Here is a 57,671-nt window from a genome sequence, read left to right on the forward strand (position 1 = left end):
GGGAGTGTGGGGAGTGTGGGGAGTGTGGGGAGAATTATTTAACAAGTTTCTTACCCATGCCCGATCCCCTTTCCCCGTACTCTATGAGAAGCCGCTGACGCGTCTACGCGTAGCGTCTCCTCTGGAGAATCCCCTTTCCCCGATCCCCGTTACCCCTTATCCCCAGAGGGGGCCCCACCTTAAGCGATCCCCAATATGCCAGAGTTACCAAAAAGCGTGTAGCGAGGAGATAAAAAAATGCGAGCTTGGTTGTCTAAATTCATCCACCGCAAACGTCGTTGGTTTTGCGCGACTCTGGTGCGAACATATCGGGAGATCAGTTCTGCTTCTGTTGATGAACTGTGGCAAAAGCTAGTTAACTTAGCAGATGTCTCCTGGCATCCACTACTAAAGAGTACCAATGTTCCCTATGGACTAGTACCCAAACCTGGACTTATTTACCAAGCGGTAACACGCTTATCACCCATTCCCATACGTATTTTTGTTGAGCGTGTTAACCCCAGAGAATTATTGAGCATCAGAATCATGGCAATTCCTGGTGTTGAAGAACGGGTAAGTTACAAAATAGAGTCTACAGTTTGTGGTACTTATTTGTCGTATTCTGTAACATTACGTGGTTGGTTATCACCATTGATTTGGCTATTTTCTCGTCCTTACACTGATCGCGTTGCCAAAGCCTTAATTGAGGCAGTAGAAAAAGGCACACTACCAGCAGTTACAAGAAAGAGAAAATCTCTGAACGATAGTTGTTTTGATTTTTAGGAATGGGGAAAGGGGATTGGGGATTAGGGATCGGGGATCGGGGATCGGGGAATGGTTATTCTCCGTGTCCTCCGTGTCCCCTTTCCCTTGTCCCCTTTCCCCGATCCCCGATCGCTCTTGAAAGTTAAGATGCAAATAGATAATCATTGCTGTTTGTTAAAAATTATTGCGGCAGAAAGCACGAAATAGATTATGAACGATGTTCTCGATTCTCAGTCAGTTTTAGAAGTGTTGCGACCAGTTCAAGATCCAGAACTTCGGAAAAGTCTGGTGGAATTGAATATGATTCGCAATGTCAAAATAGACGCAGGCAAGGTAAGTTTTACACTAGTATTAACTACACCCGCCTGTCCTTTACGTGAATTCATTGTCGAAGATTGTCAAAAAGCGGTTAAAAAACTGCCAGGAGTTACGGATGTATTTGTAGAAGTCACAGCAGAAACTCCTCAGCAAAAAAGTTTACCCGATCGCACGGGTGTGATTGGAGTCAAGAATATTATCGCCATATCCAGTGGCAAAGGTGGCGTTGGTAAAAGTACGGTGGCCGTAAATATAGCCGTTGCTTTAGCACAAGCAGGAGCAAAGGTCGGTTTGCTGGATGCTGATATTTATGGTCCGAATGACCCAACTATGCTTGGTCTGGCTGATGCTCAGATTGTAGTACGTTCTTCTGAAAAAGGGGAAATACTGGAACCAGCTTTCAATCATGGCGTCAAACTAGTGTCAATGGGCTTTTTGATTGACCGCGACCAACCTGTGATTTGGCGTGGGCCGATGCTGAATGGTGTGATTCGTCAGTTTCTCTATCAAGTGCAATGGGGAGAACTAGACTATTTACTCGTGGATATGCCACCGGGGACAGGAGATGCCCAGTTAACATTGACACAAGCAGTACCCATGGCAGGTGCAGTAATTGTGACGACACCGCAAACTGTAGCTTTATTAGATTCCCGCAAGGGTTTGCGGATGTTCCAACAGATGAATGTTTCTGTGTTGGGTATTGTCGAAAACATGAGTTACTTCATTCCCCCAGATATGCCAGAGAAGCAGTATGACATATTTGGTTCTGGTGGTGGCTCTAAAACGGCGGCAGAATTGGAAGTACCCTTGTTGGGATGTATACCTCTAGAGATTTCTACTAGAATTGGTGGTGACAGTGGTGTACCCATAGTTATAGCCGACCCGGATTCAGCGAGTGCCAAAGCATTCAAAGCGATCGCCCAAGCCATTGCTGCTAAAGTATCAGTTGCTGCTCTGACATAAATAAAGTGTAATTTTTGTCTAGGTAGAAAACTACGGGTCGGAATACAGATTTTTAGTACTGAGTAATTTTAAAATCTAAAAACTAAAGTCTTATAGTCGCCCAATGTTGTTAAAAAGGTCACGTTCTTCATCTTTACAAATTCGCTGGAAATATTGGTTTAAGCCTTGGCAACAAATGGACTGGTTGTTGTTGTTTTTACCAGTCGGTTTGACAATATTCGGCGGCATTATGATCCGTAGTGCCGAATTGAATCAAGGACTCACTGATTGGTGGTGGCACTGGCTAATTGGTGGAATTGGTTGTGCAATCGCCCTGTTTCTGGCGCGTCTGCGTTATGAAAATCTGCTGCAATGGCACTGGATTACTTATACAATCACCAATATCAGCCTCAGTGCTGTGATGGTAATCGGTCACAGTGCCAAAGGCGCCCAGCGATGGATCAATATCTTTGGTTTCAATATCCAGCCGTCAGAATTTGCCAAAATCGGGGTTATTATCACCCTCGCGGCGTTATTACATAAACGCACTGCTTCCAGTTTGGATAATGTTTTCCGCGCTTTGGCAATTACTGCCATTCCTTGGGGATTGGTATTCATACAGCCAGATTTAGCAACATCACTTGTGTTTGGTGCGATTGTTTTGGGGATGTTGTACTGGGCAAACGCTAACCCAGGCTGGCTGATATTGATGATATCTCCGATTTTTGCCGCAATTTTGTTTAGCATACCTTGGCCCTTTGCGATCGCTTTGTCGCCAGATATCAAGTTAGGCCCATTGGGGCTAATTTGGTCTGTAGTCATGGGTATTGTCGGCTGGCGCACCCTTCCTTGGCGGCGATATTATCTGAGTGCGATCGGTGCATGGGGTTTGAATATGTTTGGTGGTGAATTAGGACTATTTGCCTGGAACCACCTGCTAAGGGAATATCAAAAAGACCGACTCACTTCATTTATCAATCCCAATGCTGACCCCCTTGGCGCCGCCTATCACCAAATCCAATCCCGCATTGCTATCGGTGCTGGAGAATGGTGGGGATGGGGTCTTTTTAAAGGGCCTATGACCCAACTCAATTTTGTCCCTGAACAGCATACAGACTTTATTTTCTCAGCCGTTGGTGAAGAATTTGGTTTTATTGGCTGTTTGATAGTGTTGGCCGTTTTTTGCTTAATTTGCCTGCGCTTGTTGCATGTTGCCCAAACCGCTAAAGACAACTTTGGCTCTTTATTGGCTATTGGCGTATTGTCTATGATCGTATTTCAGATGATAGTCAACGTTGGCATGAACGTTGGTCTAGCACCAGTGGCAGGAATACCCCTACCTTGGATGAGTTACGGGCGTTCGGCAATGTTGAAAAACTTCATCGCTTTGGGAATAGTTGAGTCAGTGGCTAATTTTCGTCAAAGACAAAGGTATTAATTATTTGTCAAGTGTCAAATGTCAAGTGTCATTTGCAATCAACCAATGCCCCATGCCCCATGCCCCATGCCCCATGCCCAATGCCCAATGCCCAATGCCCAATGCCCAATGCCCAATGACCAATCACAAGTATTAAGCTATTAACAGGAAACAAGCGAGGATAAAAACTATGATCCTGCCTGGAGCAACTGTTCGCGTCAAGAATCCAACAGATACCTATTATCGGTATGAAGGACTTGTGCAAAGAGTCAGTGATGGTAAGGTAGCCGTACTGTTTGAAGGTGGTAACTGGGATAAATTAGTTACCTTTCGTCTCTCTGAATTAGAGACTGTAGAAACAACCGCCGGACGTAAAAAAGCAAAATAATCAAAAGTCCATTGTCAATAGTCAATAGTCCACAGCTTTTCGACCATTGACAATGGACAATTGACAATTGACTATTGACCATTATGCGCCTTCCCCTGCCACAATTTAATCGAGGCGATCGCCATCCTAATCATTTTGCAGAGGTGATCGAAACCAGTACATGCGAGTTTTTAGCCCAGTGTTTAGAACCGGAAGACTTAAGTTTTCCACCTATGCCTCCTTTTGGCAGCTGGGTTTATTCTATTGATGAGGAATCAGGCAACCAGATTTATGCCGTGGTATATTCTGCCACAACTATGCCTATCGATTCTGTACACAGACCAGTGGCTCTAGGAATGTCGTTACAGGAGTTGCGAGAAGAACAACCACAGATATTTGCGATGCTAAAGACAGAATTCCGTGCTGCGATCGTAGGTTTTGCAGTGGCACCAGAGAGACGGAATTCTCTCAATGATTTGTATCAATACTTACCTCCGCGCCCACCACAAATTCATCAACCAGTTTATAGATGTGAACCGGAAGCAATCATTAAATTTACGGAACAACTGGATTTCTTGCGGACTCTGCTTTCTGTAAATGGAGCGCCAGTCGATTCTTTAACCGCAGCAGCTATTCGGGAAGTGTTTTGGTTACGCAAAGCTGACCGACAATGGTTAGTACAAGCGGGACGTACCCTGAGTGTACTGCTTAAAGACGACTACGATCGCCTACGGTTTATTTTGAGCCAAATCCACCCATAGAGTTATCAGTTAGAGACGCGAGGAACATCGCGTCTGTACAGTTATCAGTTATCAGTAAAGAACGTAAGGTAAGTCGCCAGAAATAAACAAATGACCAATGACACTTGACCAATGACACTTGACCAATGACAGAACTAATGTTACAAGTTCTTGCTGTTGAACCTACTGCTCAAGTTCTCGCCAAAGAACCCATTATTCCCTTTGCCATTTTGCTGGTAGTCATCTTAGTTGTACCAGTTATATTTGAGCGACTACGAATACCTGGTTTAGTAGGTTTGGTACTATCAGGGATAGTACTTGGTCATCATGGCTGGAATTTATTTCCCACAGAAACACCAACCATGAGTTTATGGACAGACATCGGGTTGATTTACTTGATGTTTGTTGCGGGTTTAGAATTCGATCTAGAAAAGTTTCGCCGTCAAAAAATTCAAGCTTTTAGCTTTGGCAGCTTGACCTTCAGTATACCTTTAGTGCTAGGAGTGTTTCTAGGTCGAAGTTTTGGCTATGGCTGGAATGTTTCTGTGTTAATTGGCTCGATTGTGTCATCTTACACCCTTTTAGCCTATCCTCTGATTAATGGCTTGGGAGTCACAAACAACACAGCAGTCAGGACAACTATTGGTGCTACAGTCATCACCAATTTGGGTGCATTACTGGTATTTTCTTTATCTTCAGCTGCAAACACTAATTATTTGAGCTTTTGGCAAGTTATTCCTTTTTTTAACTCACTCATTCTCTACAGTATCTTTGTTTTGATTAGCTGTAATTGGGTAGGTAAAGAATTCTTTCGTCGTTCAGGAGATGAGGAAGGAAATCAGTTTTTGTTTGTGTTGTTGTCTGTTTTTCTGATTTCTTTTGGCGGTCAATTGCTCGGAATAGAAAAAATTGTTGCGGCCTTTTTAGCTGGTTTGGTAGTAAATGAAGTTGTTGGTGAAGGTCCAGTCAAAGAAAGGGTTGTTTTTGTTGGTAGTATACTATTTATTCCTATTTTCTTTGTGCATCTGGGTTTTCTCATCGATATTCCGACTTTTATTGGTAGTGTGAACACACTTCAATTCACACTATTATTAATAGTTGGTTTATTTGCCAGCAAATTTTTGGCTGCTCTGGGAGCAAAACTACTTTATCATTACAATTGGCAAGAAACGTTAACTATGTGGTCACTGTCATTACCCCAAGTGGGTGTGGCATTAGCCATAGCTGTAGTAGGTTATGAAAATGGCTTACTCTCACCGACATTATTAAACAGCGCCATTGTCTTGATGCTGGTAACTTCAACTATAGGCTCATTAATGACTAGTCGGTTTGCTGTTGGTTTAACTGTTTCAGCCGTCAAAAAACAAGCATTTACTACTTCGCCTCAGACCGATTCTAGAAACAGAAACAGCAACCCTTTTACTATACTTGTGCCGGTTCACAATCCTCAAACACAGCAATATTTAATTGAAATGGCAACTTTATTGGCGCGTCAAGCTAATGGCAAAATCATACCATTAGCGATCGCAACAGCTACAGCTCATATGGATGCTCCTCAATTAGATACTTCTTTGGAACGCAGCGAACGGTTACTATTAAAAGCTACAAGTCTAAGTCGTGCTTTGGGTGTGGAAGCAGAACCACTACTACGAATTGATGATGCTTTTGCTCCAGGAATTAGCAGAGCAGCACGTGAACAAAAAGCTGATTTAATATTGATGGGTTGGGGTAAGCGCACTGGGTTGAGAGCGCGCTTGTTTGGGAATGTGATTGATAATGTTTTATGGGCATCCCATTGTCCAGTAGCTGTAACTCGTTTGGTAGAATCACCAAGAAATATTCAGAGAATTTTGGTACCTGTAGAAAATTTCCTGACACCAACGTTGCAATCTATACAATTTGCCCAAATGCTTGCAGAAGCAAATCAAACACAAGTAACTGTACTGAGTGTCTGTGAACGCCGTACGAGTTCTAGCAAAATTGCATCCAGGCGATCGCAACTTTCTCAGATCGTATCAAATATATCTTCAGCTAATCCCCCAGAAATTCAAATTATTGCCCACGAAAATGTTGCCCAAGCAATTTTACAGGCAGCACGATTATATGATTTGGTTGTCCTACCTTTTGTGCGTAATCGTACTAGTCCCGGCGGATTAACGATTAGCGATGTTACAACTCTTTTGGTGAGACAACTGACTTGTTCGATTGTCATGCTCGGAGAACCACCACAAAATACTCAATCGATAACTTTACCAGTAGGTGTTCCTAGTCCGATTCCTGTAAGTTAGTGGGCTGATCCTAGAGTATTAGAGACTCGGCGATTAGTGTTTGAGACTCGACGACGAGCCTTTGATATTATGTTCGCTTGAATACTTAATAATTCCCAAAAAACCCCACCCCGATTTTGTCTAATGCCAAAACCGCCCCTCCCCGCCTGCGGGGAGGGGATCAAGGGGTGGGGTGCAATGACTGTGGGAAGTATAAATAATTAGCTGAACTTGATATGAGACTCAACGACGAGTCTTTTATATTCGACGACGAGTCTTTTATATTCGACGACGAGTCTTTTATATTCGACGACGAGTCTTTTATACTCGACGACGAGTCTTTTATACTCGACGACGAGTCTTTTATACTCGACAACGAGTCTTTTATACTCGACGGCGAGTCTTTTTACCTCATGCGGGAACCTAATTCCATTTCACTTTTTTGATGATACGAATACATCGGTAGAGGCGTACGGTCGGATGCCCCTACAGCAAATCCAATATGTATTAGGATTTTTATAAAACGGTATAAATAAGTAAGTCGTTCAGAAGGCAGAAGGCAGAAGGCAACCCACCCTTAAAAGAGTGGGATTGAAACAAGGACGTTTTATACCTCACTGCAAGCAGTTTCGGTATAATTATCATTCTGAACTGGGCTTTAGACCCAGAACTAAAGTATCAATTAACACTCCCCAACATAAGTGCCTTCTGCCCACCTACGGAAGCCGCTTTGCGTCTACGACCCTCTGCCTTTCTTTGTAAGAATAAACATAACTGAATTAGGAAAAGTAAACATGCCTAAAAAGTACAGATGCGATGTTCCTCGCGTCTCTACCAATGACCAATGACCAATGACCAATGACATTCCCTGTTAAGAGTTCCCTTAACTACCAACTACTAACCAAAAAATGTCACAAGCTCTTGTGGTTCAAAACCTAGTTTATGCCTATTCCAATCGTGAGCCAGTTTTACGAGAAATATCTTTTAGTTTAAATGCAGGCGATCGCGTTGCACTCATGGGACCAACTGGTTCGGGTAAAAGTACTCTGCTTGAGAATTTAATCGGTTTAAAAGAACCCCAAGCTGGGAAGATTTGGATTAATAATATTCCCCTAGAACCCAAAACTTTACCCCAAGTACGGCGTCAAATAGGTTTTGGTTTTCAAGATGCTAACGACCAACTATTTATGCCTACCATACTTGAAGATATTACCTTTGGGCCGCGTAACTATGGTGTTTCACCTGCGATCGCTATTGATAAAGCGAGAAATTTATTAGCTGATTTTGGTTTAGAAGCTTATGCTAATCGTTCTGCTCACGAGCTGTCTGGAGGTCAAAGACGTCTTGCTGCTCTGGCTGCAATTCTAGCATTAGAACCAGATATATTAATTTTGGATGAACCAACCAATGGTCTTGATCCTGCATGGCGCCGTCACTTTGCTCAAATGTTATTAAAGTGGCAAGGTAAGGTGATGTTAATCGCGTCTCACGATTTGCATTGGTTAGGGAAAGTCACTCAACGTGCTTTGGTGCTTTCTGGAGGACGTATTCATATAGATAGTGATATTCACTCATTATTAAATGAAGCTGATACTTTAGAAAAATTAGGTTTACCCGTAGATTGGTGAAATTTGAATATAAAAATAATTGAATAGAGGCTAACATGTCAGAAAAAGTGCAGCTAAGTGTATTTGAAGACATCAAAGTAATTGGTGAGTACGAAGATCCGGAGCAAATAGCTGCAAAGCTGAAACAAATGCAAGACCCTGATTTTGCCTTTGGTGTTAGTGATGATACAACAGCCACAAGGGGAGCCAAAGGAATTTTAGAGGCTTTGAATATATTTCAAGATCAACCGTGGCTGTATGGAACTCATCAATTTGGCTACATCGGCTTACGGAAGTCAAGTTTTGATCAGCCGCAAATTATTCAACATGCAGGTGCAATTGAACCGGATCGGACTCTCAAAAAAAGCCGGATTAATATTCGGCTAGATCGCTTGCATATTGAAAAGTATCCTGGGGGTGGAACACACAATGTCTTGGTGACTTTTGCAGCACGGAACCAAGTAGCTGAAATCCAAGAATCAATTAGCTTCAGCCAAACCTACCGAGTCAGAGAAGGACACTCAGCCGGTATTGCTGGCTATCCTGTTTTTATCGGTTTGAATGTAAGTTCACAAGGAGTCGCTTTTGAATGTTCGACGGTGAATGTCAAAAATGAAGAAGATCAAGCACTGTTAGGTGCTTTAGAATCTTCACCATTTCAAAGTGGACTCAAACTTTTAACAACTGCACAACCTGCGATCGCACCGTTTACAGAAATTACTTTAGGTGTTGTCAAGTTACTGGCGCAACGTCACGAAAATGTCGCTGTACAAAAGTTTTACCTGGGTCTCGATTTTGACCAAGCGCCTATGGGAGTTTCCCTAGCAGAAGGTAATTATATCGCTGTCCAGGTTCCTGAGGAAACCGCGATTAACTGGAGTGAGTGGGTTTATAAACCAGATATGGGTGCGATCGTCACAAAGGAAGATTATTCTGCTACCCTGCCTTATAACTATGTGATTTTTCGTGTTAGTAGATATGAAGAGTAAGCAATTAGTTTAATAGTAACTAGTTGATAATATTGAGGTTAAATATCGCCTGCACTTTTTCATCAGGACTGAGGGTTTCAAAAATATGAAAGATGTTTTTCTTTCACATGCTAGTTTTGATAAGGAAGAATATGTACGTCCCCTGGCAAAAGAATTAGAGCGTAGGAAGATATCATACTGGTTAGATGAAGCAGAAATACAATGGGGAGATAAAATAGTTGAAAAAATTAATGAAGGACTAAATGAGGCAAAATTTGTAGTCATTTTTCTTAGTGAAAATTTCATTAATAGAAATTGGTCAGAAAGTGAGTTATACTCTGCATTGAATCGCGAGAACTCTGAAGGTAAAGTAATTGTGCTTCCTTTACTTATTGGGGAAGTGAGTGTAGTTCTAAAGAAGTATCCGCTACTCCGAGACAAGGCATATCTAAGCTGGGATGTGGGAGTTAGTAGGCTTGCTGAAGAGGTACAGAGGAGGCTGAACTTAGATGGAGTTGATCAAGTAACCTCATCCACTCATTCAACTCGTAGTAATTATAGAAAATCAGAAATAACCATTTATAGAAGTATATTGGGTGGAGGGGATGAGTTGTGGGATCTTGAGGGAGAGGGAATACCAAGAATATTCCTGAGTAAGGGGGAAGAAAAGCGATTTGAACTTCCACCAGGTAAATACTCTTTTAAGGTTCGTTTCACTAAAGAGAATCATGAAGTTATCTACACTGGCTATATGGCTAGTCCGGGTTCAGTGCGGTATGGAAGTTCAGATAAATGGGATGGATACTTAAAACCAGGCAAGTATCGATTTGAATGTGGAGTGATGCCAGTAGCTTCCTTAAGAGGAATAGCACGTGTAGCTATTGCTATCGCAGGTATGGGACGGTTTGGATATACGTTTCTCTACTTGACTCAGACTTCTTATGAGAAATAGCATCATGCCCAAGCGATAAAAACAAAACTCTGACCATGCACACAAACACAATACTCCTACTATAGATAATGAGGCGATTTTTGAGCAAAAAGACACGCATTATTAATTCCAGCTATTTTTGCTCAACAACAATATTACAAACAATTAGGATTAAGAGATAGAATTCTGAATTTATCGTTCATGGTGGCAGCAGTATTAACATTATTGTGGCGACTCCTGGTGTTCAAGAATTAATATGTCAATATTGGCGAAGCGAAAGAAATATAGGCGGCTCAAATAGATTTTTTATACCTCACAAATACTGAAACAATGCTGTCAAAGCAACAGCTAAAGCATCGGCAGCATCATCTGGATGGGGGATGTAATCTAGATCTAACTCTCGCGCTACAGCTTGTTGAACTTCATATTTTTCTGCATTGCCATATCCGGTTAATGCTTGTTTAATTTGAGCAGGAGTAAACTCTAAATACGGAAGATTGTGTTGCGCCAGAACTAACATGATGACACCCCGTGCTTGAGCAACTAGTATAGTATTGCCCATACGATAGAAAAATAATTTTTCAATTGCTACCAAATCAGGTTGTAATTCCTTTATCAAAGTGTGTAAATCTTCGTACAATGTGCGTAGCCTTTGTCCCATTTCTGCACCAGCCTCTGTACTAATAACACCGAAATCTACCATTTCTACTGAGATATCTTGCTGCTGAGGTTGGTTTGATTTGTGGATAATTGTTCCAAATCCCAACTTTGCTAATCCTGGATCTAATCCTAAAATTCGCTTTTCCATGAATTTTTAATTGACTCAACCAAAATTTTGTGTTTAGGCGCACATTGGAAACTTTGACAGGGTGCTTTCGATCTACTAAGAATCCCACATTTGGGATATAGACCAGGTAGTGTAAATTTTCTGTTAATTATTTAGTTTTTATCATCGCTCCTTTTTAGGTATGTCACTTGGTTTTTTCAGACAAGCCCTTAAAACTTTGCAAAAGCAGTCGCGCGATCGCACTCCTTACCGAGTTAATCAGTGGTTCAAATGGTTGTCACCAGGACTCTCGGTGAAACGTTGGTTTTTAATTAGCATCGGCGGTGTTTTACTCGCAGCTCTGGGTTTGGCAATTTGGATTAAATTAACGCCGATTTTCTGGGCGCTAGAGTTAGTCAGGAGTTTTTTGGGAACGCTCGCCGAAATCATACCCAACTATATTAGTGGGCCTTTAGTTCTACTGGGTGGTTTATTATTGCTGCTTTGGGGACAAACCCGCACAGTCGGTTCAATTACTGAAGCCCTACGATCTGATAATGAAGAAGAATTAGTAGATATGCTCCTGGCCCATCGCCGATTGTACCGAGGGCCGAAAATAGTTGTAATCGGTGGTGGAACGGGACTTTCCACATTACTCAGAGGACTTAAACGTTATAGTGCCAATATTACCGCTATTGTTACTGTTGCTGATGATGGCGGATCTTCCGGGCGCTTGCGTCGAGAATTTGGGGTTTTACCACCAGGGGATATTCGCAATTGTTTAGCAGCACTGGCGGATGAAGAAAAATTACTCACAGAATTATTTCAATATCGTTTTCAAGTCGGCGATGGCTTGACTGGTCACAGTTTTGGTAATTTATTCTTAACTGCGATGAGTGAAATTACTGGAGATTTGGAACGGGCTGTTGCTGCTAGTTCTAAGGTACTTGCGATCCGGGGACAAGTGTTACCAGCGACTCTGAGTGATGTGCGTCTGTGGGCTGAATTAGCTGATGGTCGGCGCATTGAGGGGGAGTCTAAAATTACCGAAGCTGGAGGTAATATTGTTAAGATTGGCTGTCTTCCTGCGAATCCTCCTGGTTTGCCCGCAGCAATTAAGGCTATTAAGGAAGCTAACTATATAATTATGGGGCCTGGTAGTCTGTATACTAGCGTCATTCCTAATTTGTTAGTACCAGAAATTGCTGATGCGATCGCAGCTTCTGAAGCACCCTGTATTTATGTCTGCAACATTATGACTCAACCAGGCGAAACCCAAGGATTCAGTGTTGCTGATCATATTCGTGCAATTGATGCTGCTTGCGATGGTCAACGTTTATTTAATGCTGTGCTGGTACACAAGAAATCTCCTTCAGAACGCGCCCTCATACGTTACGCACAACAACAATCTCATCCCGTCTTTTTAGATCGCGAAGATGTCACCAAATTAGGGCGAAGGATTGTTTTAGCTAATGTCATGCACGAAGATGAAACCGGTTGTGTGCGTCATGACCCCCAAAAATTAGCAAAGGTGTTATTACGGTGGTACAGTGGAGCGCAGCACAGCAAATGAAAATTTTTCTTACTGATGCAGAGGCGACGCGATCGCTTGGTGTTATTCTCGGTCAATACCTGAGTGCTAATAGTGTTATTCTGTTGGAAGGTGATTTGGGTGCTGGTAAAACGACTTTGGTACAAGGTATTGGTGAAGGTTTAGGTATCACCGAACCGATTGTCAGTCCTACTTTTACTCTAATTAATGAATATACAACAGGGCGGCTTCCTCTGTACCATCTGGATCTATATCGCCTAGAACCGCAAGAAGTCGCAGCTTTAAACTTAGAAACCTACTGGGAAGGTTTTGAGGTTGCGCCGGGAATAGTAGCGATCGAATGGGCGGACAGAATGTCCTATCAGCCACACAGTTGTCTCAGTCTGCATTTGAGTCATGAAGATCAAGGAAATCGCCAAGTTGAGATTACTTGTCATGATTTCATGATCAATGCCGAAATTTTAGCTGTTTTTAAGCATTATCTTGGTAGCTGAGGCTGTTTGTTTATCTACCACTACCACGTTCACTAGAAGGATCAAATACCATTGTTATTTATCTTACCTAAACTTAGTGATCATTGTTTCAAAAAATAGTTAATTCAACATTAACAACTGCTTTTTTTGATATTAATTTCAGGTTGATAATTCGTTACAGATGATAATGTAGTAAATAGATCACATTAACTGTTTTATCTATTGTGTTTTTTCAAACAGTAGTTTTGTATCATTTTTATTTTGTTCATATTTTTATTCTTTATACAAAGATAGCTGTTAATGCAATACGGTTCGGTTAAGAATTTTTCCTCATAATTTTGGGAATGTAGAGACGCGATAAATCGCGTCTGGTGGGTTTAGATGTCAATTTTAAGTCTTACCAAATCTATGTTATTTATACCAGTGTCTGATATTTTCTATGCAATCATATTAGTAATACCAGTTCCAAAAGTGAGAATTAAAACTATCTTTTTATGTCAAAAATACTGGGTTCAAAATTAACATAGTTCAAATCATGCTATTTCTTTTTCATAAACTGATCACCGATTTTTGATGATTTTTCGCATATGGATTGTTCCGTATTCATTCTCTACAAAATTTCTCAATGAAATCCGGATTTTGAAATACTTAAATTTAGTTGATATAAAGTTAAACCATTATGTTATTATGCATAAGCTAAATGGCTTATGCATAGGCTGATCATTACCAACTAAAATTCAAAATTTATACATCACAAAAATAAATTTTGATTTGATAAGTAAATCTCATCAAACTCGCTTAATTTTCGCCCGCAATTCTTCCTTAATTCGATTCAAAATCGAACCCTCATCCAAAGTTGCCAATATCTTATTAATCACCACCTTCGGCCCATCTGGTCCCCAGGTTGCACCATTTGCCAAATAAGCTTTGGTGACTTGTCCAATTCCATAGGAAGAAACACCAGCGACACCTGCTTGTGTTAGTGCTACGGATATATAAGGCGCAAGAGATGCGCCACCTGTGGCGGGTGCAGAGATACCTAGTAAAGTTTTGAGTGAACTTAAACCGAGATTTGCTAATAATTCACTTGCAGCAATTCCACCCATACTTAAGGCTATTGTTTTGAGTAACTTTACAGCGCCTGATTCGTTCATCGCAATACCGTAGAGTTTAGATAAACCCAAAATTAAAGCAACATCAATCGCCGCACCACTGAGAATATCAACTACTGTTAAAGGATTAAGGGCGATCGCAGCGGCTTTTGTCATCACTGCTTTCCAAATCAATTGATTCGCAGCATTTTCCCGAATCATCAGTTTACGCTGCACCAATTGTTCATTCACATTGTCAGCATACAGCATCGAATTGAGAGCAACTAAGGCTTTACCTTCGCGCTGCAAAATTTCCAAAATTTTCAACTTTAACTCTTCTACTTCAGCATTACCTTGACGCATCTGCACACCCCTGCTACCATCAGGGCGACGAACTACTGTCCGCACGAGTGGTGATGCTGCTGACATGACAATTTCATCTGGCGAGAGTAATTCTCGTACCCGTTCATCGCGAATTTTGTGATAAATTGCCATCCGGTCTGCTTCTGGATACTGATCGACTTTGTTAAACACCAGCAACATCGGTTTACCGGCTTCCCGCAATTGCGAAAGAGCTTCGTGTTCAATTTTGGTCATATCACCAGAAATCACAAACAGAATCAAATCTGCTTGTTTTGCAATTTGTTCCGCCAAAACAGCACGGGTATCACCATCAACTTCGTCTAATCCTGGTGTGTCAATCAATTCTACTCGTGATTGACCAGTCCCAGAAAGGGTTACTCGCAAAGCGTGTTCTGTCCCCCCAATTGCTTCTTCGGTGATAGTCCAATTTACTCTTTGGGCGTTACGAGTCACCCCGTGTAAAGGCCCGGTTTCAAATACAGTTTGACCAACCAAAGCATTCAGTAAAGAAGACTTACCCCGTCCAACCATTCCAAAAGCAGCGATATGTACTACCATGCTGTCTAATTTGCCTAGCATGGTTTCAAGATCATTAATTTCTGTTTCCAATCCTGCTTGTTCTTCTGGAGACAGGTCTAGATTGGCTACTAAATTCCGTAGCGCTGTTTGTGCTTGTTTGTAGTTCAGTTCTGCTTGAATATCTTCAAAGCTAAAAATAGCGTTATCTAATTCTTTTTCCCAATTAGACGCATTACTTTGATGAGGATCTGGTAAAGGCAATATTGAAGTCATGTTTGATTAATGAACCACATAGACGCGCCTGCGGGAAGCCGCAGGGTAGGACACGGAGAACACAAAAAACTGTATAAATAACTGTCTTTTTTTACTTTAGCTATTTCTCTTCAATAATGACTGCGTTCTGAGACGAGTATTGATGTTGCTAATGGTACTTATGAAGACAGTCCTGACTACGAACTTTCCTATTTCCTAATGGATAGGATTTGACGCGGGGACGAAGAGTGGGAAAGAAGCGGGGATCACCTCCCCTAAAAGGAGAATTTAAGTAAATACTGTTGATAATATCAAAATCTGTAGTCAATTATTGCGAAAAATTACTACGAGTCACATTTGGTAAAAAAAAGTCTTTGCTGAAAAAAGTGATGCTAACTTAGAAATTAGGCACAAGAGAAGTTAAAAACTTCAACCACAGCTTCTGAGATTAGGGTTTGTGCCTCCGGCTCTAGTCTAACCGCAACAAGTTATAAGTCATTGCATCCTTTGAATGTGTTTTCGCCTTGAGTTCATTTAGTTGTTTTGGAGGTTTTTGAACGCACAGCCAAGAATGCCTGCCTAGCTGGAATTGATTTAAGGATGCTTTAGACGGAAGGATCTGTAGTTGCGAGCTTTGTCCACTTTATCTGAGTTATTTTGATCTGAATCTCGACTCGTATAAATTTATTAAGGATATTTATAAACTACCGCTAGTTAATGACGTTGTTCGGTCATAACTGGCGGTAGTTTAGTTTTGGCTAATTTTGTAAAGTAATCACAGTCACTTCTGGTGGACAAAATAAACGTCCTGGCGGATAAGTTCCTAAGCCACGGTTAACATATAATTGATTATTTTCCACTTTGTGAAATCCTTTTGCCCATTCCCAATGTCGCATCACTTTCACAGAGTTACCTCGCAAAAATGGTATCCATCGCTTTACTTTTGAGGGGGTTTTGTAAACAAGTTTTTTATAGTAAAGTACTATCGGCCCAACACCTGGAACTACAATTTGACCACCATGAGTATGACCAGATAGCTGTAAATCTACTCGCCATTTTTGGAGAAATTCAGCAGAATCGGGATTGTGTGACAAAACAATACAAGGTTTTGTCGGATCTAATTGGTTCATCACAGATGCAGGATTAAATTCCCGTGACCAAAAGTCAGCAAGTCCAACTAGAGGTAGTTCTTCTCCGAAAGGATAAGCAATTTCGTTCCAAAGGACTTTGACTCCGATATTGGTGAATGCGTTGATGATTTCTGCTTTAGAATCGCGAGAACGATAGCGTATATCATGATTGCCGAGTACAGCATAGGTTCCCAGGCGACTTTGTAAGTTTTTGAGTCGCAATACTAGTTGGTGAATAGGAGTTGGATCATCTGTAACATAATCACCAGTTAGTACAACCAAATCCGGTTCTGCTTCATTACTCGTGGCGATCGCTTGTTCTAACATTTTTTCCGACAGTCGCAGACCATCATAATGTAAGTCTGACATCTGCACCAGCTTCGTACCTTGTAACGATGCTGGCAAATCTGCTATGTTGACTGCTAATTTTTCTACACTTAAAGGGCCAGATAATAACCAGTGCATCGTATTGAAACTACTCCTGGAACGAGCGACTTAAGTTTAACAAATACTCATCTTTTTGGTCTGAGCCAGTCTACTAACTTCTCAAAAAATTTATATAAACAAATTGATTTAACAATATACCGGTAAGTTAAAACCCTGAGCTACTAGCACAAGTCGTCTTAAGACAACTTCATAAAATCAACAGTCTGCTTTAAGCAGACTTGAACTATGAGATTTCAATCGCAGGCTTCTAGGTTGAAACCTAAAATTTGTGGTGTTCTGAAAATTGCACACAGCTAGAATCCCGACTTCTACCCTCCGGGTGTTTATAAGAAGTCGGGAATATTGTTGTTCACGAATAGTTTAGAAATGCTATAAATGATCTTCTAACAAAGATGCGATCGCTTCGGGATGGACTTTCTTAAATTCTTTATGACCCAGTTGCACGATACAGTTAGGCGCACTACTACAACATTTTAAACAGCCGGTTTCCTCAATAGTGACTTTATCTTGCAAGCCGCGATCGCACAAAATCTTTTCTAATTCTGACAATAAACCTTTACCACCCCGTTTGCGACAACCAGATTTTTGACAGACTAAAATTTTGGCTTTAGCTTGTTGGGGATTTTTTTGGTTGGGACAAACGCCTAATGGTTTTACCCCATAAACTTTAAATTTGATTTTACCATTGTGAGTGTTTAACTTGCTCAAACCAAATACCCGCAAAAGTTCGCCGGGTTGCAAATTGACACCAAGATATGCACGCAGTTGTTTCGGGAGTTTTAGTTGTACTTCCCCAGATGCGATCGCTAAACGTAAATATTTAGAATCTGCTGATGATTTCCCGATCAAACCAAGGAATTGTCCTTCTAAATTAAATTCTGATAATGTCAAGTATTTGCCGCCCATTTTAAAATTTATTTGGTAGATGGTGCTTGATTGTTGGTAGATGGTGGTTGGTTATTAGTAATAGGTAATTTCACTCATTAATCACAAATTACTAATGACAAATAACCAATGACCAATAACAAGTATAAAAAAATTATGCGAGACGTCTAGCCTCAAATGTTTGAGGTAAAACTAATGGTTCTGGGAGGTTATAAAACTCTAATTCCCAACCATTTGCCAAGGTGAAAATTTTACCTTCAGAGCTTTCTGTTTCTTTGACAACTTCTTCTTCGAGGTCTTTTTTCGCAACGTAAACAACTAAAGTGCCAGCGTTATTTCTCCGTAGCATTACTTTCATAAATTTACTTTCCTATTCTACGTCTTTAGATTTTTCAACTAGTTCTAGCTCTTTTTTCTTACACCCAACAATAAATCCTGTTTCGAGGAAATGTATTGCATAAATATAGGATCTTTGTAAAAATGAACCTATACTAACGACGTAACCAATATCTCCTTTTTTAGCAAGAATTGTCCCAATTTCTTGACCAGGGAAAGTCCCATCGTTTTTAATTTGTTTGCGGAGCCGGACTTTATCACCAATATCAAATGCTGGCGGATCATATAGTTCAACTTCATCATCTGATTGCATGAGAAACCCTCTGTTCGTAAACTAAATTTAAAAGTTCTTGGGTGGTGAGACTGCGTTTTTTCTGAATAGATAATTGTCTAACAGCATCTAATACAGATTGAGTTTCTTCTGTGTTGAGAATAATGCCGTGCTGCTGTAGTAAATTAGATAATAAATGTCTACCAGAATGTTTACCTACAACTAAACGCCGTTCCCAACCCACTTCTTCAGGTGCAAATGGTTCGTAGGTGGTGGGATTTTGGAGTACACCGTGAGCATGAATTCCAGATTCGTGAGCGAAAGTATTTTCACCCACAATTGCTTTCCAAGGTGGGACATTGGAACCAGATGCTGCTGCTACAAGTCGAGATAGTTCTAATAAACGTGGTGTATCGATGCCAACATCTATACCATGAATACGTTTGAGAGCCATGACAACTTCTTCTAAAGCTGCATTTCCGGCTCTTTCGCCTAAACCGTTGACTGTGGTATTTACTGATGAGGCTCCGGCTTTGATACCAGCAAGGGCGTTTGCAGTCGCTAAACCGAAATCATTGTGGGTGTGAATTTCCACAGGAATCATCAAAGCGCCAATCAGCCGATTTACTTTTGTGTAGGTGCTGAAGGAGTCGAGAACTCCAACTGTATCGCAGAAACGAAACCGGGATGCACCCCATTCTTGAGCGTAATGGGCGACATCAAAGAGAAAGTTTTCATCAGCACGGGAAGAATCTTCCCCTCCAACCGCAACCCAAAGACCTTGATCAACAGCAAAGCTGATACTATCTTTAAGTTGTTGCAAAGTTACGCGCCACTGACCGTGAAATTTGGTAGCTATTTGAATTCCAGAGATCGGAATAGAAATGTGCATTCTTGTCAAACCACAGGACATAGACGCCTGAATGTCTGAAATCACAGCCCGATTCCAACCTAGTAATTTCGCCGATAATCCTAAATCAGCAATTGCTGCGATCGCTTGCTTTTCTGACTCACCCATCGCCGGAATTCCGACTTCGATTTCGTGAACACCGATCGCATCCAGAAATTTGGCGATCGCTACTTTTTCTTGTAAGTTAAAAGCAACACCCGCTGCTTGTTCGCCATCACGCAGAGTTGTGTCATTAATAAGAACTTTATTCATTACATAAATACCTCTAATGAAGTGTGTAGACGCCCTTGAGACGACTACCTACGGGGTAGTATGAAGGATGAAGTGTGAAGTATGAAATGTGAAATTTCAATTTTTTCATCATTCAAACTTCAGCCTTTACCTTTTATCCTTCATACTTAATGATTCATCCTTTAGCCTTCATCCTTAATCTTCATTCTGACTCAACCAATAACTTTAATTCTGTATGACATCAAACCAGTAATTGGTATAAATTAACAGTGATCAGTTATCAGTTGCTCTTTTTAATAACTGTTCACTGTTCACTGATTGCAGGATTTTATCTTCAGAATTATTAGGAATTTCATTGAATAGCATATAACTCATGAAATTCTCTGCTATTCCTGATAAAATTAACAAACTCAATCCGGCAATTAAAGTGGAAATCATGATATTTACCTCGGTAGTAAAAGTTTGACATCTCAAATATCAAAGAATCGTTTTGTGTTTTGAATTCGTAATAGTTATTTTTCAAACACCAGATGCTAAAACGTATGTAATTTATAGGATGACTGGCATTTTTGATTTATTCTGAATACTTATTTGATGGTTCCACGTATTGAAGTCAATCCAAAATCCAAAATATCAAATCTAATGAATTGGTTAAGCTTGTTTTTCTAACCAATCAAAAATCCGCTCCAGCTGTTCTATATCAACTAAGCCATACTGCCACAACAGCATTGGTAATGGACCATTTTCTAATTCGCGTTTTCGTAGAGCTACAGCGATATCTCCACTTGAAAGTTCAAGTTCATTCTGCAAAAAATTGATAAATCTTATCTCACTTTGACAGTTTGCTATCATAGAAAATTTAACTTTAACTTGAGTGTTGATCTGTTAAAAAGTCCTGCCCCCAAGAATACTACTCTGAAAAATAACTCTCCAAAATTACCCCAAACAATTATGTAGATAAAATAATCACATCTGCCAACATCTTTCTAGCCAATCGATTAATTCTTGGCGAGAAACAGAAAACTGTTTGACAATACTGTGAACAAGAATTACTGTAAGAGAATTATCTACCTGTACCCGTAAAGAACCATCACAATCACACAAACAGGGAATCATCAACTCTTGCAAGCGGTGATAAACTTGCCAGCGATCGCTTAAAGGAATCTGCACAATACAATAGTGATCACCCAAAGTATTAGAAGTGTAAGGTGGTAACATTTATTTAGTTAGTGATTAGTAGTTGTTGGTATTGATTAATGACCAATGACCAATGACTATTGACTTTTAAGACTTTGCAATTGTTGTTCAAGCTGTTCTACACGTTCTTGCAAAGAACGAATTAGGGTTGCTTCAACATCAGGAAGTTTCCCATGTTCGAGGGGAGATAGGCGATCGCTTTTTTTGTGGGAAATATTACGTCCAGGAATACCTACTACAGTGCAATCACTGGGGACATCTCGTAGCACGACTGAACCGGCGCCGATACGGACGCGCGCGCCAATCTCAATATTCCCCAAAACTTTTGCACCTGCTCCCACGACAACGTTTTCACCCAAAGTCGGATGGCGTTTACCGGTTTGTTTTCCAGTTCCACCCAAGGTGACACCTTGATAAATCAAGCTGTAGTCGCCGACAATGGCGGTTTCGCCAATCACGACACCCATACCATGATCGATAAATACGCCTTTACCAATTTTTGCACCTGGATGAATTTCAATCCCTGTCAAAAATCGCCCCAAGTGAGAAATTAACCGGGGAAAAAAAGCTATCTGGTGACGGTGTAACCAGTGCGCGAGACGATGTAAACACAATGCATGGAATCCGGGATAGCAAAACAGCACCTCCAACCAATTTCGTGCTGCTGGGTCACGCTCAAAGATAATGCGAAAATCACTCCACAAAAGTTCAAAAAAAACGCCATTTGCACTATCCGGTGTTTTGGCAGTATTTGAATTCTGAATAGGGTTTAAGGTCTGTTGCATTGGTAATGCTCTGATTCAAAGCAGTGCGCTATTTTTCTGCTTATACCAGACACCTGTTCAACAGACAGTCCAGTCAATGACGATTGAATTTATTGGATTAATTAAAGTTGTACTCAAGTACCCAATCCCCCATTTTATAAAGATTTAAAATTTGTCTGGGGGTAGGGGTACTAGTATTTTTAGAATGGGGGTACTAGTATTTTTAGGTGAGGGACTAGGTATTTTGGTACTCAGTCTCTAGTCCTTAGCTTGTAAGACTTTGCTACGATTTAAGCAATATATTTTTGCATAACTTAACGTGTACTCACCCAACCGAAAATGTGCGGTTGATAATATTAAAAGTAGAATTTCTGTATATGGAAATACTATTAAAATTTTATTATTTTGTTGGTGAAAAAACAAGTGGAGAGCTAGCGCTCTGCAATTAAGTCATCCTCTAAGACCCCTACACACGCCAGGTGCTACAACGCGGGGAACCCGCGCAACGCACTGGCTCCCCTACACCCCTAACTCTTACACCCCTACACCCTTTTGATAAGAGAGAATCAAATAACGAATTAGCTGCAAACGACTAACCCATTCAGCCATCACTGTAGAATTATCTGGTTGTGGGTTTTCTCCTGTGCTTTGCAGTTGCCGCAAGAAAGGATATGTTGGTAAGGTATTGAGGGTAATATCTTCTTCTAAAATTGGGGTAAATCCTGTCGTTTGGGCTAAATTTCGATATGCGCTCAAGGTGATATTACTGTCAACATATCCAAAAAAATTACTCAGAAAAGGTTTAATTAAATATGACCCTAGTTGCATGAAGGGAAGAAAAGCTTCTTGGGGTACGAAGTCACAAAGAGCAAGTTTTCCTCCTGGTTTTAATACTCGCCATGCTTCTTGAAAAAACTTTTGGCGACTAGGAAAATGAAATATACACTCTACTGCTAAAATTAAATCAAACGAGTTATCTGCAAACGGTAACTGACAAGCATCTCCTTCTATAAATTCAATATGATTGCTGTTGCGGGGTTGAACTAGTTCTTTGGCCCTTTGAAGTTGACGGGGATCGATATTTAAGCCGACTAAGTGCATGTTAATAAAGTGATCGCTTAAGCTGGCGATCGTACCACCAAAACCACAGCCACAATCTAAAATTCTTTGTCCATTACTTGCACCACCAGCATCACATACTCGCCGAGTCAAATTTTCCGCAGCTTTGGCAAAGTCATCTATGGAACCATCAGCATTGGTAGGATTTTGCCAATAACCCCAGTGTACATGATGCCCAAAGCTTTTGATGACTTCGGTTTTTCCTTGGCGAATGTCTTCAAAAAGTTGGTCAAAATAAGGTAGTTCAATTTTCTGGTTTTGCAAGATTTTAATACCAATTTGTTTGTGTATGTATTGTACTTAGGACCAGCCCTTTCAAGGTGGAGCAAAATTCTCAACAATCAACTCCTCTGTAAGCTCTTATCTCTGTGTTCTCTGTGCCTCTGCGGTTAAATAAATAACTTTTAAACCGCAGAGAACGCAGAGAGCGCAGAGAGGAAAAAAGAGATTTTATGAGTCACCTTGAAAGGGCTAGTTCTAGTACTTTGGATGCGCTGCTGAATTTCCGAATCAAAAAAGTAAAAGGTAAAAGGCAAAAGTAATGGGAAGGTTTTTTACTTTTACCTTTTACCTTGGCGTTTTTCCTAGCATTGGATACAAGTTTTAAATGATACTATAGTCATTCGATGAAGATCAACCGCCGAAAATACCCCATAACCCTAGCAATATCTAAATTATTCGCTCATATTCGACATTTTTCTGCCCAAGTCATGCCAGATAAAAATTCCGTATTTAAGCGACAGCGTTTACAAGCAGGCAACAAAGTAGGATTCCTTAGTAACGTTGGTATAAATTTACCTTGCTTGTCGGTGTAAAAGCAGCGGTGATTTGCTTGGAACTTCCTTGGCAAATATGCTGTCTTTGGAATTGAGCTATAAGTTAGTCAGTGTATGGAAACTAAGAGCGATTCTGAACAGAAAAGTATTCAAAATTCTGGATCGATTCTCAAGGTACGTCGGTTGGTAGGATCAGCAGTAGTTGTGGCTTCTGTAGGAATAGCTGGTTACATAGCTGGTTTTGCTGTTGGTAAACACGAAAGTGACTTTAAAGCAAACATTCAACAGGCAAAATTACAAGGAAGATTATGTCGAAAGTTCAATCGCGGTGAAGTGCAACCAGAAGATGTTGCTGCTGGCGGTAAGATGTCTAATGTGCAGGATATTTTAGCAGATTTACAAACAGTGCAAATTGAGCTAGCGAAAAAAAGACTTGTCTATGTGGAAGAACAACCAACAATTGTCAAGTTGAAGGCTCAAGAAACAGCTTTAAAATCTTTATTAAAGCAGCGTATAGATGGTATTTGTAATGCTGTGAATTAGTTTTTATTTGTCATACTAAAAGAAAAAGCGATCGCATTAACAATGTTAGGTAATTTCCAAAAAACTCAACTTAGGATAGAAATAGAAGCACCAGCAACTGCTATCTGTGACAGTCTGCTACGTCCTGCACAACTAGAAAAATGGCTACTATCTGGTCGTCTTCCCACCGGGATGCCAGAACAATTACATCGAGGATTTCAGTTTACCACTCGATTGTGGCCAGTTGCGATTCATCATCAAGTTGATGTCGCAGATTCCAATCGTCTGCGCTTAATCCTGAGTCAAGGAATCGATGGTTTTCACGAATGGTACTGGGGAGAAGGTTGGGTACAATCTCGCCTAGAAGGAATTTCTATTTTCCCACTTGCTTTAGGACAAAGTTTGAATTTACTAAGTTTGCGTCAGTTTTTGGCAAAAAAATAAATTAGTTGTTGGTTGTTTGTTGTTTGGAAAAACCATCAACCAACAACTAACAAGCAACTATTCACTAATTATGAAGCACCCTTTAATTCAGCTGTGCGTAGTGATAATTGCTGTGTCTGATTTCCGCGTTGGACTTTCACCTGTAACACCTGGCCGATGCGAGTGTCTTCCACAAGATTTTGCAGCTGTTCAGCACTAGTGATTGCTTGTCCATCGATTTGGGTGATCACATCTCCGCGTCGGATACCTGCTGTAGCAGCTGGAGAATTAGGTAAAACCCGCATTACCAAAACTCCATTCACTTCTGGAATCAGGAACTGAGAATTGGGATCATTGTTGCTTTCTTTGGCTAACTGGGATGTGAGAGTTACCATTTGCACACCCAAGTAAGGATGAGCTACTTTACCACCGCGTTGCAGTTGAGCTGTGATTTGTTTGGCTTTGTCGATGGGAATAGCAAAACCAATCCCCATTGCATCAGCACGAATTGCTGTGTTAATACCGATGACTTCACCTCGATCATTTAACAACGGACCCCCAGAGTTTCCAGGGTTAATTGCAGCATCTGTTTGAATAAAGTCCAAGCGTTTGTCAGGGATACCAACTTGGGCGCTAGAACGTCTAAGAGTGCTGACAATTCCCAAGGTGACAGTGTTGTCAAATCCCAAGGGATTACCAACTGCGATCGCCCAGTCTCCTACTTGGACATTAGAAGAAGAACCCAAAGGTGCTACAGGCAAATCACCACCAGCGTTAATCTTAACTATAGCCAAATCGGTGACTTCATCCACACCTTGAACTTTGCCCTCAAAAGTGCGTCCATCTTTAAGGCGGACTGTGACTTTATCAGCATTATCGACCACATGGGCATTAGTCATCACAAAGCCACTTTTGTCAATAATAAAGCCAGAACCCAAACCACGTAATTGTTCCGGGGGTAACTGTTGGGGGAAACTTTCACCAAAGAACCTGCGGAAAAATGGGTCGTCATAAATATCAGGCAGACGACGGGTAACTGTACGCTCAGTATCAATTCTAACTACAGCTGCACCCACACGATTCACAGCCGCGGTCACAAAGCTACTGTTACCAATAGCTGCTGTTGCTGGTGATTGCTTTTGAGCAATAAGTTGTGGTGTATCATTTGTAACCTTTTTCGGTGCTGGGTCAGCTTGGGAAGGTGACACTTGGAGAGTACCAACAGTTAGTACAACTCCTAAAATTATGGCTAATACATGGGTTCCGAGTTGTCGAATAGACCTGGGTAGTTGGGAGAATTGCATAACCACAACCTTATTTTTCAGTCTAGTTAATTACGTAATCGTGACAGTTTTCTCTAAAATTATTGTTGCAGATTTAATGATAATCCTTACGTGTTGACGCTTCGTTTCATGTTGAAGTTTCGCGATGACCAAAACTAGGAGTGTAGGAGTTGTGAGTATTGAGAGAGCCAGATCCCCGACTTCTTGGAGAAATCGGGGATCTTGTTGTTCACGAATAATTTAGGAGCAAAGTTTTTCGGTTATCCCGACACAAACAAAATAATTAGACCAGTTTCAGTTCTGGATATTGTGCCAATACATCTTCACTGGTAAGGACATCGCCTTCTGCTTGCGGAGTCCATAGTACTTCAAAAGCTAACAGTTGTTCGCCAGGAATACTACCGATTTGACGTAAGGCTTGACGCAGGTCATCGGCGTTGTTGATTTGTGGTACTTCAAATTTACCAAGAGTCGCAGCCAACAAAGTCACAATGATATATTCTCCTGGGCCTTCAGTGATTAGGCGAGTTGGGTTGTCGAGTTCATCAGCAGACGGTAAAGTTTCTTTAGGAGTTGCGCCTTTGAGCTGGTTGTTGAAGTTAGACAAAGTTTCTTCACTGAACTTGCTACGTTCAGCCAATGCTAAACGGTTGAATGTTGATTCTGCTGCATTCAAACGTGCTTGTTGAGTACCACCACCAGCATAGACCCAATATTCTGGATGACGGAGTAAAGCGAGGCTAGCTTCTTGTAAGACTTCAGATCTACCCTGTGAAGAATTGGTATCAGCAGTTTCAGCAATGTAGTTGAGTTCTGGTTGTAAACTACGGGCATTAGCTAATAAACCCACCTGTAACTGACTGATGGAAACTGTAGGGTTGCTGCTGTAACCGACATCGTCACCACCACCACTAACAGCACGACGGAATGATTGTACTAAAAAGCCAGCGACCGCCAAAAAAATCAACAGACCAAATAGTCCACCACCAAAACCAAATACTGGCACTATAAAAGGAAATCCGAATCCACCACCTGGATACCCTGGATAATATCCACCACCGTATCCACCGCCGGGAGGTGCATAAGTGCGGGGTGAAGAGTAGCCACGACCACTACTAGGCATTCGGAAGGAACCACCACCGATTCGACCCCCACTAGCTGCTAACGCGCCGTCAGCATGACTCAGTGCCAACGTGAACACCAAAAAGAGGACAAATAGGGGTTTCAAAAGTGATTTGAAGGCTTTTTGCAGTTTTTTATGCATAACACAGTTACTTGAAAAACGATATTGATTATATTTTTCCAAAGGCGGAATTTTTTTGCGTTTGGTGAGTGACGCTAGCCTGTACCATGCAGGGAATGTCAAAATCAAAGTAGCTCTCATCACTAGCTACATCTTAAATTTATCGTTTCTTATCCTGTGTTTGCAGCTATCCTCTAGCCTAATCCGGTCGCAATATCCGTACTTGTTTGGGGATCGGGGATCGGGGATCGGGGATCGGGGATTAGGGACAAGGGATCTCTTAGCTCTTAGACATGCTTAGAAAGGAGAATAACCAAATGTTTGCTCCCTGCTAAGAGCTCCCTGCTCCTTGTTCCCCGCTCCCCACCGATCCCCGATCCCCGATCCCCGATCCCCGATCCCTTCTATTCGGCATTTTGGCAGAACATTTTGATGGTATTTAGTTATTCTAGTGATTACATTTATACTGAGTAAACGGTTACACAATTCTTTGCGATTATGCAGCTAGAGATGTAGCGATCGCAACTATAAAACCCAAGACCTACAAGGTCTTAAAAGAATAGTTAAGAGTTGATTAATAAAGTGAATATCAAATCTGGAAAGTGTGTTAAGAATGTGTAGCGCACTACTGAATTAGTTGTGTGACAACACTTGAGATTGATGTAATTATTAATTCAGTAGGGGCATACGTTTGTACGCCTTTACTATCAATCAACAGCGAAATCAGTTTTTAAATTTTATTTATTAAATTTCTGATGGAACAGATTTCATCAAGGGTAGCGACCGTTGGAGAACAAACTGTATCTCCAGATATTCTAGTCGTATGCCGCACTTTTCTACCCAGGGAAGGCGGTATTGAGGAGTATATTTATAATCGCTGTCTACAAGATACAGATAGGGTAATTCTTCTTACCACTAGCTGTGCAGGAGATAAAGCTTTTGATAAGTCACAGGTATTTCCTGTGTATCGTTGGCATATTCCCCAGTCTTGGCGTGATGTTTTGAGTAAAAATATTCTCAAACCAACTCTAAATATAGTTTGGTCAGCTGTTTTCGCAATAAAACTTTATTTTCGCTATCATTACCGCTATATCGAATGGGGTCATGGCTACGATTTTATTTCACTGTTGTTTTTGAGCTATCTTTTACCGATTCGCTTTTTTATCTATCTACATGGAAATGATATTTTATGTACTTTACGCAATCCGATAATGCGATCGCTGTTTGCATTGACTTTAAAAAGAGCAGAAGGTATTGTTTGCAATAGCGGCTGGACACGAGATTTACTCACCACTCATTTTCAGCTTCATAACCCCACTCACGTTATTCATCCTGTAGTTAGAAGAAAAAAATTTGGTGTAGCTAGTCCTACCGCAATTGAGGAATTACGTCTACGGGTACGCAACAACCACGACATTCCAAAAAATGCAGTAGTAATTCTCTCGGTCGGCTGTCTACAAAAGTATAAAGGTTTTGACTTAGTCATAGATAATCTACCCCTGCTGCTCACTTTAGGGCTTGAGGTTCATTACATATTGTGTGGACAAGGCCCTTTTGAGGCAAAATTACAATCTCAAGTACGACGCTTGCGCTTGGACAAATGGGTACACTTTACTGGACATGTTGCTGAACGGGAATTGGCTGGTTACTATGCAGCTTGCGATATATTTGCTTTGCTGACTTTATTTGATCGCAGCGCTAGCCCTCACTTAGGTTTTGGCATGGTCTACTTAGAAGCAGCTTACTTTGGTAAACCTATTATTGCCTCAAATTTTGGTTGGGTGACAGATACAGTTCGTCATGGGGAAAATGGTTTAATTGTCAATCCTTATTCTGGTTTAGAAATGTTTCAAGCATTTCGCCAGCTTTGTGAAAACCAGCAACTACGCGAACAACTAGGACGTAGGGGAAAAATACTAGCAAACAAAAGAAGCCTGCACCGATGGCTTTATATCCCTGAATCTCGCTATTCTTGTTTACTGACTTAGGAAACAAATTTCCCTTGTCTCCCGTGTCCCCCGTGTCTCCCTTGTTTCCCATTAACCCCCACCAACAATAGTGACAATTTCTAAGCGATCGCCTTGCTGTATTTTTGTTTCCTGCCAGTACTGACGGTGTAAAATTTCACCGTTGTATTCTACTGCCACCAAGCGAGGATTAAACCCTAATTGTTGAAGTAGTTCAGGTAGGAGAGTTTGAGGTAAGCAGCTACGAGGTTCACCATTGATCTGGATAGTAATTTGATTCGACATAGGAATTATCAGGATCTGGTTGAATACGATTGAGCTGCGATAGAAAATATTGTGTCACTAAAGTAGGTTGTTCAGCTTGCATGATGCCACGCACAACTGCTACACGCTTCGCTCCAGCATCAATCACATCATTGATGTTGTTGGGATCGATACCGCCAATCGCAAACCAAGGGATAGAACAATTTTTAGCAACGTAACGAACATAGTCTAAACCAGCAGCAGGCTTACCTTCTTTTGTGGGAGTTTCATAAACAGGCCCAACACCGATATAATCTGCTCCTTCTTTGACAGCCCGTTGCATTTCCTCAGAATTTGTGGTAGAACGACCAATTAGGCGGTGAGGCCCCAGCAATTGTCGAGCCATAGCAATGGGCATATCTTGTTGTCCCAAGTGTACCCCGTCTGCATCAACAGCCAAAGCTATATCTACTCGGTCATTGACAATAAAAATGGCGTTGTAGGTATGACATAACTGCCGTAATTTTTGAGCTTGTTGGAGACGGACAGCATCATCAACTTTCTTATCCCGGTACTGTACTAAAGTTAATCCTCCCTTGAGGGCAGCTTCGACTGTATCTAGTATTTTGTCACTAGGGGAGGTAACAAGATACAAATGCGATCGCAGCAGTAACTGATGTCGTTGATAACCCATCAAGTTACTTTCTAGGGTATAAACCCGGTAACGCATCTGCTTAAAAGCTTTCCCCATATTTGGGTGATAAAGCTTGCCATATTCTTCCAGCACCCGCATAGCTTCTTCTACTCGACAGAAGTTAGCTTGCAGCAAAGATTTGATACTAGCGCGCTGCTCTTCTTGAGGATGGGTTAATTCAGTACCAGGATCACCGGGTGTATCTCGAGCCGCCCTTAAATCAGCAGTATGCCATGTTGCTAATTCTTGGCGCATCCGCTTGCATTCCCCAGTTAACTGGTTATTATTTAAGCCAAAACGACACCATTCCTCAATAATTCGCAAACCTTCACGCGCACGATCCAAATTTGCATCTAAGATGCGACAAATAACTTGACTTACTTGCTCTGTTTGGCTGTATGGCTCGACCATTACAACAATCCCATTAGTGTTTTGATCGTAACAGTCAGTCCTTTTCATAGTTGCAATAATTTTTTCATATATTTTGTTTCTTTAAATTAAAAATTTGAGGTTCGAGATAAAGAATTAGAAAATAGGAATTATAAAATATTTTTACTATAACCTCTACTCCTAGAGTGAAGGGGAGCGGGGAGCGGGGAGCGGGGAGCGGGGAGCGGGGAGCGGGGAGCGGGGAGTGTGAGGAGACAATGAGGAGAGGGCAAGGAAGAATTTATTCCAATGCCCAATGCCCCATGCCCAATGCCCCATGCCCAATGCCCCATGTCCCATGCCCCATGCCCATATGTGAGTGATATCATCGACATTTTTGCAATTGAGAGAGTATAAAAATTGCTTATTGGTTGTAAGGAGTGCAGAAAAAGTGAATTTCCCCCTCGTTGTTTCTAAGTCTTGTCAGGCCGACGTTCTATCAGCACAGAAGATTAACATAAAGCAGAATTCACATCCGTACTTAGAAGTGACAATGCTTTTTACTTCTCATTCCGTGCGTTTGTTTTTGAACGCTGCTGGTATGGGAGTTGCAAGTCTGATGCTTATTAGCTGTTACTTTGATACCGCCATCGCTCAAACATCTCCACCACAAAAGCAGATACACCATACTGAGGAAACAATCTCTCAGGTAAATGTGTTGTTTGTCAACCCAAGTGTCGGAAATGACAAGCAAGGAAGCGGGGGTGAAAGTACACCTTTGAAAACGATTACCAAAGCTTTGCAGCTAGCTAGCCCTAATACTGTGATTATGCTTGCTAAGGGAACTTACAGCGGCGAGACAGGAGAAATGTTTCCATTGATACTCAAATCTAGTATTACAATTCAAGGAGATGGTAGTAGCAAAGGTCGTGGCATCATCATCAGTGGAGGTGGTGATTACCTGAGTCGGAGTTTTGGTAGTAAAAATGTTGCTGTTGTTAGTGCCAAAGGAGCAAAACTAACAGGGATAACGGTGACAAACTCCAATCCAGGTGGTTACGGTTTATGGATTGAGTCTAACAATTTTACCGTTGCAGATAATACATTTGTTGGTAATACTCAAGATGGAATTACTGTGACTGGCAATACTGCACCGATCATCCGCAACAATTTCTTTGATCGCAATAGTGCTAACGGGATTACGGTTACTGATACCTCTGGTGCAGAAATACGAGAGAATGTGTTTCAAGAAACAGGCTTTGGCATCAACATTGCCCAAAAAGCTCATCCTCTGGTGCTAGGTAATCGAATTATCAACAATAGAAGTGGAATCATTGTGCAAGCTTCTTCTCGTCCCATTTTGCGGAATAACGTGATTGAGGGTAATCAAGAGGATGGATTGGTGATATTAGCTCAAGCACAACCAGATTTAGGTAATACTTCCGAAGCAGGTGGTAATCAGTTTCGCAACAATGGTCGCTATGATATCAATGCCAGTGCTAGTAAGCAGATCATTACTGCCTATGGGAACATTCTTGCTAGCGATCGCATTGCAGGTAATATCAATACAAATGGTACAACAAGTGCGATCGCTCAAAATTTACCATCTCCTCCCATCACCACAAATAGCACCCAGAAAACGCCAGTAAATGAGGAAATCACCTTTTCTGCTCCCAGTGTCCCTATTAACACCGTAACTACTACAGCTACTTCCACGGGGAAATTACCGCCTCTTCCCGTTCTCCAATCTTCTCAGCCGTCACTACCTTCCCCTCCCCCGGCTGTTGTATCTTCTTCTGTTAATAGGGCTTCCAGACCATTAAATAGACAACTACTACCACTACAACCAGTCAATTCTACTTCTAAGGTTATTGGCACTATTACTAAGCCAAAGCAGTCCATACAACCAGCTACTTCTAGAGTAGTTACAACTCCAAACCAACCAAAATCACCAACCTCAAGAAACACTGCGGGATTTCCTATTCCTAGCAGCTTGACAGTGAAACAAACAGCTACGGGTTGGCAACAAGCAAATACACCACAAATAAATTATGTACAGGTAGCACCAAATACAGTCGAATTTGTTGCACCTCAACCCCAATCTCCACCGAATCCAGTCACATCCACATCAGTAAAAACAGCAATAAATCAAATTTCATCATTACCAGCGCTGCAACCTCCAGCTATTTCTACCAATAATGTTCCTGTCGGTAATCAACTACCAGTATCCAAAAATCCTTCAACTACAGCCTATGCTGGCGGTTCACTAGGTACGCGCTACCGGGTGATAGCAGAAGTACAAAATCAAAGAGATCAAGAGTTAGTTAGATTTCTAGCCCCTGGTTCCTTTCCCACTTTCTGGGAAGGTAAAGCAGTTATGCAAGCAGGAGTGTTTAGCAATCGGTATAATGCCGAGCAGATGTTAGCTATTCTTAACAATAATGGTTTGAAGACTGTGATTGAGCCAATTGGATACTAGGGCATTGGGCATTGGGCATGGGGCATGGGGCATTGGGCATGGGCATTGGGAAGATAATTGTCAAATAATTCTCCTCACACTTCCCCCACCACACCCCTAGACGCCACTTCCCCCACTTCCCCCACTTCCCACACCTCCCTTGTCTTTCTTGTCTCCCTTGTCTTTCTTGTCTCCCTTGTCTTTCTTGTCTCCCTTGTCTTTCTTGTCTTTCTTGTCTCCCTTGTCTCCCGTATCCTCCTTGTCCCCGATTCCCGATCCCTATTTTTAAGACATTGATTTCTTTAATAAAAATTTAATAATTACTTCTCCACCCTTACTAATACGGCTTTTTTGCCATCTCCTGACGCTTGCTATTTTCAAGCGAGTATAGAAAATTGTGTCAAAATTGATTGTCAAACAGTTGCATAATTCCACAGTAGATTGAGAAGATAGAAAGACTTCATCGTAAAAACCATAACAGTAACATCTTTTTCCTAGTACTTTTAGTGAGAAACACTAGTGTGGAAATACTTCCACAAACACCTCTTGCAGCATAGACAACCACCTAGACTCTCAACAGCAACATGGATACTTGCAAAAGGACCACTTTCAACGAAACGAACTCCAACAAACCTGATGATACAGAACAAGGGGAAGTGTTTGGCATCCCTAATCTACTATCACTCCCATTACGAGAGAATGATCCCGATATGATTGATCTCCAGTGTTTAGAAACTGAAGCAGATCCAAACAAACCTGAGTCAGACAAACAACAACAAGAAGTTTTCCCGCAAACTACCTTGATTCAAAGAGTTGTTGTACCAAGAGCAGACTTTATCAAACAAAATTCCTGCGGTAAATCTGCTGAACTACCAATATATCCAATCCAACGCTATCCCCTTTACGAATCTACTGAGTCAACAACACAATTCACCCAAGAAAACTCAGTCTATAAACCTGTGAAGCAGGAGAAATTGCTGGACACAATTTCTTATATATTTCTGGATGATGAAAATCTCGATGAGATTGACCACTACACTCGAGAATCCCGGACATCTTCACCACACTCCAGACTACAAACAAAAATACCCAGTCGGTCATCAAGTGTAGGCTTCAGTTCTAAGGTAGGGCTAGCTTCAATGATGTTTGCTGGAGGATTTGCTGTTGGAGGAGTTTCCTGTTGGTCTGTCATATCAGATCAATTTGCCTCAGCTAATACTAAGCAGCAGAAATCAGTACAGAAATTTGCCAGTAATATTTCTGTATATAGCACCAATGCCTTAGAAAAAATAAACATCAGTAAACCCGAAATCGAACTTCCAGAGTCGAGTTTTACAGCACTTGAGCCATCTGAGGAGAACGAATCGCAGGCGACTTCGCAACCAGCTAAAAAGTCTAGTTTGCTCCAAACTGGCTCTCCACTGTCTAAATCTCTTGCTAAACTGACCAAATCAGAGCCTACTTCACAACCAGCTAAGAATCAGGCTAACCAAAATCAAACTGAACCGCCACTACCTCAATCTCAAGTCTTGGCTGCAACATCAAAGCCTTTATTCCAGCAGCGATTGCTCACCTCGGCTGACCTCAAGGGTCGTAATGGGAAGGAATTAACGCTAATGCGTAATGAAATTTATGCCCGTCATGGTCGTCGTTTTAAAGAGCAAAAGCTACAGAGTTACTTTGAAAATCAAAGTTGGTATCAACCTCGTTATGCTGTAGGAGAGTTTCCTGACTCTATTCTTTCTCAAATAGAGTTAAAAAATGCCATCATGATACGTGAGCATCAGCGTATTCACGGTTTAATGGTTGATCTATAGCTACCTTTGTTTGAAGGGCGACTTCAACCAGGGTGTTTTTCTGTCGCCCCTGTTATATTCAAGACTTAATGATTAATAAAGTGATCTAATTTTCAATCTAAAATTTAAAATCTAAAATCTAAAATTCCAAATCTAAAATTTAAAATCATCTAACACGATCGCATTAATTATTATTTAAAAATTTAGGGTATTTCACCATTTATTGTTTCTTGAGCATAGACGCTTAGTAACTTGTCATTAGACATCGCTTTCAGTTTTGAGGTAAATGATTGAGAGCGATCGCTTGTTTGGGGAGTAAATTGCTCAATCGGAGAATTATTGACAGCAACTGGAAGCAGCTTTCGTTGCGGTTTAGGAGTGGGAGTAGGAGTGACAGAGAGGGAAGAAGACGCGGTGACGCGGTGAGTGGGAGACGCGGAGAAATTATCAAGATATCTCTCCGTCTCCCCCTGTCCCCCATGTCCCCCTTGTCCCCCCTGTCCCCGTGTCCCCATGTTTTCCTGCTTGACTACATCAGGACGAGGGTTGTGGTAAACAGAAAATTGAGACCATGTTGGCACTGAAGTTAAGTTTTCGGGGAACTTGCTGCAAATTAGGCGCTCAAATTCCATATTGAAATGAAAGACAGCCTGCCCTCGTCGCTGCCAAAGTGTTAATATTTGCTGTACTGATATCGCTTTATAACGCCCCTGATACAGTGCCTCAATCACTGCCATATGTAACCAACTATCAGAATATTGCTGTTGCCAACGATGAACTAGTTCACTGGCCTGATAACCACTGAGATCAAAACTATAGTGAATCAATAAGGCTGTTGCCAAGTCGGCAGATGTTCCCAAACTTGGTATAAAAGGTGTAATTTCGGTTTGAGGCAATAGGGCTAAATCTTGCTCCCGTTGCATATGGCTAGCTTTTTGCTATTGTTTTTTAGATAGTTTTAATTAAGCTTATTTGTTATGAAGACTGTTAGGGGATTGGGGTAGATGGGGTTCCCTTTGGGGATAAGGGGGATAGCTCAGTAATAAAAGAGTGTCTTTCATTCTACTCTTTCGTTACTACAAAAGGAGAAACAATATATGGTGAATTAACGTTTGGCGATCGCCCGATTGCAACTAATGCTTGGTAAACAAAAGCTGCTACTTCTGCCCGTGTTGCTTCTTTTGTGGGTGCAATTTGTTTTGGATCTGGGTAATTGACGATGATTTTTTGCAACGTCGCGGTTGCGACTGCGGTACGGGCATAATCGGGAATGCTATTGCGATCGCTAAACCCAGATAATACATCAGCATTAGCTGCTGGTAAACTAAGTCCGTTAACCAAGGAAACAATCACCTGTAATCGTTGCACATTTTGCTGAGGGCGGAAGGTGCGATCATTAAAACCACCCACAAATCCAGCCTGTGCTGCTTGTTGAATGGCTTTGTATGCCCAAAAATTCTTGGGTACGTCGGTAAACTCTGGTGCGGAACGTTTAGCAGTGGGATTAAAAGCCGCTGCTATTAAAGCAGCATACTGGGCGCGAGTCATTGGTTGATTTGGTTGGTAGCTACCGTCAGCAAAACCACGGGTTAAATTCATACTCACTAATGCCCGGATAAATCCTTCTGCCCAGTGTCCCTTAAGATCACTGAATGAAGGAATATCAGCATCTGGATTGACAATGTAAGGAGAAATTATTGGTTTTTGCTTACCGCTAGTCACCAACGCTTGATAAATTAACGCTACTACCTCAGCACGAGTAATGTCCCGCAACGGTTCGAGTATTTCCGTTTGCGGATAGTTTACCACTAGTAGTTTCTGGGTAGCAATTGCCACAGCCTCACTGGCATAACTGGGTATTTGAGCGCGATCGCGATACACGGTTAACACATTTGGATTACCACCACTTAGTTGTAACCCATTTACTATCGATACGATTGCTTGAATTTTTGTTAAATTTTGTCCTGGTCGAAATGTACTATCCGGGAACCCACTTATAAACCCCATACTAGCAGCGCGCTCGATGGCTGCGGCTGCCCAGAAATCTGGTTTTATATCAGTAAATTTACTATATTTATTTTTTAGAGGTAGTTCAAAAGTTTTAGCAATCACAGCGGCATACTGAGCGCGAGTGATTGGGGCTTCTGGCTTAAAGGTACCATCACCAAAGCCACTAATTAAGCCTTTGTTTAGTAAAACTTCTACAAAAGCAACTGCCCAATGTCCAGACATATCAGTAAAACTCGTGTTTACAGATGTTGGTTTGGCAGTGTCTTCAACAGTTGCACTCAACTCTACCAGCCCCTTGATCCCCACAGGATTTAACAGGTTTCCAGCCGAAACTAATTTTGCTGATGTGGCATTTTGCACATCAAAACCAGAATTGTCGCGAAATATATTACCAGCAGGATCTTGTGTGCTACCTAAATCAGGGATCGCGTTACCATTTACTAACAAACCACCTTGGGAATTTTTTTCGATGACATTATGACGTAGTACTGGTCGTGCATCACGAGATAGAGCGATCGCAGTCTGATTTTCTGATAGTTTATTATTTGCAATCAAAGGAGCAGCAAAATCACTGATGGCAATGCCAATGGCATTTTTTTGCACAACATTCCGTAACACTTCTCCTTTACTATTACGTGCCATTACCAACCCAGAAGCACCATTTTCGGCAAATACATTATCGAGAATCGCTGGTTTAGCCGTACCACTAACAAATACACCTTCTCGTCCACATTTAAGCAAGCTATTATTGGCTAAAGTTGGTGCTGTAGATTCAATCCAGACACCAGTACCTTTGGTGATTGAGTTAGTTACAGTCACACCCATGAGACTGGCATTATCCAGTAATAACAGTGTGACGTTTTGTAACCCAAAACTTTCGCTTTGATACTCCCCACTTCCAGAAATAACAATACCTTGACCTTTTGTGGCTTCGTTACCCACCACCATTACCCCAGCTGGAACAATCAGGGGAAAAACCTCACCATTAGCACTGCTGTAATTACCCAGTGCAAGCTGAATAATCATTCCTGTTTTAGCTGTTTTTAAAGCACGGGTAAGGGTTTTGTATGGAACTAAGCGTGACCCAGCATTGGCATCATTCCCCATCATGGGGTTGACATAGATTGTAGCAATCAAGGTAGAGCTGACCATCGATTCTTGTAGTTAGGCGAATGTTTAAATTATGACTATCAAAAAAAAGTAACTCTACTACTGCCTGATTACAAGAACTTTTGGAATGCGATCGCTAAAAGTTTTTATGACTAGACCTTTCAAGGTGTAATGTATTTTTCTTGGTGTCTTAGTGTCTTAGTGAGACCAGACAGCCCAAAGTAACTAGGGGTAAGATAACGAAGAGCGATCGCCTCTGCAACACCATCATCCAACCTCAGAAGTTGACTTTTCAAGCTTTGAGGTTCAGCATTGGAGTTCGGAACAAGAAATTTCTCAAATTCTAAGGATTTGCGACTGCAAAAGTATCACATTGTGCTGGATTACCTGTTTGAATACCCCGCTTGAACCATCGCACTCGCTGGGCTGAACTACCATGAGTAAAAGACTCTGGGACGACATATCCTTTTGACTGACTTTGCAAGCGATCGTCTCCAATGGCGCTAGCAGCGTTTAGTGCTTCTTCGATATCGCCTGTTTCGAGAATTTGTCGCGATTGATTAGCATGATACGCCCAAACGCCAGCAAAACAGTCGGCTTGTAATTCCTGTCGCACTGAAAGTTGATTGGCTTCTACTTCATTAACTTGACGTTGCAATCTACTGACGCGACTGGAAATACCCATGAGATTTTGGACGTGATGTCCGACTTCGTGAGCAATCACATAGGCTTGAGCAAAGTCACCTGGTGCTTGATATTTATTTTTTAAATCCTGATAAAAGCTCAGATCAATGTAGAGTTTTTGATCCGCGGGACAATAGAAGGGACCAACTGCTGATCGTGCGAAACCACAAGCAGATTGGACTGCATCTGAAAAAAGCACTAATTTAGGTTCGACATAGGTCTTTCCACTTTGCTGAAACAAATTACTCCAGGTATCTTCTGTATCAGCTAGAACAACCGAAACAAAATCAGCCGCCTGATCTTCGGTTGCAGAACGTTGCGTTTGAGAAGAGCGATCGCTCGGTGTTTGTGTTTGCTCAAATATGATACTGGGGTCGCCTCCCAATAAAGCAACAATCACCGCCAAAACCACAGCTCCAATACCACCTCCCACCACAGGCGCAGAAACTCGACTTCCACGTCTGTCTTCAACATTGGTACTTCTACGACCAAATTCCCAGCGCATAACCTAATATTCTCCCAACTACCCAAGCAAGAACTTCCCTGATTCACCAAAGATATTAGTGGTTTGACTTAACCAGCTCATCTGTCATAAGGAAAGATCAACAGTCATACTTAGGGATGGTCTGAATAATTAAAAATTAAAAATTAGAATTTCTACAAATAAATTGAGTTAGTCAGAATATTTGGATAATATCAAAATCATATTGTGCGATCGCTGAGTAGGCAATTTTGGTATTAAGAGCAATTTGATCTTTTGTTAGATCAGAATTCATAGTAATTTTGATTGACTTACCCTAAAGATTTTAGAAGCGATAGTAAACCAGATTTATCAACTACATAAACCCCTCGTAGCTTTTCTGATGGGATAGAAACTTTCGCTTGAGAAAAAGCAAGAATCGGCGTAACAAAGTTTATTTTCTTTTGCTTTTTAACTTGCAAAGCTTGTTTCATAGCCACTTCTAAAAAATCTTTCTCAAACTGGTGAGTAGACTTTCCCATACGACGAGATAAATATTGACCATCAGTAACAATTTTCCCGCGATGAGATTTCACATCCACAACATAAGCTCGGTCTTTTGGAGAAACACAAAAAATATCAGCATCTCCCAAACCGTTTCCTAATAACATGCCATACTCAATCTGCCAACCTTCTCGCTCTAATTGAATTAGTTCTTTGCCAATATCTTCTTCGCCTTTAGCACCCTGAACCGCACGATTTGCCATGCGCCAGAAATGTATACCATTGAAAACTAGACCTAAAGCTATGAAGATGAAAAGAGTATAAAATAAAATTGGAATTTGCCAGTTAACGAACGAAGCTAGAGAAGGATTTCCTGATGAAATTTGCCTCAATAAATTATTAAATATTTTCACCAAAAATAAGGGGAAAATGACAACTACAACAGCGCCGAGAAAAGAAAAGATTGCCTTCAGTCGTCTCTTAATTGCAAGATTACGAACATTTTGTCCAGCCCGACGACGGAATTTTGACATGTATTATTTTAGTATCTAGAGGATTTACTATTATAAGTTGTAGCAAGTTTTACTCAATTTTGTGTGTCAATCCTCTTTGTCAAATAGTTCTAGTAAACCAACTGTCCCTACAAAAAAAGTATAAATTCCATATTTGATTGGTATTTTCTTGTTTGCAGATGCATAAAAAACTGCGATCGCAGCTTCAATGAAATGAGCAGTTATAACAAAATGTCCCATCCAAAAAATCGGGTTTAGGCTGCTTGGTAACTGAAAGTTATGCAGTAGTGCGTAAATATTTGCCAATTCTAGAGCGATCGCACTTGTAACCACAATAATAGATACAACTTTGATTAGATTAGACAAATATTGATTTTTCAGATTTAAATTCATTTGTGTGGCAAGAATTTGATGTTAACTACTCTCAATCAATAGCAGGGCTATTTTATTTTCATCCAGTCGCCTATGTCTTCTGGAATCTCGAAATCTTTGGCAAGGGACATGGCTGTAGGGGTGTTTCATCGGCGTTGTTGCTATGAGTTTAGCGTAGCTGGAGATTGGGGTTGGTGGTGAGGGTGCGATCGCACTTAGGTGAGTGGTGTACTCAAATCTTGCTCATCTTCTTTCTCTGTTGGAATCAACAGTCAGTTGTAAAAAAGTACACTACTCTCTCAGAGATACCCAGATATAGCTATAATTTTGACTCGAAAGGCATCGCTGTAATTTCGGCTACATCTGTTGATATTATAGCTATAGCCATCAAGATTAGGACATAGACTATAAGAGTTATTATTGGGTCTATCAAATGTTAACGTCCTAACAAAAATGGCTACGGCTATAATTGCCTTTCGTTGAAACTAACTCTATTAGCCTTGGACTTGACAAGACGATAATGTTACCGAATTGCTGTCCTAGTTAGCGGTAGTGATTTATTTTGAATAACCGAATAGTATGAAAAATTAATAAGATTAAACTTCAGTTTATTTAACCGAATTAATAGTTAGTGCTGTATACGAATTGCACTTCATATATTTATAAGCAATATGTATTCATCAAAAGACGATATAGAGCTATTGATAGAAGAATTAAAAAACATTCGCGCAAGTTTATACAGATATAATTTTTCAAAAGCAAAAGACAGCATTGATTACTTAAACAGAGCAATAGCAATTCTTGAAGCTTACAAGACTGAAGTGAACCAACGACAATTTCAACCTGAACCTCTTCCTCAAGGAGATAATTTACTCAAAAAAAAACTTCAGAAAAAATTTACACTTTAGAATCGTCTTCAAGTCAGCAATCCGAGCAATGTGGACCTGGAAGGCACTGGGTTAGATTCCGCAAGAAAAATGGAGAACCAGGTTATTGCAGAAGAAATCCCCAAAGACGAAAATCTTAATGAGTGATGGATTATATTTAATAGAATTCCAAAAATCGAAACTTTACTAGTCTAGAGATATGAATCTATTTTTTGAATTAAATTATTAGTATATCTATGTATTGTATTTATAACTTCTCTGTTATCCTCTAAACGTTTTTCAGCCTCATCCTTAAAACAATTAAGCGCTATTACATAAACTTCTAAAGGGTGTTGAATTAAATGCTCCTGAATAAAACGATCTATATTTTCACCTGTACCAACCTGAAATGCCCTCAAAAGCCAATTTAGACAGTTATATAAATTCAGTTCAAAAATTTTTTGAGCTTCTTGTTGTGCTAGACGATTTGGATAAATACCTAAATCTTTAACATCTAAAGCTTTTTTGGCAATTGCTGAGGCTAAGTCTAATCTAACATTTTGATCTACCAACCAACTCTCTGCTTGCTTGCGGTAATCAGCTCGTTTTCTAGCATTTTCCTTGGGAATGTCTAATAATGGCTTTGCAAACGATGCACGAGCTAGTTGATTCGATACTTCTTGAAATACTTGATCGCTGCTACGTGAAACGGATGCTGGCGATACATTAAAAAGCTGCCCACCTTCATTGGCCTTCCAGCGCAAGTAAAGTACTGGGCGATACCATTGATTTCCGTCAAAACCCATTGCCTCACGACCTTGACTTACTGCCGTTGCTACAGGATTCTGTTGTCCTAACGAGCGATAAAACTGCTCCGCAAAAGCCGTTGCAGCTGGCACACTGACAAGATATTGCATCGCTACTACTGCGGGTACTTGGCGACTAATCAAGTTTTGGGCAATGCCATTGAAAGCTGAATCACCAGCCAACGCCATCCCCGATTTACAAGCACTAAGTACTGCCAAAATTACACCTCTTTGCTGTTCAGTATCATTACCAAAACTAGCTTGCTGTAGTAAGTCGCCTAGTTTTTGAGCGCTCACATAATCAGCTTTGCCATTGTCATCCTCAAAAACTAGATACCCTTCAGGACGAGTCAGAGAATCACCGCAGCGTCTGCACTTGTCTACTTTTACGCCTTTATGAATTGTTCTACATTTACCATTTCTACAACGCTTTCCATAGATACCATGTCCATCGAAATGGAGTACATGAGGTGTCTTGTCGCCGCAATTCTCAGTCAGATAAGCTCGTAATTCATTGAAAGTAGCAACTTTGAGCTTAGTAAGAAAGACGTGTTTTTTTTGTTTGGCTTTCTCTATACCTTTACGTATCGCTTGTTGTTCTATCTCAGATAGCTGCTCTAAATCATTCTCTAAATCGAAAGCTGCTGATGACACTAATAGTACATTAACCTTATTAACTGATAGTCTGTTCGGTGGTGTACTGCGATGAGCGATATAACGCGAGAAAGTAACACGATCCTGTGCCAAAAATTTCTGACCATTATGCACTAACTCCCAGGGATAATAAGGTAACTGAGAACGCCGCACGGGATCTGCATAAAACTGAAACTGTATGTGCAGTTGGATATGGCTGCTTTCAGCTAAAGTGATTGCCCGTTCCAGCACCTTTGCAACTTCGCTATCACGAGGAAAGAGAGCTTGGTAAAGTTTTTGTCCAATCTTTACCAGCAAGTCTTCTTCAAAGGCACTCCTGTCTTTTTTTAGAAGACCAGCCCTTATCATCCAATCCTGCTCTCCGTCTTGTTTGAAGTATGTGGGACAAAAATAAATTGCATCCAGCGTCTTAATTATGGTGTTGAGCCAGTCGATATGGTCTTCAAAGAAAGGTAATTTGGACTCAGTTTCTCCCTCACCTGCACTAGAGTATGCAGATACTATGAACTTAAAGGGAAGTTTATCTATGAGAGAGAGGGATAACCTTAATAACTCCACCTATCAGCTTCCTTACATTTCAACCCAATCAGTACTCATCGCCCAAATTGCCATCCCCTCCTTTTGTCAAAGCTTCGACACTTTTATCCATAAACTCTGTCCAACGGTCTGGGTAACGCTTCTTGTAAAGCCCAAGACGCACTTCTTTACTTAAAAGTGGGGATAGGGTAACCTTTACTTTCTGTACATCATTGCGACTCCCACCTCCACCCATTTCAACAACGTAGACTTTTAAACCACCTTTCCCCTCTCTATGCACCGTCACTTGTAGCTCTAGTTCTACTGTATCTACGCTTAGAAGTGGCACTTCTGTATCTTTATGTGATGTTGTCGATAGCAACTCACGCCTGACCTGTTCGATCAACTCTGTCAGTCCAATGGGTCTTTCTTCTGACATTTCAGAATCCTTCAATAATTAGCTTGTTATATAAAGTTTATTCTGCTTGAGATAGATGACGGCGTGTATTCTGTAGCAGTTCACCTTCCTCAACCATCGCCCTACGTATACGCTCAATCATGTAACAAGCAGTATTCTTATTAACCCCAATTTTTTTGGCAAGTTGACGCACACTGATACCCCCTGGTGAATCCAGCACAAGTCGAATCGCTATAAACCACTTCTGTAATTCTACATGAGTCTTGTGAAACAGAGTACCAACCGTAACACTATATGAAGTAAAACATTCGTTACAGTGATATCTGCGTTCACTTTTATATGCTGTTGCTTTAGTTGAATCACAATACGGACACTTTGGCTTTCCACCCCAGCGAATTTGCTCAAGCAGGGCAATGCATTCGTCGTTATTTAGTGTCATTGTTATGCTCGAAACTCTGAGCATAACAATGTCAAATTTTACTCTTAAATTCCTAGAGTTTTATTTAGAAATTGACAAAGAACGACAGGAAAATTTATCTTGTCGCTGTGTTATATTTTGCTTAAAAATGTAAATATTTGAGTTAAATATTATTTACCTGATCTTAACTTTTTCTCTCGCAATAGTGCATTTACTCACGCTACATATTTTTCTGACAATGCGGGTACTGGTTGTTGACGGAGCGTCCGCTTTGAATTTTGTATATAAGAGTAACATGAAGCGATCACATAATTAACTAAATTTCTCGGTCAAAGTCCAGCGCACCTAACTTCTGGAGAAACGCAACATGACCAAACAACCAAAGCCACCCGTTGCACCTGTGAAACCTGTTACAGACGACTACTTCGGTACGAAGGTAACAGACAATTATCGTTACATGGAAAACTTCAATGATCAACAGGTGCAAGAGTGGGTAAAAGCGCAAGCCGATTTTACAACCCACACCCTCGAACAAATTCCGGGACGTAATGACTTTTTCAACCGCATGATGGAATTAGATGCTTCTGTTCCGGCAAAAGTCAGCTGGGTGTTACGACTTGCCAATGGCAAAATTTTCTACCTCAAATGTGGGGCGCAAGATGATGTGTGGAAATTGTACATGCGAGATGGCATGAACGGTAACGAAATACTTTTGGTTGATCCTGACAAGTTTAAACAACAAACAGGCAAGCCGCACGCGATTAACTGCTTTATCCCCTCGTGGGATGGCAAGTATGTGAATTATACTATTTCAGCAAACGGTTCGGAAGAGGCTTCGCTTTATGTGATCAATACTGAAACTCTTGAAGATGTAGACAAACCGATTTCGCGGTTGCATTGGGGCGGAATTTGGTTGCCTGATAACCAGTCATTTGTCTACACCCGCAATCAAGAAATCAAAAAAGGGATGGCGAAGACACAAAAGTATCAAAAAAGCAAAGTCTATTTGCACAGACTTGGCACAGATGTAGAACAAGATACCCTTGTCCTCGGTCAGGGAGTGACTGATTTGGTCAACATTTCAACCGTCGCACTTCCCTTTGTTGTTACCCTTCCCAATTCCGATTATGTATTTGCAGTTATCCTCTACGGCACACAAAAAGAACTTGATCTTTATGTCACTACTCTCGCTTCATTTAATCAAGGTACACCAGAGTGGAAAAAGATTTGCGATGCGACCGATGAAGTTATACTCTTTGAGGTACATGGAGAAGAAGTATATTTGTTGACACACAAAGATGCGCCTCGCTATAAAATCGTCAAAACATCGCTGAAAAATCCTGACTTTTCGAGTGCTAAAATCGTTATGGCAGAAAGCGAGCAGATAATTGAGTCTATATTTGCCGCTCAAGATGCACTTTATGTACTCACAAATAATAATGGTATTACTAAAGCCATTCGCATTACTTACGACGGTAAAACAGAATCCCTGAATCTGCCGTTCGCTGGCACAGCTGAGTTTTTTGGAAACGACCCCAGAATCACTAAAAATGATCCGAGAGTGGTAGGGATTTTGCTAGGTGTTACCACTTGGACAAAATTTTACAGCATCTACGAATACGATTCGCAAACCCATCAACTTACGCAAACACAATTACAACCGCAAGGCGAATATGACGCACCAGATGATTTAGTCGCCCAAGAAATCGAGGTGCGATCGCACGATGGGACGATGATACCACTGTCTATTATCCATAAAAAAGGTATCAAACTTGATGGTTCAAATCCATGCTGGTTGATTGGTTATGGGGCTTATGGTTTTTCGATGTACTTAGACTACGAACACCAAAATTATGCCTGGTATGAGAAAGGTGGTATTATGGCGTTCGCTCATGTGCGCGGTGGTGGTGAAAAAGGTGAAGCGTGGTATCGCGCCGGATTTCAGCAAACTAAGCCCAACACCTGGAAAGATTTTATTGCTTGTGCTGAATATCTAATTGAAAAAAAATATACCTCACCTGCAAAACTGGCGGGAGAAGGTGTTAGTGCAGGCGGTATCTTGATTGGTAGAGCCGTTACAGAACGTCCTGATTTGTTTGCGGTCGCAATTGCACGGGTAGGCGCGATGAATGTGATTCGCTTTGAAACAATGACAAACGGAGTGAACAATATTCGCGAATTTGGTAGTTGCACCACCGAAGCGGGATTCAAAGCACTCTACGAAATGGATGCATTTTTGCATGTCCAAGACGGAGTGAACTATCCAGCAATGATCATTACCCACGGGATCACCGACCAACGATGCGAACCTTGGCAATCGACAAAATTTGCGGCGCGGGTTCAAGCCGCATCAGCAAGTAACAAACCTGTCTTACTCCGCATTGACTACGAAGCTGGGCATGGCGCTGGTTCAACCAAAAGGCAACGTCTCCAAGAACGAGCCGACATCTTCGCCTTTATGATGTGGCAATTTGGGTATTAAGGGATTGTAGGCGAAAAGCCCTTAAATCAGTGAACAGTTATCAGTTATCAGTTATCACGGCGTATGGTGGGGGATTTAAACCCAATACGGTTCAGTTAAGGATTTTTAGTGCAAAAATTTGACCTGTAGAGACGCGCCATGGCGCGTCTCTACAAGAGATTGTGGTCTTATCTGAACCGTATTGGATTTAAACCCACCACCAACGCCTACCACCTTCTTTGTGGGGGACTTACTGATAGCTAATAACTGATAACTGCTCTGGTAACTATTAACTGGCTTATCTGCGATCGCAATTTGACTTCTAAAATGTAAAGGTGATTGAACAAATAGGAAATGTCCTAAATTGGCTTTTTCACCCTATCTGCCATGACACAGACAGCCTTCGACCGATTTTGGGAACTTATATTTGGGGCGATCGCTCTCAACCCCAAAGCGTTTGAATTGATCCAGATTCTACCCCAAGGTTTTCGAGTTGCACTTTTCACAGTACTGTTAGCAGGCTTTTCACAAGCTTTTGGTCAAGGTATTGTACTATTTGTGAACCGAGTCAAACCGATTCGCTTTCTTCTCAGTTTAGCGATCGCCTCAGTATTATTTGCATTTAGCGTCTTGTTTTGGGGTCTGAGTACATGGTTTGTCAGTTGGCTATTCTTTGATGCGAGTACCCCATATGAAACTATATGGTCTCTTCTAGGACTAGCCTATGCACCAATGATATTTAGTTTTTTGGTCGCATTACCCTATTTCGGTGTGTCCATTAACGTCATACTCTCTATCTGGACACTATTGGCGTTTGAAGTTGGTTTACATGCAGTCCTACATGTAAGCGTATGGCGAGCCTTTTGGTGTGCAGCTTTGGGATGGGTGGTACTCCAAATTTTACAACGTACTATAGGCAGACCCATAGCAGCGATCGGTGTATGGCTTTCTAACACCGTGGCTGGGAAAAAACTAGTTACAGATATGCGAGGAATAGAAAATCTTCTACAAACAAGGGGACAGATCCTGTTCAGGATTGATCCAACTAGCAACACCCTCGACAACAGAGACGGCAGGGGGTGAGATGATGTTAAAGCGAGTCGTCAAATTTTTAGGTATTTTTTTGATAGCCTTGCTTGTAACTGTATTATTTCCACCACTGCGCCATCTGTGGGTAGTTGCGTACAATGCTCTGAGTGAAGCGCTAAGTTTGACTATAAATTTAGCGCAGATTGCTTTAATTGCTATTCTCTTCGCTGGACTGCTTGTTCCTCTAGAAGCTTTGGGCTGGTGGGCAGGTTGGTATGGCGATCAAATTGATACTACACTTGACCCAGGTACATTAGAAGAACCGATCCCACCCCAAACAAATGTAGTTCGTTTTGTAATTTATTTGGATGGTATTGGTCAAGCTTCATCGCGATACTTTCCTGATGGTGAGGAGTTTCTGAGTCAGTTAGCAGCAATATTACCAGATAACATCGCCATTATTAGAGGGCTAATTCCTTACTCTGTTCTTAATCGACCTCTAACAGAAGGCGGATTCTTCTCATTTTTTTGGCGGACAGCCGAACGATTAAGTATGTCCGAAAATCCAGGTATACTCGGTCTTTTGCTGGCTGTAGCAATTAACATCCGTAACACCTTTGTAGTTATGGTTTCTGCTGACCAGCGTTACGGCCCGATTTATAACCAGGGAATGGCTCAAGTCATGTACAACAGCCTGGTTAGATATGGTTATCAGCCTGGTAGCGGCGTACCAATCAGCCTAATTGGTTTTAGTGGTGGTGGACAAATAGCGATGGGAACACTTTCCCATCTCAAACAGGCGTTAGTAGCACCGATAGAAGTCATTTCTTTAGCTGGCGTAATCAGTGGTAATACTAATGCTTTGATGGCAGAGCATCTCTATCATTTTGTTGGTGACAAAGATCCAGTTGAACGTTTGGGGCCGATTTTTTTCCCCAAGCGTTGGAAAATCTTTTTTTTATCCTACTGGAATCGTGCCAAACGCATGGGTAAAATTTCTTTCGCTTCTCTTGGTCTAGTGGGTCACAGTGGTGTTGGAGGTGTCTTAGATCCTCACCAATCATTGCCTGATGGTCGCACCCACCTACAACAAACACTAGATGTAGTAACAAAAATCTTACTAGAGGAGTATGATACAGACCAAGAAACCGAACCGCGTCAACTCAGCAATTACGATCGCTATCAACAAGCAGAATTTAATCGACCAGATTATTATCCTTTACCTCAAGCAACAAGATCCTTAACTCAGACTGTACCAACAAATCTTTATCAACCCATCGCTCCTTGGATGGGGAGACTGATTTTACCACCAAAGCAACAACGACGGTTTGGCGTTTTGCTGGAACTCTATCACGCTCCTAGTGAATATCAACATCTCATTGGACAAGTTGTAAATTTGAAATCTTTTAATGGTTCCCCAGCCAGAAACTCAACCCCAGCAGTTATTAAAGATGTTCATTTTAGCCAGCAAGCAATCTATAGTTCCCAACAAGGTTTAGTTCAACCAACTCGTTTGAATCATTGGCGACAGGTGAGGCCACTAGAGTCTTTAGCTGGTGCTAGACCCAATGATGATGTTGTTGTCATGTTGCATGAACCTGTGGTAATTGAAGAGAATGGGGAAAACCAAGCTGTTACTTTGCACATTAATAGCGAACCTGTGCAAATTTCCGGACGATTTTACGCTTTAGTGAAGTTTTTACAACCAGTCAGCCCAGACGGCGAACAGTTCCGCGTAGTTCATTATAATCCTGACTCTCGTCAGTTTGATGGAGTTGAGGAAGTCGTCAAGATGCCCCAGGTAATTGCTTACGAAAACGAAATTTATCCTTCCACCAACCGTGATATTGAAAAGTCTCCTTTAAACAGTGCGGGATGGTATATTTACGGGGCAAAAAATACCGCTGGCATGTTTGTAGTCCAGTCACTTATTCCTCGGTCTTTGGTGCAAGTTAAACCACAACGGGTAATAAATGGCAAAAAAGCAGCCTTGAATTACTTGAAAAAAGAAGCTTGGCAAGAAATAATTGCTCATAAAGGGCAAATTCAATCTGTGCTTTTGAATACTAAAGACTGTGAAATTGAGCAAGCAGTCTCAGAGTGGTGTGAAGGCGATCGCGCTTTAGTTCTCCATACTTACGGCGGTATCGGTGGAAAGAAAAAAGAAGCCGCAGCTAGCTCCCCCATCTACTTTGGACATTTTGCTTACGGGGTGGCGCAGGTTGTGCGGGAACCTTTGACAGATGAATTATGCTTTGACATCGAGTATCATCAAGTTTACACTCACAACATCGATGGATTAATTGCTGGCACATTGCACATATCACGTTATTTGGGCGATCGCCAATTTGGTTGGCTAGGGATTCGTCCCACAACTAATATTCTGATCAAATATGATCCTTTCACCGAAGATTATGATCTTAATGGCGTCAGGCGATCGGCATTGCAAACACTGATTCGACAATTGGAAATCATGACAGCTCGTTACCGCATTGGTGATGGTACTGGCGGAACCTATGTTGGTCCTGCTAATAACTGCTCCCAAGATTCCAATCAAGCGTTATACGCAGCAATTAAAGCTATTGAGGTGGGAATTAAATCTCATCATTCAGAGTATCAAAACTGGCTAGAGTACAATCCTGAAGACTTCAACCGCCTGCAAAAATTGGTCAAATTAGGAAAATCTCTGCGGTGGGAACTATTACCCTTTGGTGTCGCCCGCGCCGATTGGCAAAATTCCACTGATAACCTCGGTAGTTCTCTTGAAGATAGTCCCTTCAAACAACTATTTACAGGTTTAATTAGTTGGCGAACAATGTTTCCTCGCAAAGCTAACGATACTGTCACTGAGATATTCATCCAGCAAGGAGCTTCTGTATGGATGCTGACCACCAGTCAAGTAGGTGGTTGTGATCCAGATATTGCTGCGATCGCTCCTTTGACATTTTAACATTAGAGACGCGATTCATCGCGTCTGTACAATGGTCATTGGTCATTCCCCGCTCCCCTTTCCCCGCTCCCCTTTCCCCGCTCCCCTTTCCTTGTTAGCATCTACCATCTATCACCTATATTATGCATACATCACACGCGCCATCAACCAACGTTCAGAGGATAGCCAGTGAATTTCGCCTACTAGGTTGGATTGGTTTCTGGCTACAGTTAGTTTTGGGAAGTATTCCCTTATTTATTGCTATACCGACACTGTTTTTTAGGAACAATGCTGGTCGAGTTAGTACTCAAAACGGTATTGGTGTGTTTTTTGCTTATGCTTGTTTGCTAGTTTTGATCTTCACCATTTATTGGTGTTTTCGCTATACACGCTTATCGAAAACATTAGATGACCCTGATCTCCGTCCCTCTAGAAAAGAGGTGACGAGAGATTTATGGATCGGCATAATTGCCAATATTAGCGGCATGATATTTGCAGTTATTGTCTTAATGACCCAGGTTGGATTGCTGTTGAATAAAGTCCTATCAATTCCCCAAGGCGCATCTACTATTTATAGACCTATTCCTGGTGCGGCGATAGCAACTCCGGGTTTACCAATTACTCCTCTACAGATTATTTCAATGCAAGCAGTTAGTTGTGCGATCGCAGCCGAGTTAGTAGGAGTAATTGTCGCTTTGTGGCTATTATATAGGCTCATACCACAACCTGTTTATGAATAACTAAAATCCGCCCCCGGTTTAGAAAGCGGATTTCGTGAAGTGTACATTCAATACGGTTTGGTTAAGAATTTTTCGTCATAATTTTGGGCATGTACCAGACGTGCCATGGCACGTTTGGTACAGGGTTTAGATGTTATCGATTTGTCTTATCCGAACCGTATTGAGTGTACATTACACCAATATATAATCCCAAATTTTCGGTGCGTTAAGACTAATGTCTATAACGCACTCTACTAGATTCTACTTTTTGACACTCCCACGGCTAAAAGCCGATGGGCTTTCTGCTCCCGAATCTGTAACTTAAGTAGAAGCTTTAAACAAATTTATCCCAGCAAAACGCACGTTGTCCTGATCTTGAGTAAAACTGTATGAACCGTTTTGATCATCAATACTTTGCAATACTGGTTTGTAAGTACTTAAAGACGAATTGTACAAAATATGGCTACCAGTATAAGAGCCTGATTGTTGACTATTCAAAAGATGCTGAGTAGGTGGTTGTGTAACACTTAAGGTGTAGAAACTTTTTTGCCCTGTTAAAGAATTTTTAACATTAAATCCAGCAATAATTACAGATGCTTCATCAGAGCTTAAATCAGCCAAAATTTGGTCACAACTTAAATCACCCAAAAGATATTTATCGCAACTATTTGAAAAAGATGTTGTATTGCTCCTGTAATTTGTTTCTAACATAACAGTCCTCCAACAATCTTTCAAAAAACTTGATCACCTTCTTTTCTAAATAAGAACACTTTTTATTTCACTGATCTATAGTTAGATTCGCTAAATCAATCTTTGGTTATAACAAATCTTTTATTATTTATTTAAGTATGTAAACACCATCACTTAATTTTTTTTAGATATAGATAATTAGTTAAATTATTGAAAGAGGGATTGAATTTAATCCCTCTAATTCCTAATCTATAAACTAGCTCACTAGTTCTTTGACTTTCTTGATAATCCCTTCAGGATCTAATCCCTGATAGGGGAATTGTTCCCACAATCCACCACAACCTTCTTTATGAATACCAAGGTGAGCGAATTTTGGTGTGAGTCCGCGTTCTAGTAACCAGGAACCAAAGCGGCTACCTAATCCTGTGCGCCGATTGAGTGCTTCTACAACCAGAACAAAAGGTGCTTTACCAACTTTAGCTAGCATCTCTTCGTCAATGACGTTGAGTGTAGGCTTGTTGATCAAACCAACGTCAATTCCTTGCTGTTTGAGTTTTTCGACAGCATCGAGAGCGCGATATAATCCATCACCAAAGCTAATAATATAACCAGCAGTTCCTTCTCTGACAACTTCATCTTTACCAGGAACAAAGGTATAACCTTCGCCAAAGAAATTATTGCCATTTTCATCCAAAATTTGGGGTACTTTGGAGCGAGTAGAGTAGATAAATCTTAACCCAGGGTCAAAAAATACTGCTTCCACACAGGCTTTCATTTGTCCAGCATCGGCTGGGAAGTATAACCGCGTTTCGTAACCGTCGTCTAACCCATTGTCGGCGAACATGTTATTGAGACCAAAATGGCAGGTGTTGTCTGCCATATCGTCTACACCGCAGTGAGAAAAATGACACAGGACGTTGGAGTAGTTCAACCGCGCCATTGTGATTTCGGAAATACACATTTCCAAAAAGGCGCTGAATGTACCAAAAATGCCTTGTTTGCCTTTTTCCATACCGAAGCCGGCGGCGGCGGAGAAGTTACCCCGTTCCATGATGCCAGAAGCGACGAAAATATCTGGATAAGCATCATGAATTTTTTTCAAACCGCAAGAACCTTCGAGGTCACTATCGATACACATGACCTTTGCTTTACGTTCTTCAGGACTCATGCGGCTGAGGACAGATACTACAGCGTCACCGAAGACATTACGGTTAGAATCCCATTTTTCGCTGACACCGAGGAAAGTGTAGGGAAGCTTGGGTTTTTGAATGTTTTTGAGATATTCGACAGCTGCGGTTTGTCCGTGCTTTTCTAAGTAGGCGATCGCTTTATCCACAGGAATCACATCATGACCGTGGGTTGATCCTTCTATACCATCAATCCCTACAGCCATTTTCCGCTTGTTTACCAAAGCAATCGGCCCATCGGTGGTTACTGCTTCACAGATACGACGATATAAATCATCTATATCTTCAGGATCTCCGACACTGGAGTTAACACCATGACCGGTGAGGGTTTTTACAACACTAAAACCTGGTAGATATTCAGAAGGATGTCCGGCAATTGTAACATCATTATCATCAATGATCAGTTTGACGTTAAGATTTTGGGCAACTGCTAAACGTGCAGCTTCTGCATCATTTCCTTCTTGCTGTGAACCATCAGAACCAAGGCAAATCACTACTTTGTCTGGATTGGCCATTGCCACCCCATTAATATAAGGCCAGACATGTCCCAAACGCCCAGAGCTAAATTTTACACCTGGGGTCAATCCTAACTCAGGGTGTCCCGGTAGTCGAGAATGGGCTTCACGATAGTGAGCAAGTTGCTCAAAAGGTAAATCACCATGCAAAGCAGCCATGAGATACTGGGTAGCAACTCGATGTCCTGCTTCATCAAAGAAAATCGGTACGAACTTATCTGGCGCACCTCTAAAGAGTGCATCCAGAATTACTACCTCTGGCACTGTGTCGTAAGGGCCACCAGTGTGCCCACCTACACCCCTAGCTGCTCCCGTCGCTGTGAAGAAAACAATCGCATCACGACATAGCTGGATATTAGCTTTGAGAGTCTGGCGTTGCTCGTCAGTGAGGGTAGGATTGCTTGGGTCTAGTGCTAAAGGCTTGTAGGCTCCTAAGTCAATCGGAAAGCTACGTTCTACAACATTAGTCATGACTGATTTTCCTTGATTCACTCATTGTCATCATACATTTGTTGAGACAGACAGTTGAAGAGTCATTGGTCATTGGTCATTGGTCAATGGTCATTGGTGTTTATTCTCTCCCTTGTTCCCGCTCCCCAATCCCCGATCCCCTTCCCATGTTCTCTACTCGCTTTATCCGTTTCTTTCGCCATCTCAACTTTGCGGTACTCAAACAAGTTGTCAAAGAAAGTGGTAAACACAGATTATCTGGTTTAGCTACGGAAATGGCTTATAGTAACTTGTTAGCTTTATTTCCTACACTGGCGGCGATTCTGACAATAATTGGGATGTTGAATATTTCCCAAAATCAAGTTGATATTTTAGCTCACCAAGTACTTAATTTTGCCCCAGAACAAGTTCCACTGTTGTTGAAAGAATTTACTAGACAGATACAACTACCTAAAAGTAGAGAAGTTGTTTATATCAGTTCTTTGGTTGCTCTTTGGCTTGCATCAGGAGCAATTAGTGCAGCGATGAACGCGATGGATGAGATTTACCAGATTCCACCAAACCTGAAACAACCTTTTTGGAAAGCGAAGCTAATCTCTTTGATTCTGACGATCGCTACTATCGGTTTAGTGCTAACTGCTTCTTTATTAGTATTTATTAGTGACCTAATAGTTCAATTTGTGTTAGATAGTACACAAGTATCTGGAGCAATATTTTTATCTGCTTGGTCTTGGTTTCGTTGGCTTTTAACCTTGATGATTATAGCTTATGCGTTTAGTATTATTTATCGTCATGGTCCTAGTCAATGGTTAAACGGTACTCCAATTATGCCTGGAGCAATGATTGGAGCCTTACTATGGGCAGGTGTTTCTAAATTGTTTAGAGTATATGTTAGTAATTTCGGAAACTATAATTTGACCTATGGAGCTTTGAGTGCAGGGATTGTTTTGCTGTTATGGCTCAATCTCAGTTCTTTGGTTCTACTAATTGGCGCACAGTTAAATGTCACTGTAGGAAAATCAATGAAAGCTAACAATAATAATTTTTAAATTGCTCACTAAGTTTAAATAGTTAATATACTGTTGTTTGAGTTATTGAGGAAACAAAATCATCAGAATTTAGTCTATTAATTACGTTTATCTGCATCATTATTTTTTTAAAAGCTAAAAATGCTCATTTTTAATTCTAAAGATGAGTATCAGATATTTTTGGTATTTTTTATCAATCAAATATTCACTAAATCATAGATAAAATCTATGGGAAATCAATAACTATTTAATATTTATTTATATCATTCTGATTAATTTGATATATCATTGACGGAACGCCGATACATCACATAATTCATGATTGTTGGCAAAGTAAATATTAAGTTTTTACTTGTAGTCCAGGAGCTAATAATATCAATGAGTTACTACGATTTTGACAACCATTTTTGGTCTCCAAAACAAGTTTGTTGTCAATCAAAAGTACAAAAGAAAAAGAGAGAAATAAATCCAATAATTACGCCCAAAACGTTATTTTTTGGGACTTTAGCTTTAGTATGTGTTGCTATTTCAACTACAGCACTGATCAACTATCAAGCTACCGTCAATAGTGATATTCAAGAAGAAAACACCGAAAGTGCATGTATTGTTTTAAGTCGCGAAACGTTCCGTATGTATTGTTCTCTTTCCAAGTAGTGATAGCATTCTGAATTTGTAGTTCAAAAAACCGCCTGCAATTTTAATCGCAGTCTCTTAAAGCAGACTATTTGATTTTAAGAAGTCGTATGAAGAGAACCTATCCTATTGGGTCACACTAGGAATTTTAGACATTTGGGGATTTGGGATGGCGATCGCCATCCCAAGGATTGGGGATAGAAGGACATATAGCATTCCTAAATCATTCGCTCCAGACAAGATCCCCGACTTCTTTAAGAAGTCGGGGATCTAAGCTCTGCGATTTTCACAAATCATATAGGATTGCTATAGTAGTCAGTCTTTTTTTTCTAATCCCAGCAGTACGATCACTGATCTTCTTTGTGCTTGATACATATTTCCTTTAACCACTGGTGCTGTTTGTCGATCGCAGCAATCATCACCACAGGGTAAAGCGGTATCTATCATCCGATACCATTGTCCTCCATTAGCAAGAACTGGTAGTTCAAAGCTAAGTGTTTCCCAGTAAGCATTAAGTATAAAATGTAAATTCTCGTTATGTTCTGGATAGCGCAAGCTGAAAGCTAAACTATGGGAATAGTATGACCAATCTGCCTCACCTAATTTAACACCATGCCAATATATATGAGGCTTATGACCACCATCCGTGACAGCAAGTACACGTTCTTGAGCAAAACTTTCCAATGATTGGGTAAACTGAATCAACCCTTTGACAAAACGTAGTAAATCTGAGTTTTTTTCGATTTGGCTCCAGTCAAACCAACTCAATTCATTATCCTGACAATAGGCGTTATTGTTACCTCGCTGCGTCCGGCGAATTTCATCACCCATCAGCAGCATGGGTGTACCTTGAGAGCAAAAAAGAATTGTGAAAAAATTCTTGATCTGTCGTAAACGTAAAGCTTCTATTGCTGAGTCGCTTGTTTCTCCTTCGACACCACAATTCCAACTATAGTTGTCGTTAGCTCCATCACGGTTGTCTTCGTTGTTAGCTTCGTTGTGCTTGATATTATACGAAACTAAATCATTCATCGTAAAACCATCGTGGCAGGTAATAAAATTAATACTGCGGTAGGGTTGATAATCCAGTTGGGGGTAAAGGTCAGGACTACCCATAATCCGATTTGCTAAATGACCGATGGTACCTTCATCTCCTTTGACAAAACGGCGCACATCATCCCGAAAAGGCCCATTCCACTCAGCAAAACGTTGAGCATTACCGATAAATCCTCCGACTGCATAAAGTCCAGCTGCATCCCAAGCTTCAGCAATCACCTTTGTTGCTACCAAAGCTGGACTGGTTTCAATCGCCCAAAGTACAGGAGAAAATACCGTCGGATGACCAAATTCATCACGTGCTAACACACCAGCTAAATCAAAGCGAAATCCATCCACATGCATCTGCGAAGCCCAATAGCACAGGCTATCAACAATCATACGGGAAACCATTGGGTTATTGGCTCGCAAAGTATTGCCGCAACCAGTATAGTTGCTGTAATACGCCTTATCTTTTTCCAGAATATAATAAGCTTTGTTTGCTAATCCCTTAAACGACAGTGTCGGCCCATCGTGACTGCCTTCTGCTGAATGATTGTAAACCACATCTAAAATTACTTCAATTCCTGCCCGATGTAATGCTTTGACCAGATCACGAAATTCATTCACAGGCCCCAGAGGATCACTTTGAGAGCTGTAACCATGATGAGGAGCGAAAAAGCCAACGGTGCTGTAACCCCAATAATTATGTAAACCCGGACGAGCATCTTGGGGATCAAATTCGTGGATAGGAAGCAACTCAACTGCGGTAATCCCTAATTCTTTCAAATAAGGAATTTTTTCGATTAATCCAGCAAAAGTACCACGTTTGTGTGCAGCAACCCCAGAACTCGGATGACGGGTAAAAGCATCTACATGCAATTCGTAAATTATGGTTTTTGCAAAAGGCGTTTGCAGTGGTTTATCTTCTTCCCAATCGTATACACTAGTATCTAAAACTACACCCCTCAATGCCTGAGCGCAATTATCTATACCAAAGGGAATCGCAGCTTCACGACTGTAGTTTTCCCAATTTACAATTGCTGGTGCATAAGGGTCAAGCAGTACCTTACTACCATCAAACCGTAATCCTCTTTCTGGTAGAAAACGCCCATAGGCTCGATAAGCATAAACTTGTCCCGTCCCAATTCCCGGTACAAAAACATGCCAATAATAATAAGTCCTGTTTAGTTTGGGGTCTAAAGGAATAACATGACTGGGTTTAGGAGCATCTGGTTCATCAAAAAGTAATAAATCTAAACCTGCACAGCTAGAAAAAATTGA

At 41.1% G+C, this 57,671-nt stretch carries 51 protein-coding genes (1 of these 51 cut by a window edge); 23 read left to right on the forward strand and 28 right to left on the reverse strand.

Annotated elements, in window-relative coordinates:
- The first annotated feature begins 237 nt into the window (after positions 1–237).
- From B4U84_RS20165 to B4U84_RS20210, 9 genes are all read left to right on the forward strand, one after another.
- Positions 238–762 (forward strand): SRPBCC family protein, encoded by a 525-nt coding sequence (locus B4U84_RS20165; RefSeq protein WP_017310940.1) that lies wholly within the window; start codon positions 238–240, stop codon positions 760–762.
- Positions 763–954: 192 nt separating this feature from the next.
- Positions 955–2,025: an Mrp/NBP35 family ATP-binding protein gene (locus B4U84_RS20170; RefSeq protein WP_017310941.1), complete on the forward strand. Its 1,071-nt coding sequence runs from the start codon at positions 955–957 to the stop codon at positions 2,023–2,025.
- 103 nt (positions 2,026–2,128) lie between these two features.
- Positions 2,129–3,442: a rod shape-determining protein RodA gene (gene rodA / locus B4U84_RS20175; RefSeq protein ID WP_131120312.1), complete on the forward strand. Its 1,314-nt coding sequence runs from the start codon at positions 2,129–2,131 to the stop codon at positions 3,440–3,442.
- Positions 3,443–3,611: 169 nt separating this feature from the next.
- A complete protein-coding gene (locus tag B4U84_RS20180) occupies positions 3,612–3,809 on the forward strand; it encodes an NAD(P)H dehydrogenase subunit NdhS (protein ID WP_017310943.1) in 198 nt (65 codons plus the stop codon).
- Positions 3,810–3,892: 83 nt separating this feature from the next.
- Entirely contained in the window at positions 3,893–4,549 is a 657-nt protein-coding gene (locus tag B4U84_RS20185) for an HAS-barrel domain-containing protein (RefSeq protein WP_017310944.1), read from the forward strand.
- A gap of 125 nt (positions 4,550–4,674) precedes the next feature.
- Positions 4,675–6,816 (forward strand): cation:proton antiporter domain-containing protein, encoded by a 2,142-nt coding sequence (locus B4U84_RS20190; RefSeq protein WP_131120314.1) that lies wholly within the window; start codon positions 4,675–4,677, stop codon positions 6,814–6,816.
- Positions 6,817–7,703: 887 nt separating this feature from the next.
- Complete coding sequence (locus tag B4U84_RS20200) at positions 7,704–8,423, forward strand: energy-coupling factor ABC transporter ATP-binding protein (protein WP_017310946.1); 720 nt, start codon at positions 7,704–7,706, stop codon at positions 8,421–8,423.
- Positions 8,424–8,458: 35 nt separating this feature from the next.
- Complete coding sequence (locus B4U84_RS20205; protein ID WP_131120318.1) at positions 8,459–9,391, forward strand: hypothetical protein; 933 nt, start codon at positions 8,459–8,461, stop codon at positions 9,389–9,391.
- Positions 9,392–9,476: 85 nt separating this feature from the next.
- Positions 9,477–10,322, forward strand: a complete 846-nt coding sequence (locus tag B4U84_RS20210; protein ID WP_131120320.1) for a toll/interleukin-1 receptor domain-containing protein — start codon at positions 9,477–9,479, stop codon at positions 10,320–10,322.
- 292 nt (positions 10,323–10,614) lie between these two features.
- Here the strand turns inward: B4U84_RS20210 and ruvC are convergent, their stop codons facing one another.
- Positions 10,615–11,109: a crossover junction endodeoxyribonuclease RuvC gene (ruvC, locus tag B4U84_RS20215; protein ID WP_017310953.1), complete on the reverse strand. Its 495-nt coding sequence runs from the start codon at positions 11,107–11,109 to the stop codon at positions 10,615–10,617.
- A 160-nt stretch (positions 11,110–11,269) separates the two neighbouring features.
- Between ruvC and B4U84_RS20220 the strand changes: the two genes are divergently transcribed.
- Both B4U84_RS20220 and tsaE read left to right on the forward strand, forming a co-directional pair.
- Positions 11,270–12,640, forward strand: coding sequence for a gluconeogenesis factor YvcK family protein (locus B4U84_RS20220; RefSeq protein ID WP_131120322.1), 1,371 nt, complete (start codon positions 11,270–11,272; stop codon positions 12,638–12,640).
- Positions 12,637–13,113, forward strand: a complete 477-nt coding sequence (gene tsaE / locus B4U84_RS20225) for a tRNA (adenosine(37)-N6)-threonylcarbamoyltransferase complex ATPase subunit type 1 TsaE (protein ID WP_131120324.1) — start codon at positions 12,637–12,639, stop codon at positions 13,111–13,113. Before B4U84_RS20220 ends, tsaE begins: the two co-directional genes overlap by 4 nt.
- 767 nt (positions 13,114–13,880) lie before the next feature.
- Here tsaE and B4U84_RS20230 read toward each other — a convergent pair.
- The 11 genes from B4U84_RS20230 to B4U84_RS20275 all read right to left on the reverse strand — a co-directional run bounded on the left by B4U84_RS20230 (position 13,881) and on the right by B4U84_RS20275 (position 22,871).
- The gene (locus tag B4U84_RS20230; protein WP_131120326.1) at positions 13,881–15,338 is read right to left on the reverse strand and encodes a GTP-binding protein; all 1,458 of its coding nucleotides are present in this window, start codon (positions 15,336–15,338) and stop codon (positions 13,881–13,883) included.
- Between the two features lie 737 nt (positions 15,339–16,075).
- Complete coding sequence (locus B4U84_RS20235) at positions 16,076–16,912, reverse strand: metallophosphoesterase (RefSeq protein ID WP_017310957.1); 837 nt, start codon at positions 16,910–16,912, stop codon at positions 16,076–16,078.
- 351 nt (positions 16,913–17,263) lie between these two features.
- On the reverse strand, positions 17,264–17,800 hold the full coding sequence (locus B4U84_RS20240) for a (2Fe-2S) ferredoxin domain-containing protein (protein ID WP_131120327.1): 537 nt from the start codon (positions 17,798–17,800) through the stop codon (positions 17,264–17,266).
- 133 nt (positions 17,801–17,933) lie between these two features.
- Entirely contained in the window at positions 17,934–18,137 is a 204-nt protein-coding gene (nifT, locus tag B4U84_RS20245; protein WP_017310959.1) for a putative nitrogen fixation protein NifT, read from the reverse strand.
- 12 nt (positions 18,138–18,149) lie between these two features.
- Positions 18,150–18,428, reverse strand: coding sequence for a nitrogen fixation protein NifZ (locus B4U84_RS20250; RefSeq protein ID WP_017310960.1), 279 nt, complete (start codon positions 18,426–18,428; stop codon positions 18,150–18,152).
- Positions 18,415–19,548: a homocitrate synthase gene (gene nifV / locus B4U84_RS20255; protein WP_017310961.1), complete on the reverse strand. Its 1,134-nt coding sequence runs from the start codon at positions 19,546–19,548 to the stop codon at positions 18,415–18,417. The genes B4U84_RS20250 and nifV overlap by 14 nt, the downstream gene beginning before the upstream one ends.
- 252 nt (positions 19,549–19,800) lie before the next feature.
- Positions 19,801–19,965, reverse strand: coding sequence for a hypothetical protein (locus B4U84_RS30720; protein ID WP_165490323.1), 165 nt, complete (start codon positions 19,963–19,965; stop codon positions 19,801–19,803).
- A gap of 213 nt (positions 19,966–20,178) precedes the next feature.
- Positions 20,179–20,379 (reverse strand): DUF2949 domain-containing protein, encoded by a 201-nt coding sequence (locus B4U84_RS20260; RefSeq protein ID WP_131120329.1) that lies wholly within the window; start codon positions 20,377–20,379, stop codon positions 20,179–20,181.
- Between the two features lie 114 nt (positions 20,380–20,493).
- Complete coding sequence (locus tag B4U84_RS20265; protein WP_131120331.1) at positions 20,494–20,745, reverse strand: Asr1405/Asl0597 family protein; 252 nt, start codon at positions 20,743–20,745, stop codon at positions 20,494–20,496.
- A gap of 56 nt (positions 20,746–20,801) precedes the next feature.
- A complete protein-coding gene (gene cysE / locus B4U84_RS20270; RefSeq protein ID WP_017310965.1) occupies positions 20,802–21,509 on the reverse strand; it encodes a serine O-acetyltransferase in 708 nt (235 codons plus the stop codon).
- Between the two features lie 513 nt (positions 21,510–22,022).
- Positions 22,023–22,871: a class I SAM-dependent methyltransferase gene (locus B4U84_RS20275; RefSeq protein ID WP_131120333.1), complete on the reverse strand. Its 849-nt coding sequence runs from the start codon at positions 22,869–22,871 to the stop codon at positions 22,023–22,025.
- Between the two features lie 626 nt (positions 22,872–23,497).
- Here B4U84_RS20275 and B4U84_RS20280 point away from each other — a divergent pair.
- On the forward strand, positions 23,498–23,926 hold the full coding sequence (locus B4U84_RS20280) for a hypothetical protein (RefSeq protein WP_017310967.1): 429 nt from the start codon (positions 23,498–23,500) through the stop codon (positions 23,924–23,926).
- Between the two features lie 42 nt (positions 23,927–23,968).
- Complete coding sequence (locus tag B4U84_RS20285; RefSeq protein ID WP_017310968.1) at positions 23,969–24,349, forward strand: hypothetical protein; 381 nt, start codon at positions 23,969–23,971, stop codon at positions 24,347–24,349.
- A gap of 68 nt (positions 24,350–24,417) precedes the next feature.
- On the opposite strand, the gene B4U84_RS20290 is transcribed toward B4U84_RS20285, so the two are convergent.
- Positions 24,418–25,632 carry an HhoA/HhoB/HtrA family serine endopeptidase gene (locus B4U84_RS20290; RefSeq protein ID WP_017310969.1) on the reverse strand — a complete coding sequence of 405 codons (1,215 nt, stop codon included), beginning with the start codon at positions 25,630–25,632 and terminating at the stop codon, positions 24,418–24,420.
- 262 nt (positions 25,633–25,894) lie between these two features.
- Positions 25,895–26,875 (reverse strand): DUF1517 domain-containing protein, encoded by a 981-nt coding sequence (locus tag B4U84_RS20295; RefSeq protein ID WP_131120335.1) that lies wholly within the window; start codon positions 26,873–26,875, stop codon positions 25,895–25,897.
- A 734-nt stretch (positions 26,876–27,609) separates the two neighbouring features.
- On the opposite strand from B4U84_RS20295, the gene B4U84_RS20300 reads away from it, so the two are divergent.
- Positions 27,610–28,842, forward strand: coding sequence for a glycosyltransferase family 4 protein (locus B4U84_RS20300; RefSeq protein WP_131120337.1), 1,233 nt, complete (start codon positions 27,610–27,612; stop codon positions 28,840–28,842).
- Positions 28,843–28,893: 51 nt separating this feature from the next.
- Here B4U84_RS20300 and thiS read toward each other — a convergent pair whose 3' ends face one another.
- Together thiS and B4U84_RS20310 are read right to left on the reverse strand one after the other, a co-directional pair.
- Positions 28,894–29,106 carry a sulfur carrier protein ThiS gene (gene thiS / locus B4U84_RS20305; protein ID WP_017310972.1) on the reverse strand — a complete coding sequence of 71 codons (213 nt, stop codon included), beginning with the start codon at positions 29,104–29,106 and terminating at the stop codon, positions 28,894–28,896.
- Positions 29,072–30,217, reverse strand: coding sequence for a thiamine phosphate synthase (locus B4U84_RS20310; protein ID WP_044447808.1), 1,146 nt, complete (start codon positions 30,215–30,217; stop codon positions 29,072–29,074). The genes thiS and B4U84_RS20310 overlap by 35 nt, the downstream gene beginning before the upstream one ends.
- A gap of 463 nt (positions 30,218–30,680) precedes the next feature.
- Between B4U84_RS20310 and B4U84_RS20320 the strand changes: the two genes are divergently transcribed.
- Together B4U84_RS20320 and B4U84_RS20325 are read left to right on the forward strand one after the other, a co-directional pair.
- A complete protein-coding gene (locus tag B4U84_RS20320; RefSeq protein WP_131120341.1) occupies positions 30,681–32,606 on the forward strand; it encodes a DUF1565 domain-containing protein in 1,926 nt (641 codons plus the stop codon).
- Positions 32,607–33,169: 563 nt separating this feature from the next.
- Complete coding sequence (locus B4U84_RS20325; RefSeq protein WP_017310976.1) at positions 33,170–34,402, forward strand: YARHG domain-containing protein; 1,233 nt, start codon at positions 33,170–33,172, stop codon at positions 34,400–34,402.
- A 182-nt stretch (positions 34,403–34,584) separates the two neighbouring features.
- Here B4U84_RS20325 and B4U84_RS20330 read toward each other — a convergent pair whose 3' ends face one another.
- The 5 genes from B4U84_RS20330 to B4U84_RS20350 all read right to left on the reverse strand — a co-directional run bounded on the left by B4U84_RS20330 (position 34,585) and on the right by B4U84_RS20350 (position 40,054).
- Positions 34,585–35,304, reverse strand: a complete 720-nt coding sequence (locus B4U84_RS20330) for a hypothetical protein (protein ID WP_131120342.1) — start codon at positions 35,302–35,304, stop codon at positions 34,585–34,587.
- A gap of 139 nt (positions 35,305–35,443) precedes the next feature.
- Entirely contained in the window at positions 35,444–37,543 is a 2,100-nt protein-coding gene (locus tag B4U84_RS20335) for an S-layer homology domain-containing protein (RefSeq protein WP_131120344.1), read from the reverse strand.
- A gap of 301 nt (positions 37,544–37,844) precedes the next feature.
- Complete coding sequence (ypfJ, locus tag B4U84_RS20340) at positions 37,845–38,690, reverse strand: KPN_02809 family neutral zinc metallopeptidase (RefSeq protein ID WP_017310979.1); 846 nt, start codon at positions 38,688–38,690, stop codon at positions 37,845–37,847.
- Positions 38,691–38,977: 287 nt separating this feature from the next.
- Complete coding sequence (locus B4U84_RS20345) at positions 38,978–39,682, reverse strand: nuclease-related domain-containing protein (protein WP_131120346.1); 705 nt, start codon at positions 39,680–39,682, stop codon at positions 38,978–38,980.
- 66 nt (positions 39,683–39,748) lie between these two features.
- A complete protein-coding gene (locus B4U84_RS20350) occupies positions 39,749–40,054 on the reverse strand; it encodes a hypothetical protein (protein ID WP_131120347.1) in 306 nt (101 codons plus the stop codon).
- Positions 40,055–40,704: 650 nt separating this feature from the next.
- Here B4U84_RS20350 and B4U84_RS20355 point away from each other — a divergent pair.
- Positions 40,705–40,941 carry a hypothetical protein gene (locus B4U84_RS20355; RefSeq protein ID WP_131120349.1) on the forward strand — a complete coding sequence of 79 codons (237 nt, stop codon included), beginning with the start codon at positions 40,705–40,707 and terminating at the stop codon, positions 40,939–40,941.
- An 8-nt stretch (positions 40,942–40,949) separates the two neighbouring features.
- Here B4U84_RS20355 and cas5 read toward each other — a convergent pair whose 3' ends face one another.
- The 4 genes from cas5 to B4U84_RS20375 form a co-directional block, all read right to left on the reverse strand.
- The gene (gene cas5 / locus B4U84_RS32145) at positions 40,950–41,045 is read right to left on the reverse strand and encodes a CRISPR-associated protein Cas5 (RefSeq protein WP_165490324.1); all 96 of its coding nucleotides are present in this window, start codon (positions 41,043–41,045) and stop codon (positions 40,950–40,952) included.
- A 66-nt stretch (positions 41,046–41,111) separates the two neighbouring features.
- Complete coding sequence (locus B4U84_RS20365) at positions 41,112–42,917, reverse strand: CHAT domain-containing protein (protein ID WP_131120351.1); 1,806 nt, start codon at positions 42,915–42,917, stop codon at positions 41,112–41,114.
- A 28-nt stretch (positions 42,918–42,945) separates the two neighbouring features.
- Entirely contained in the window at positions 42,946–43,314 is a 369-nt protein-coding gene (locus tag B4U84_RS20370; protein ID WP_131120353.1) for a trypco2 family protein, read from the reverse strand.
- Positions 43,315–43,351: 37 nt separating this feature from the next.
- Positions 43,352–43,732 (reverse strand): transposase, encoded by a 381-nt coding sequence (locus B4U84_RS20375; protein WP_131120355.1) that lies wholly within the window; start codon positions 43,730–43,732, stop codon positions 43,352–43,354.
- 346 nt (positions 43,733–44,078) lie between these two features.
- Here B4U84_RS20375 and B4U84_RS20380 point away from each other — a divergent pair, with 346 nt between their 5' ends.
- From B4U84_RS20380 to B4U84_RS20390, 4 genes are all read left to right on the forward strand, one after another.
- Positions 44,079–46,193, forward strand: coding sequence for a prolyl oligopeptidase family serine peptidase (locus B4U84_RS20380; protein ID WP_017310984.1), 2,115 nt, complete (start codon positions 44,079–44,081; stop codon positions 46,191–46,193).
- 366 nt (positions 46,194–46,559) lie between these two features.
- Positions 46,560–47,255: a YIP1 family protein gene (locus tag B4U84_RS31680; RefSeq protein ID WP_017310985.1), complete on the forward strand. Its 696-nt coding sequence runs from the start codon at positions 46,560–46,562 to the stop codon at positions 47,253–47,255.
- A 1-nt stretch (position 47,256) separates the two neighbouring features.
- Complete coding sequence (locus B4U84_RS20385) at positions 47,257–50,151, forward strand: CAAX protease (RefSeq protein WP_242677670.1); 2,895 nt, start codon at positions 47,257–47,259, stop codon at positions 50,149–50,151.
- A 122-nt stretch (positions 50,152–50,273) separates the two neighbouring features.
- Positions 50,274–50,870, forward strand: a complete 597-nt coding sequence (locus B4U84_RS20390) for a DUF3611 family protein (protein WP_017310987.1) — start codon at positions 50,274–50,276, stop codon at positions 50,868–50,870.
- 300 nt (positions 50,871–51,170) lie between these two features.
- Here B4U84_RS20390 and B4U84_RS20395 read toward each other — a convergent pair whose 3' ends face one another.
- Positions 51,171–51,560, reverse strand: coding sequence for a hypothetical protein (locus tag B4U84_RS20395; protein ID WP_044447797.1), 390 nt, complete (start codon positions 51,558–51,560; stop codon positions 51,171–51,173).
- Between the two features lie 235 nt (positions 51,561–51,795).
- Positions 51,796–53,712: a thiamine pyrophosphate-binding protein gene (locus B4U84_RS20400; protein WP_017310989.1), complete on the reverse strand. Its 1,917-nt coding sequence runs from the start codon at positions 53,710–53,712 to the stop codon at positions 51,796–51,798.
- A gap of 146 nt (positions 53,713–53,858) precedes the next feature.
- Between B4U84_RS20400 and B4U84_RS20405 the strand changes: the two genes are divergently transcribed.
- Positions 53,859–54,740 (forward strand): YihY/virulence factor BrkB family protein, encoded by an 882-nt coding sequence (locus B4U84_RS20405; protein ID WP_131120357.1) that lies wholly within the window; start codon positions 53,859–53,861, stop codon positions 54,738–54,740.
- Positions 54,741–55,097: 357 nt separating this feature from the next.
- Complete coding sequence (locus B4U84_RS20410) at positions 55,098–55,373, forward strand: hypothetical protein (protein ID WP_017310992.1); 276 nt, start codon at positions 55,098–55,100, stop codon at positions 55,371–55,373.
- 294 nt (positions 55,374–55,667) lie between these two features.
- Here B4U84_RS20410 and glgX read toward each other — a convergent pair whose 3' ends face one another.
- Positions 55,668–57,671 carry the 3' portion of a glycogen debranching protein GlgX gene (glgX, locus tag B4U84_RS20415; protein ID WP_017310994.1) on the reverse strand. The gene runs 87 nt beyond the window's last position, so the window shows 2,004 of its 2,091 coding nt (coding positions 88–2,091); the start codon falls outside the window, past its right edge; the stop codon is at positions 55,668–55,670.

Source organism: Westiellopsis prolifica IICB1 (assembly GCF_004323185.1).
GTDB lineage: Bacteria > Cyanobacteriota > Cyanobacteriia > Cyanobacteriales > Nostocaceae > Pelatocladus > Pelatocladus prolificus_A.

Bases quoted from the DNA above. Each gene is read 5' to 3' on its own strand.
- B4U84_RS20165 (WP_017310940.1), top strand. From the start codon at position 238: ATGCGAGCTTGGTTGTCTAAATTCATCCACCGCAAACGTCGTTGGTTT.
- B4U84_RS20170 (WP_017310941.1), top strand. From the start codon at position 955: ATGAACGATGTTCTCGATTCTCAGTCAGTTTTAGAAGTGTTGCGACCA.
- rodA (WP_131120312.1), top strand. From the start codon at position 2,129: ATGTTGTTAAAAAGGTCACGTTCTTCATCTTTACAAATTCGCTGGAAA.
- B4U84_RS20180 (WP_017310943.1), top strand. From the start codon at position 3,612: ATGATCCTGCCTGGAGCAACTGTTCGCGTCAAGAATCCAACAGATACC.
- B4U84_RS20185 (WP_017310944.1), top strand. From the start codon at position 3,893: ATGCGCCTTCCCCTGCCACAATTTAATCGAGGCGATCGCCATCCTAAT.
- B4U84_RS20190 (WP_131120314.1), top strand. From the start codon at position 4,675: ATGACAGAACTAATGTTACAAGTTCTTGCTGTTGAACCTACTGCTCAA.
- B4U84_RS20200 (WP_017310946.1), top strand. From the start codon at position 7,704: ATGTCACAAGCTCTTGTGGTTCAAAACCTAGTTTATGCCTATTCCAAT.
- B4U84_RS20205 (WP_131120318.1), top strand. From the start codon at position 8,459: ATGTCAGAAAAAGTGCAGCTAAGTGTATTTGAAGACATCAAAGTAATT.
- B4U84_RS20210 (WP_131120320.1), top strand. From the start codon at position 9,477: ATGAAAGATGTTTTTCTTTCACATGCTAGTTTTGATAAGGAAGAATAT.
- ruvC (WP_017310953.1), bottom strand. From the start codon at position 11,109: ATGGAAAAGCGAATTTTAGGATTAGATCCAGGATTAGCAAAGTTGGGA.
- B4U84_RS20220 (WP_131120322.1), top strand. From the start codon at position 11,270: ATGTCACTTGGTTTTTTCAGACAAGCCCTTAAAACTTTGCAAAAGCAG.
- tsaE (WP_131120324.1), top strand. From the start codon at position 12,637: ATGAAAATTTTTCTTACTGATGCAGAGGCGACGCGATCGCTTGGTGTT.
- B4U84_RS20230 (WP_131120326.1), bottom strand. From the start codon at position 15,338: ATGACTTCAATATTGCCTTTACCAGATCCTCATCAAAGTAATGCGTCT.
- B4U84_RS20235 (WP_017310957.1), bottom strand. From the start codon at position 16,912: ATGCACTGGTTATTATCTGGCCCTTTAAGTGTAGAAAAATTAGCAGTC.
- B4U84_RS20240 (WP_131120327.1), bottom strand. From the start codon at position 17,800: ATGGGCGGCAAATACTTGACATTATCAGAATTTAATTTAGAAGGACAA.
- nifT (WP_017310959.1), bottom strand. From the start codon at position 18,137: ATGAAAGTAATGCTACGGAGAAATAACGCTGGCACTTTAGTTGTTTAC.
- B4U84_RS20250 (WP_017310960.1), bottom strand. From the start codon at position 18,428: ATGCAATCAGATGATGAAGTTGAACTATATGATCCGCCAGCATTTGAT.
- nifV (WP_017310961.1), bottom strand. From the start codon at position 19,548: ATGAATAAAGTTCTTATTAATGACACAACTCTGCGTGATGGCGAACAA.
- B4U84_RS30720 (WP_165490323.1), bottom strand. From the start codon at position 19,965: ATGATTTCCACTTTAATTGCCGGATTGAGTTTGTTAATTTTATCAGGA.
- B4U84_RS20260 (WP_131120329.1), bottom strand. From the start codon at position 20,379: ATGATAGCAAACTGTCAAAGTGAGATAAGATTTATCAATTTTTTGCAG.
- B4U84_RS20265 (WP_131120331.1), bottom strand. From the start codon at position 20,745: ATGTTACCACCTTACACTTCTAATACTTTGGGTGATCACTATTGTATT.
- cysE (WP_017310965.1), bottom strand. From the start codon at position 21,509: ATGCAACAGACCTTAAACCCTATTCAGAATTCAAATACTGCCAAAACA.
- B4U84_RS20280 (WP_017310967.1), top strand. From the start codon at position 23,498: ATGGAAACTAAGAGCGATTCTGAACAGAAAAGTATTCAAAATTCTGGA.
- B4U84_RS20285 (WP_017310968.1), top strand. From the start codon at position 23,969: ATGTTAGGTAATTTCCAAAAAACTCAACTTAGGATAGAAATAGAAGCA.
- B4U84_RS20290 (WP_017310969.1), bottom strand. From the start codon at position 25,632: ATGCAATTCTCCCAACTACCCAGGTCTATTCGACAACTCGGAACCCAT.
- B4U84_RS20295 (WP_131120335.1), bottom strand. From the start codon at position 26,875: ATGCATAAAAAACTGCAAAAAGCCTTCAAATCACTTTTGAAACCCCTA.
- B4U84_RS20300 (WP_131120337.1), top strand. From the start codon at position 27,610: ATGGAACAGATTTCATCAAGGGTAGCGACCGTTGGAGAACAAACTGTA.
- thiS (WP_017310972.1), bottom strand. From the start codon at position 29,106: ATGTCGAATCAAATTACTATCCAGATCAATGGTGAACCTCGTAGCTGC.
- B4U84_RS20310 (WP_044447808.1), bottom strand. From the start codon at position 30,217: ATGAAAAGGACTGACTGTTACGATCAAAACACTAATGGGATTGTTGTA.
- B4U84_RS20320 (WP_131120341.1), top strand. From the start codon at position 30,681: ATGCTTTTTACTTCTCATTCCGTGCGTTTGTTTTTGAACGCTGCTGGT.
- B4U84_RS20325 (WP_017310976.1), top strand. From the start codon at position 33,170: ATGGATACTTGCAAAAGGACCACTTTCAACGAAACGAACTCCAACAAA.
- B4U84_RS20330 (WP_131120342.1), bottom strand. From the start codon at position 35,304: ATGCAACGGGAGCAAGATTTAGCCCTATTGCCTCAAACCGAAATTACA.
- B4U84_RS20335 (WP_131120344.1), bottom strand. From the start codon at position 37,543: ATGGTCAGCTCTACCTTGATTGCTACAATCTATGTCAACCCCATGATG.
- ypfJ (WP_017310979.1), bottom strand. From the start codon at position 38,690: ATGCGCTGGGAATTTGGTCGTAGAAGTACCAATGTTGAAGACAGACGT.
- B4U84_RS20345 (WP_131120346.1), bottom strand. From the start codon at position 39,682: ATGTCAAAATTCCGTCGTCGGGCTGGACAAAATGTTCGTAATCTTGCA.
- B4U84_RS20350 (WP_131120347.1), bottom strand. From the start codon at position 40,054: ATGAATTTAAATCTGAAAAATCAATATTTGTCTAATCTAATCAAAGTT.
- B4U84_RS20355 (WP_131120349.1), top strand. From the start codon at position 40,705: ATGTATTCATCAAAAGACGATATAGAGCTATTGATAGAAGAATTAAAA.
- B4U84_RS20370 (WP_131120353.1), bottom strand. From the start codon at position 43,314: ATGTCAGAAGAAAGACCCATTGGACTGACAGAGTTGATCGAACAGGTC.
- B4U84_RS20375 (WP_131120355.1), bottom strand. From the start codon at position 43,732: ATGACACTAAATAACGACGAATGCATTGCCCTGCTTGAGCAAATTCGC.
- B4U84_RS20380 (WP_017310984.1), top strand. From the start codon at position 44,079: ATGACCAAACAACCAAAGCCACCCGTTGCACCTGTGAAACCTGTTACA.
- B4U84_RS31680 (WP_017310985.1), top strand. From the start codon at position 46,560: ATGACACAGACAGCCTTCGACCGATTTTGGGAACTTATATTTGGGGCG.
- B4U84_RS20385 (WP_242677670.1), top strand. From the start codon at position 47,257: ATGATGTTAAAGCGAGTCGTCAAATTTTTAGGTATTTTTTTGATAGCC.
- B4U84_RS20390 (WP_017310987.1), top strand. From the start codon at position 50,274: ATGCATACATCACACGCGCCATCAACCAACGTTCAGAGGATAGCCAGT.
- B4U84_RS20395 (WP_044447797.1), bottom strand. From the start codon at position 51,560: ATGTTAGAAACAAATTACAGGAGCAATACAACATCTTTTTCAAATAGT.
- B4U84_RS20400 (WP_017310989.1), bottom strand. From the start codon at position 53,712: ATGACTAATGTTGTAGAACGTAGCTTTCCGATTGACTTAGGAGCCTAC.
- B4U84_RS20405 (WP_131120357.1), top strand. From the start codon at position 53,859: ATGTTCTCTACTCGCTTTATCCGTTTCTTTCGCCATCTCAACTTTGCG.
- B4U84_RS20410 (WP_017310992.1), top strand. From the start codon at position 55,098: ATGAGTTACTACGATTTTGACAACCATTTTTGGTCTCCAAAACAAGTT.